This window comes from Micromonospora echinofusca, from assembly GCF_900091445.1.
Taxonomy (GTDB): Bacteria; Actinomycetota; Actinomycetes; order Mycobacteriales; family Micromonosporaceae; genus Micromonospora; species Micromonospora echinofusca.
Map to the genome: position 1 here is coordinate 2,216,276 of NZ_LT607733.1, position 57,671 is coordinate 2,273,946.

Below are 57,671 nucleotides of genomic sequence, written 5' to 3' on the forward strand. Positions count from 1 at the left end.
GTGCGTTCAAGGGTGAAGTCTGGGAATGGCACCAGGACTTCATCTATTGGCACCTGGAGGACGGCATGCCGCAGCCCGAGGCGCTGTCGGCGGCGGTCTTCCTCGACGACGTCACGGAATTCAACGGACCGCTCATCTTCATCCCCGGATCGCAGGACGCGGGCATCATCAACGTCGACGCGCGCGAGGAGGGCTGGCAGTCCACCCTCACCGCGGACCTCAAGTACGCACTCACCTCGGAAACCCTCCAGACGTTGGCGAACGAGAACGGTCTCGTGGCGCCCAAGGGGGTGAAGGGGTCGGTTCTGTGGTTCCACTGCAACATCGCGCACGGATCGGCGCCGAACATGTCGCCATTCGACCGGCGACTGCTCCTGGTGACGTACAACAACGTCGACAATGCGCCGGCGGAGGGCGCCGGCAGTCGGCCGGACTGGCTTTCCAACCGCAGTTCGGCGGCGCTGGAGGTCGTCGACGGCGATCCGTTGTCGCGCACGGCGGTCGACGTCGGCGCCTGAATGCCGTCCGCCTGGCCGCGCGCTGTCGACAAATGGCGCGCGGCGGCCCGGTCCATGCCGGGGCGGTGGGCGTAATTGTTTCTCGTCCGGGTCAATCATTGAGGTCAACGGAGTCTGATGTGTTCGGCGAAAACGACGACGCCGCCGGTTATCGAGTGGTGGTCAACCACGAGGAGCAGTACTCGCTCTGGCCGGTCGACCGCGAACTGCCGCTCGGTTGGGTGGCGGAGGGAACGGTCGGCTCGAAGGAGGAGTGCCTCGCGCACGTCGCACGTGTGTGGACGGACATGCGACCGCTCAGCCTACGTCGTCGCGACGAGGACCGGGTTCAGGCCTGACAGGAGGTGGCAGGGTGTCGGCCTTCCAGTCCGCCACGGGCTTCAGACAGAGCAGCTTCGAGGGGGCGCGGTCCGAGATCAGGTTCGCGTACCAGAACGTCCCCTTCTACGGTAAGCACCTCGACGACGCCGGCGTCACGCCGGACGACGTGACCACACCCGAGGATCTGCTGCGGATCCCACCGACGGAGAAGGTGCACTACCGCCGGGACTTTCCGCACGGGGTGCTGGCGCGGGGCAAGACGCTCCAGGAGCCGCTGACCCTCAAGAGCCAGAGCTCCGGCACCGGCGGCGAGCGGCTCACCACCATCACCCACACCTACAGTCTGGCCGACCGGATGCGCGCGACGCTCCAGGCGAACAAGGTGCTCCGGGACGCGTTGGCCGCCTGCCGTCCACACCGCCCCGCCCGGTACGCGGCGCCGAACTGCTCCGACGTCGAGTGCGCCACGCCGTTCACCACCATGGCCGACCGGATGCTGCCGGACGGCACCCTGGTGCTGCCCGTCGCCCACGACCTGCTGGCCACGCCGGCGCACATGGTCGACCAGGCCATCGCCGAGGTGGAGCAGTTCGCCCCCCACTGGTTCTACGCCGACGCGACCCACCTGGCGTTCCTGGTCCGGCAGATGCGCGCCCGGCACCTGCCGCCGCCGCCGGTCACGGCCATCGCGTTGACCTACACGTTGGTCACCGACGTCGCCCGGCGCCAGATCCGGGAGTACTTCGGCGCCGACGTGCCGATGGCGGAGATCGTCTCGATGTCCGAACTGGGCTGGGTCACCGTCGAGTGCCCGATGGGCCGGATGCACATCAACGACACCCGGTTCTTCACCGAGTTCCTGATCGGTGACCGACCGGCCGCACCCGGCCAGCGGGCCGAGTTGGTGATCACCAGCATCGGGGACCGGTTGCTGCCGCACCTGCGTTACCGCACCGGTGACATCTACCAGCTGGGTGACGGTCCGTGCGACTGCGGTAGCGACCTGCCGCTCGCCCGCCACGAGGGCCGCTACCAGTCGATGGTCGTGATCACCCGCGGGAGCCGGCGTGTCCTGGTCAGCCCGCGCGACGTCAACGACGCCGTGGCCGGCGACCTGCCGATCGACGCGTACCGGCTCCATCAGGCAGGCGACGGCTCGCTGCTGTTCGAGTACATCGTCAGCGACGGGGCCGACGCCGGCGCGGCGCTGGAGGGCGAGGTCCGCCGCCGGCTCACCGCGCTGCTCGGCGACGACGAGCCGTTGTCGGTGGAGGCGGTGTCGTACATCCCGTCGCAGCGCTCCGGAAAGTTCGCCTCCTGTACGTCAGATCTGGCCCAGCGGCTCGGCCCGGAAATGGTGCTCGATGAGTGAATCCACGCTCGTGCAGGTGACGGAACCCGGCCTGCCGCCCGTGCCGGCGCGGATCCGCGCCGACTTCCCCCTACTGTCCCGTGACATCGACGGGCACCGGCTGGTCTACCTGGACAGTGCCGCGACGAGTCTGACGCCCCTGCCGGTGGTCGAGGAGATCTCCCGGTTCTACACCGAGGTCGCCGCCAACATCCACCGCGGCAAGCACGTGCTGTCGGAACAGGCCTCGGACGACTTCGAGAACGTCCGCATGAAGGTCGCCCAGTACACGGGCTTCCGCAGCAACGAGGTGGTGTTCACCGCCAACACCACCGCGTCGATGAACCTCGTCGCCAGCGGTCTCCCACTGGACCCCGACGACCTGGTGCTCGTACCGGCCGACGGCCACCACTCCGCGATCCTGCCCTGGCGGGACCGGGCCAGGGTGGCCTGGCTGCCGACCGACGGGCACGGTGTCGTCGACCTCGACAGGTACGCCGAACTGCTGTCGGAGCGGCCGGCGGTGGTGGTCCTCAGCCACTGCTCGAACGTCTCCGGCGCGTATGCCCCGGTCGAGACGATGAGCCGGATGGCCAAGGAGGCCGGCGCCGTCACGGTGCTCGACGCCGCCCAGTCCATCGGGCATCGGCGGCCGAAGCACACGACGATCGACTTCCTGGCGTTCTCCGCGCACAAGATGCTCGGTCCGACCGGGCTGGGCGTGCTCTGCGGCCGGTACGACCAACTGGCGCGGCTGACCCCGCCCGCCCTCGGTGGCGGAGTGGTCGACTGGGTCGACGAGCAGCGGCACGAGCTGCGCAAACTGCCGCACCGGTTCGAGGCCGGCACCCCGCACATCGCCGGGGTCTACGGGCTCGGCGCCGCCATCGACTACCTGTACCGGCTGGGCCTGGACACCGTGGCCGAGCACGACAGGGCACTCGGGCGGGCGCTGGTGGAGCAGGCGTCGACCCGACCGTACGCCCGGATCCTCGGCCCGACCGAGGGTGACCGGGGCGCGATCCTGAGCCTCGCCATCGACGGCCTGCACTCCATGAAGCCGGTCGCGCAGATCCTCAGCGACTCCTACGGGATCATGTGCCGCTCCGGGCACATGTGCGCGCAGCCGTTCGTCGACCGCTTCACCGACGACGAGATCCTGCGCGCCTCCGGATACATCTACAACGACCTCGACGACGTCCACGCGTTCTTCACCGCACTCGACGAGATCGTCGGTGCGCTGGGAGCACGCTCGTGAACGACGTCAGCGGTTGTGCTACCGACACCGGAAAGGCGACGAGACATCACCATGGCTGAGTGGGGCACCTCCTCCCCAGGTCACCTTGTCGACCTGCTGGAGACGACGGCTGAGTCGACCCCCGACCGAACCGCCATCCACTCCCGCGACGGAGCGGTCACCTATCGGGAACTCCACGAGCGGGCGGGCCGGCTGGCCGCCCTGCTGCGTGCCGACGGGATCGGCCCGGGCGACGTCTGCGGCGTCCTGGCCGGGCCCTCGACCGAGGGCGTCGTCGCCATCCTCGCGGTGGTCCGCGCCGGCGCGGCCTACCTGCCGCTGTGCCCGTCGCTGCCCCCGGCACGGATCGACGACGTCGTCGTCCAGGCGCGACCGCGGCTCGTCCTGTCCGCCGAGCCGACGGAGCGGACGCTGACCGGCGACGTGCCGGTGCTGCCCCTGTCGGTGGCCGAGGACCGGGCCCGGGACGTGCCCGCCCCGGCGGCGCCCCCGGCGATCCAGCCGGAGGACGCCGTGATGGTGCTCTTCACCTCCGGCTCGACCGGTACGCCGAAGGGGGTGGTGGTCCCGCACCGCGCGCTGCTCAACCGGATCCTCTGGGGCCAACGGGAGTACCCGGTGGGCGCCGACGACCGGCTGCTGCACCACACCCGCTACATCTACGACTTCTCCGCCTGGGAGGTCTTCGCGCCGCTGGCGTTCGGGGCGACGCTCGTGGTCGGCGACTTCACCGCGTACCCCGACTTCGACGCGATGGCCGAGATCATCCAGAAGCACGACGTCACCATGGTGCACTTCGTACCGTCGGTCATGTCCGGCTTCCTCGGCCGCGACGCGGCACGCCAGTGCACCTCGCTCAGCACGGTCTTCTCCGGCGGGGAGAGCCTGCCCGCCTCGCTCGCCCGGCGCGTCACCGAGACCTACGACGCCACGCTCTACAACCAGTACGGCCCCACCGAGACGTGCATCGACTCGACGTTCTTCCGCTACGACCCGGCGGCGGAGGACGCCGGCGGGGTGCCGATCGGACGCGCGGTCGACGGCACCCGGCTGTACGTCCTCGACGACCGGCTCCGCCCGACGCCCGACGGCGTCGCCGGGGAACTGCACATCGCCGGCGTCGGCCTGGCCACCGGATACCTTGGCCGCCCGGACCTGACCGCCGAGCGGTTCGTGCCCGACCCGTTCGGCGGTGACGGGGAGCGGATGTACCGCACCGGGGACGTGGTGCGGCGCCGACCCGACGGAAACCTCGAGTTCGTCGGGCGGACCGACCGCCAGGTCAACGTACGCGGCGTGCGGGTCGAGCTGGGGGAGGTGGAGGCCGCCCTGACGGCCCACGCCGAGGTGACGCAGGCCGTGGCCCTGGTCACCGACGACGAACGCGCCCACCTGGTCGCCTGGGTGGCGGCCGCGCCGGGCACGGTCGACGGCGGCACGCTGCGCGAGTTCGTGCAGCGGCGGTTGCCGCGCCCGTTCGTACCGGATCAGGTGGTGGTGGGCGACACCCTGCCGCTGCTGCCGACCGGCAAGGTCGACCACGGCGCGGTACGGGACCTGGTGGCCGCCGCCCTGCACCGCACCCCCGGCGCGGACGCCCCTGGGACCGGCGGGCAGGAGGCGGGCGGGGTGGCCGGCGAGGTGGCCGCGCTGTGGCGGGACATCCTGGAGGTCGACCAGGTCGGCCCCGACGACGACTTCTTCGAACTCGGTGGCCACTCGCTGCTCGCCGTCGAGATGGTCAGCGTGCTCAACGAGCGGCTGGGAAGCGCCATCGATCTCGCCGACTTCTTCGAGAGCCCCACCGTGCGTACGTGCGCGACGCTCATCGAAGCAGACGGCGCCAGATGAGGCCGGCTGTCGCGGGAACGAGGCGATGACCGGCAGCAGCGGGCGCGGCCCGGAGCAGCTCGTGGCGTACCTCGCGACGTCGGACGCCGCGCTGGACGAGGCGCAGGTCCGGCGGTTCCTCGCCGGACGGCTACCCGCCCCGCTCATCCCGTCCAGCTTCGTGCTGCTCGACGCGCTCCCGACGACGGCCAGCGGCAAGATCGACCGCCGTGCCCTACCGGCCCCCCGGCCCACCGGCGATGGCGGACGTGGCGCCCCGGTCGGCGCCCTGGAGTCCCGCCTGGCGCAGGTCTGGGGCGAGGTGCTCGGCGTGCCGGCCGAGCAGGTGGGACGCGACGACGACTTCTTCGCGCTCGGCGGGCACTCCCTCGCGGCCATGCGGCTCGCGGGGCGGCTGGGGGAGTTCGCCGGCAGCGCGGTCACCGTCCGGACCGTCTTCGAACATCCGACGCTCGCCCGTCAGGCGGCGCTGATCGGCGACGCGGCCGGGCTGGCGCCCGCCGGGATGCAGCCCCGTTCGGCGCCGGTACCCCGGTCGGGCGGGGACCGCCGTCCGCTCTCCTTCGGGCAGCAGCGGCTCTGGCTGTTCGAGCAGGCGCGTCCCGGCACCGCCGCCTACGTCGTCAACGCGGTGTCCCGCACCGGCCAGGTGCTGGACGAGAAGCGACTGACGGTCGCCGTCGACGACGTGGTGCGGCGGCACGAGGCGCTGCGCAGCCGGTTCGGCGACACGGACGGGGTGCCGTACCAGCAGGTCGAGCCGGATCTGCGGATCCTGCCGACCGCGCACGACGTCCGCGACCCCCGGGCGGGGCGGGCTCTCGGGGCCGCCCGCGCGATCGTCGAGCGAGCGGCGGAGACGCCCTTCTCCCTGCGGCACGGGCCGCTGCTGCGGGTCGACCTGATCCGGGTCGCCGACGACGACACCTGGCTGTCGCTGACCCTGCACCACATCGTCTGCGACGGCTGGTCGCTGGAGCTGCTGGTCCGTGAGCTGGCCGACGCGTACCACCGCACCGACGCGGGCGCGGCGGTGCCGCCGCCGTTGCCCGTGCAGTACGGCGACTACGCCGCCTGGCAACGGGAGCGGCTGGACGGCCCGCGGCTCGACCGGCTGCTCACCCACTGGCGCGGGCTGCTGGCCGACGCGCCGGTCCGGCCCCTCGTCCCCACCGACGCGCCCGACCCGACGCGCGACTACACCGGCGGCACCGTCGACTTCACGATCAGCGCGGCGCTCACCCGACGGCTGCGGTCCGTCTGCCAGGACCACGACGTCACCCTCTACATGCTCCTGCTGACCGGCTTCGCGGCGCTGCTGGCCCGTCGGTCGGGAGAACGCGACATCCTGGTCGGCACGCCGGTGGCCGACCGGGACGCGCGCGAGACCGAGCCGCTCATCGGCTTCCTGGTCAACACGGTGGTCCTACGGATGACCGTCGAGCCCGCGGCACCCCTGCGCGACCTGCTCGCCCACGTCCGTCAGGTCACGCTGGACGCCTTCAACCACAAGGAGCTGCCCTTCGAGCGGCTGGTGGCGGAGCTGAGCCGCGCCGGAGCGACGGAGCCGGCCCTGTTCCAGGCGATGTTCGCCCTCCAGAACGCCGTGCCGGTCGCCGGCGGGCACGACTTCGGCCCGTACGAGGTGACCTCCGGCACCGGCGGCACGGACCTGGTCATGTCGATGGAGGAGGTCGACAGCCACCTCGTCGGCCGCCTCGAGTACGACACCGGCCTGTTCCGGCCCGACTCGATGCGGGTGCTGGTGGACCTCTACCGCGAGATCCTCGCCACCCTGGCGACCGTCCCGGAGGTGGCGACGGCAGACCTGCCGGCGCTCAGCGGCACCGAGTGGCAGGCGCTGGTCCACGACGCGAACGACACCGTGGCGGCGTACCCGCACGACCGGTGCGTCCACCAGCTGATCGAGGAGCGGGCCCGCAGCGCCGGTGACCGGGTCGCCGTCGTCTGTGGGGCCGAGAGCCTCACGTACGCCGAGCTGGACGCCCGGGCCGACGCGCTGGCCCGACGCCTGCTGGCCCGCGGCGCCGGTCCCGACCGGCTCGTCGCCGTCGGCGTGCACCGGGTGGAACTCGTCGTGGCGTTGCTCGCCGTGCTGAAGTCGGGCGCGGCCTACCTGCCGGTGGACCCGAGCCAGCCGGCGTCCCGGGTGGCGGCGGCTCTGCGGCAGGCGCGGCCGGCCCTGGTGATCGGCGACACCGTCGAGGCGCCACCCGGCACCGAGGTGGTGTCACCCGCCGCGGACCCCGCGCACGAGCCGCCGCCCTTCGCCGGCGCGCTGCCGGCCGTGGACCCGGACCACCTGGCGTACGCGCTGTTCACGTCCGGCTCCACCGGCGTCCCCAAGGGCGTGATGGTCAGCCACCGCTCCCTCTGCGCCGAGGTGACCTGGCGCAACGGATACCTCGGGCTGGGCGCCGACGACGCGGTCCTGCAGACGTTCGCGGCCTCGTTCGACCCCTCGGTCTGGGAGATCGTCGGCACCCTGGCGGCCGGGGCCCGGCTGGTCCTGCTCCCGCACGGCGCCGACGACGACCTGCGGGCGGTGGCGGACTCCCTGCGTGCCGGCGGGGTCACCGTGCTCCAGGCGGTGCCGTCGAAGCTGCGCCTGCTGCTGGCGACCGACGCCTTCGCCGGGGCCCGTGGGCTGCGCTGCCTGGTCGCCGGTGGGGAGGCGCTCCCCGCAGACCTCGTCGCCCAGGTCCACGCCGCGGTCCCCGCCGACCTGCACAACCTCTACGGCCCGACCGAGGCGTGCATCGACGCCACCGCCTTCCCGGTGCCCCGGCCCCTACCGGGCAGCGACGCGGCGCCGATCGGCCGGCCGGCCGGGAACACCACCGTGCACCTGCTCGACGAGCGCGGCCGGCCGGTGCCCCCCGGCGCACTCGGGGAGCTGTACATCGGCGGCCTCGGGCTGGCCCGTGGCTACCTGCACCGCCCCGACCTCACGGCCGAGCGGTTCGTGCCCGACCCCTTCAGCGACGAGCCGGGCGCGCGCCTGTACCGCACCGGGGACCTCGCGCGACGCGACCCGGACGGCGACATCCGCTTCGTCGGGCGCCGCGACGACCAGGTCAAGGTCCGCGGCTACCGGGTCGAGCTGGGCGAGATCGAGGCGGTACTCCAGGGGCATCCCGCGGTGCGGCACGCCGTCGTCCTGCTGCACGGGGAACCCGCCGCCGAGCGGCACCTCGTGGCGTACCTGACGGGGGACGCCCCCGACACCGCCGAACTGCGCCGGTACCTGCGCTCCCGGCTGCCGCACTACATGGTGCCCACCGCGTACGTCGTGCTGGCCGCCCTTCCGCTGCTGCCCAGCGGCAAGGTCGACCGGCGGGCGCTGCCCGCGCCGGAGCGGTACGACACCGTGGGGCACGACCGCACGCCGCCGCGTACCCCCACCGAGCGACGCCTCGTCGCGCTGTGGGCGCAGGCGCTGGACGTGCCCGTGGAGCGCATCGGCGTGCACGACAGCTTCTTCGATCTCGGCGGGAACTCGCTGCTGGCGGCGCGGTTGAACGCCCGGATCGCCGGATCTTTCGGAGTCGAGATGCCCCTCGGGCGTCTGTTCGACCACCCCACGCCCGCCGAGTTGGCGACGGCCGTGGAGGAGCAGGTGATCGACCTGGTCAGCGCGTTGTCGGACGACGAGGCCGCGCAGTGGCTGAGCCGACTTGGACCGACCACGGAGGAGGAGTCGTCGTGACGGAACCGTCCAACGCGCGCCGCGAGCTCATGCGCCGGTTGCTTGCCGGCGACAGCACCGGCGAGCAGCCGATCCGGCGCCGACCGGCGGGGACGCAGCCGCTGCCGTTGTCGTTCGGCCAGCAACGGTTGTGGATCCTCGACCAGCTCGACGCGGACGCCGCCGCCTACAACGCGAGCGTGGTCTTCCAGGTCGCCGGCGACCTGGACGCCGACCTGCTCGACCGGGCCGTGCGGACCGTGGTCGCGCGACACGAGATCCTCCGCACCGTGTTCCGCCGGCAGGACGGGCAACCCGTCCAGGTGGTGCGGCCCGACATGCCGGTGCCGATCCGGCACGACGACCTGCGTGCCGTGGCCGAGCCGGGCCGCTCCGAGGCCGCCCGCAAGCTGGCGGCCGACGAGGCGGCGGTGCCGTTCGACCTGGAGCGGGGGCCGCTGCTGCGCCTGCGGCTGATCCGTCTGGACGCCGCGGACTGGCGGCTCTGCCTGACCATGCACCACATCATCTGCGACGGCTGGTCGCTGGACGTCCTCGTCGACGAGCTGTCGGCCGCCTTCTCGGCGCTCGCCGCCGGTGACGCGCCGCGGTTGCCGGAGCTGCCGGTGCAGTACGCGGACTACGCGATCTGGCAGCGGGAGCAGCTGCGGGGGCCCGGCCTCGACCGGCTGCTCGCGCACTGGCGCGGCCGCCTGGCCGGTGCCCCGACGGTGCTCCAGCTCCCCACCGACCGCCCCCGGCCTGCGGTGCAGTCGTTCCGGGGTGCGACGGTTCCGCTCGTGCTGCCCCCGGACGTGGTGCGGCAGATCCAGGCCGTCTGCAAGCAGCGCCAGGTCACCCCGTTCATGCTGCTGCTCGCCGGGTTCAAGGCGCTGCTCGCCCGCTACAGCGGCAGTGCGGACGTCGTCGTCGGCACCCCCGTCGGGCACCGCCGGCACACCGCGCTCGAACCGCTGGTCGGCTTCTTCGTCAACACGCTGGTGCTGCGTACGGCCGTCGCGGGCGGGTCGTCCTTCGCCGACCTGCTCGACGGCGTGCGGGCCACCGCGCTGGACGCGTTCGAACACCAGGACCTGCCGTTCGAGCGGCTGGTCGAGGAGCTGAGCCCCGAACGCGACCTGAGCGTGAACCCGCTGATCCAGGTGCTGTTCGTGCTGCAGAACGCGCCGGCGGGCGCACGCCGGCTCGGCGCGGCCTCGCTGACGGCGACGGATCCGGACACCACGACCGCCAAGTTCGACCTGACGCTGTCGCTGGAGAGCCTCGGCGACGAGATCGTCGGCCGGATCGAGTACAGCACCGACCTGTTCGACCGGTCGAGCGCGCAACGCATCGCCGACAGCTACGTCACCCTCGTCGCGGCAGCGGTCGCCGAGCCGGACCGGCCGGTGGACCGGCTGCCGTTGCTCACCGCCGACCAGGAGCACCGGCTGCTGCGCGGGCACAACGACACCGTCGCCGAGTTCCCCGCCGACACGTGCCTCGCCCAGCTCGTCGAGGCGCAGGTCGCCCGTACGCCGGAGCTGACCGCGGTCAGCTGTGGTGCCGGGTCCCTGACCTACCGGCAGCTCAACGCCCGGGCCAACCAGCTCGCCCGGTTGCTGCTGCGGCACGGCGCCGGGCCGGACCGACTGGTCGGAATCTTCCTGGACAAGTCGCTGCACGCGGCGGTGGCCATCCTGGCCACCCTCAAGGCCGGCGCCGGCTACGTGCCGCTGGACCCGACCTATCCGGCCGAGCGGGTGGGCCACATGCTCACCGACTCGGCGGCCACCGTCGTGGTCACCCGCTCCGCCCTGCTGCCGGCGCTGGCCGAGATCACGACCGAGGTCCGTACCCTCGACATGGACACCCTGGACGACGCCCTCGACGCGCTGCCGGACGGCGACCTGCCGCCCGCCGCGCGCCCGGACGACCTGGCCTACGTGATCTACACGTCCGGGTCGACCGGCCGCCCCAAGGGCGTGATGATGCAGCACCGCGCGCTGGTCAACCTGCTCGCCTGGTACGGGCGCGTACTGCGCCCCCGGGCGCGCATCCTCCAGTTCTCCTCGTTGAGCTTCGACGCCAGCTTCGCCGACCTGTTCTTCACCTGGTACAGCGGCGGTCAGGTGGTGATGATCGGCGACCGGGACGACCTGTCGCCGGCGGGCGTGCTGCGGGCGCTGGCCGAGGAGGGCATCGAACGGGCGGTGCTGCCGGCGGCGATGTTCCACCCCCTCGCCGAGGAGTACGCCCGCCGCCGGCCCGCGCTGCCCCGGCTCCGCGAGTTGGTCTCCAACGCGGAGCAGCTGGAACTGACGCCCATGGTGCGGGAGATGTTCGCGGCGCTGCCCGGGTGCGTGCTGCACAACCACTACGGCCCCTCCGAGACGCACGTCGCCACCGGGCACACCATGCTTCCCGGTGAGGCGTGGCCGTCGCACGTGCCGATCGGGCGGCCGATCTCCAACTCGACCCTGTACATCGTGGACCGGCACCTGCGTCCGGTGCCGCAGGGCGTCGTCGGCGAGGTCTACCTGGGCGGCACGGCGGTGGGGCGCGGCTACCTGCACCGTCCGGACCTGACCGCGCAGCGGTACCTGCCCGATCCGTACGCCACGCAGCCCGGAGGGCGCTGGTACCGGACGGGGGACCTGGCGCGGTACCTGCCCGACGGGGTGGTGGAGTTCCTCGGCCGGGCCGATCAGCAGGCCAAGATCCGGGGCTTCCGGGTGGAGCTGGGCGAGGTCGAGGCCGCCCTGGTGGAGGCACCCGGCGTGCGGCAGGCCGTGACGGCGGTGCACGAGTTCGCACCGGGCGACCGCCGGCTCGTCGCCTACCTCACCGGCGTCAGCGAGGACGGGCCGTCGGTCGGGGAGGTGCGCCGCAGCGTACGGCAGATCCTCCCGGAATACATGGTGCCGTCCTCGTACGTGGTGCTGCCGGAGTTCCCGCTGACCCCCAGCGGGAAGGTCGACCGGCAGTCGTTGCCAGCCCCGGAGCGGTCCCGGCCGGATCTCGGCAGCGTGCCGGTGGCGCCGCGTACCGCCACCGAGCGACTGCTCGCCGGGTTCTGGGCGGAGGTGCTCGACCTCGACGCGCCGCAGATCGGCGTGCACGACGGCTTCTTCGACCTGGGCGGGCATTCCCTGCTGGCCACCCGGCTGATTTCCATGATCAACGACGCGTACGGGACCGAACTCGGGCTCAAGCGGGTGTTCCAGCATCCGACGCCGGCCGGCTTCGCCGCGCTGCTCGCCGACCAGCTGGGGGAGGACGTCGCCGACCTCGTCTCCGCCACGGTGCTGGAGGTCGCTTCGATGAGCGCCGAAGGGGTCGAGCGTGGACTCACCGCTGCCACCGGCGGCGAGGTCGAGGGGGAGAAGCTGCCATGACCACCACAGACCAGGATCGACGACGCGTCCTCGTCGAGCGGCTGCTCGCCGAGCGCGGGGTGACCCGGACGACGAACCGGATCACGCCCCGCCCGGATCCCGCCGCGCCGGTGCCGCTCTCCTTCGCGCAGCAGCGCCTGTGGCTGACCGCGGAGCTCGCGCCGACCACCAGCGCCTACGCGGTGCGTACCATCCTGCGGCTACGGGGCCGCGTCAACGCGGCGACGCTGCGCCGGGCGACCGACGAGGTGGTACGCCGCCACGAGGCGCTGCGTACCGTCATCCGCCGGGTCGACGGCGATCCGGTGCAGGTCGTCCTGCCCGACCTGCCGCCCGTGTTCGCGGTCGACGAGGCCGCCGTGACGGGCCGTTCGGTGTCGGAGGCCGCCGCGCTCTTCGCCGAGGACGCACGGCTTCCCTTCGACCTGGCGAAGGGCCCCCTGCTGCGGCTGCGGCTGGTCCGCCTCGACGACGGGCAGTGGCTGTTCGGGGTCACCACCCACCACATCGTCTGCGACGGCTGGTCGCTGCGGGTGCTGCTCGCGGAGCTGACGTCGTGCTACGACGCGATGCGGCTCGGCCGGGTCCCGGACCTGCCGCCCCTGGAGATCCAGTACGGCGACTACGCCGTCTGGGAACGGCAGCGGCAGCACGGGCGGCACCTCGACCGGCTGCTGGAGCACTGGCGGGCCCGGATGGCGGGGGCGCCCGCCGTCCTGCGCCTGCCCACCGACCGGCCCCGGCCGAGCCGACCCTCCCACCGGGGCGCGACCGTGGCCTTCCCCGTCGAGGCGCCGACGGCGCACCGGCTGCGTGAGGTGGCCCGGCAGCGCGGCGCCACCCCGTTCATGGTGCTGCTGGCGGCCTTCGTGACGGTGCTGGCGCGCTACGCCGACACGGACGACGTGGTGGTCGGCACCCCGGTCGCCAACCGCTCCCGGCGCGAGCTGGAACCGCTGATCGGCCCGTTCGTCAACACGCTGCTGCTGCGTACCCGGGTGCACGACGGGGACACGTTCACCGCCCTGGTGGACGCGGTGCGCACGACCGCGACGGACGCCTACGAGCATCAGGAGCTCGCCTTCGAACGGCTGGTCGAGGAGTTGAGCCCCGAGCGCGACCTCAGCGTCCATCCGCTGTTCCAGGTGATGTTCGCCTACGACGACGGTCAGGCCGCCGCGGACCGCGTCCTGGGCGAGCCGGCGGAGCCGGTGGAGGTCGACGACGACACGGCCAAGTTCGACCTGACGTTGCTCTGCGCCGACGGCCCCGACGGGCTCACCGGGCGCATCGAGTACAGCACGGACCTGTTCGATCCCCCGACCGTCGAGCGGCTGGCCGGCCACTTCCGTGCCCTGCTCGCCGCCGCCGTCACCGCGCCGGAGACCCGACTGCGGGAGCTGCCGATGATGGGCGCGGCGGAGCGGCACCGGGTGCTGCACGAGTGGAACGACACCGACGCGCCGTACCCGCAGGACCGCTGCCTGCACCAGCTCTTCGAGGAGCAGGTGGCCCGTACGCCCGACCGGGTCGCGCTCGTCGACGCGGAGTCGGTCACGTTCGCCGAGCTCGACGCCCGGGCCAACCGGCTCGCCCGTCACCTCGTCGGCCTCGGCGCGGGACCGGACGTGCTGGTCGGCATCTGCCTGGAGCGCGGCGTCGAGATGGTCGTGGCGCTGCTGGCGGTGTTCAAGGCCGGCGCCGCCTACGTGCCGCTGGACCCGGGCTACCCGCAGGAGCGGCTGCGCTTCATCCTCGACGACACCGCCGCCACCCTGCTGGTGACCCGCACCGGGCAGCTGGCGCGGCTGCCCGTCGCGCAGGGCGTCCGGGCGGTCCTGCTCGACCGGGACGCGGAGGCGATCGACCGGCTCGACGGCACCGGGCCGGTCCGCGCCGGCTCACCGGACGACCTGGCCTACGTCACCTACACGTCGGGCTCGACCGGCCGGCCCAAGGGCGTGCTGGGCAGCCAGCGCGGGATGGTGAACTGCGTCTGGTGGCTGCTGCGGCACACCCCGTTCGAGGCCGGTGAGGTGATGGCCCAGCGGGTCTCGCTGAACTTCCTCGACGTCGTGTGGGAGATCCTCGCCCCCCTGCTCAGCGGTGCGCCGGTGGTCGTCTTCCCCAACGACGTGGTGCTCGACGTGGACCGCTTCGTCGACGCGATGGGCGCCGCCCGCATCTCCCGCCTGGTGGTCGTGCCGTCCCTGCTGCGCGAGCTGCTGGCCGGCGTCGACCTGCGCCGCCGCCTGCCCGACCTGCGGTACGTGTTCACCAGCGGCGAGGCGCTGCCGGCGGACCTGGCCGAGCGGTTCGCCACCGTGCTGCCGGGGGTCGTTCTGATGAACCTGTACGGCACCTCCGAGGTCTCCGCGGACGTCAGCCACCACACCCTGGTGCCGGGCGCCGGGCTGTCGAGCGTGCCGATCGGACGCCCCCTGTCCAACATGCGGCTGTACGTCCTGGACCGGCACCGCGATCCCGTGCCGGTCGGCGTGCCGGGCGAGCTGTACGTGGGCGGCATCGGCCTGGCCCGCGGCTACCTGGGGCTGCCCGGGGAGACGGCGGAGCGGTTCCTGCCGGATCCCTTCGGCGTCCTGCCCGGCGGACGGCTGTACCGCACGGGCGACCTGGTGCGCTTCCGGGCCGACGGGGAACTCGACTATCTGGGCCGGACCGACGACCAGGTCAAGATCCGTGGATTCCGTATCGAGCCGGGCGAGATCGAGGCGGCGCTGAACCGGCACCCCGCGGTGGAGCAGAGCGTGGTCGTCGACCGGGAGCAGCCGTCGGGCGGGCGTGCGCTGGTGGCCTTCGTCGTGCCCCGCGACGGGTCGTGCGATGTCGAGAGCCTGCGGCAGCACCTGCGCGACACCCTCCCCGAGCACATGGTGCCGACGCGGATCGGGGTGCTCGACGAGCTGCCGATGACGCCCAGCGGCAAGGTCCGGCGGGCCGCGCTCCCGGTCGAGGTGTCGGCGGCGGACACGCCCCGGCGGGCCGCGCCGGAGGGCACGGTGGAGTGTGCCCTCGCCGCCATGTGGGCCTCGGTTCTCGACCTGCCCGTGGAGCGCATCGGCCGCGACGACAACTTCTTCCACATCGGCGGGCACTCGCTGGTGGCCACCCGGCTGGTCAACATGGTGCGGCAGACGCTCGCCGAGGAGGTGCCCCTGCGCCTGCTGTTCGAGCGACCCACGGTCCGTGGACTCGCCGCGGCCCTCGGCGACCCGGGCGCCGCGCCGGCCGGCGACGCGGAACCGCCCCTGGTCCCGGTCGACCGGGACCAGGACCTGCCGTTGTCCTTCGCGCAGCAGCGCCTGTGGTTCTTCGAGCAGTTACGCCCGACGCTGGGCGCGTACAACGTCCGCTCGGCCTTCGAGCTGCGGGGCCGCGTCGCGCCGGACACGGTGCGGCAGGCCGTGGGCACCATCGTCGAGCGGCACGAGGTGCTGCGCACCCGCTTCCCGACGGTACGGGGCGTGGCGGCGCAGGTCGTCGACCCGGTCGCGGCGCCGCTGGTCGGCGTGGAGGACGTGCGCGGGCTCCCCGCCGCGGAGCAGGACGCCGCCGTGCGTCGCGTCCTCGACGAGGAGTCGGCCACCGGGTTCGACCTCGCCACCGGGCCGCTGCTGCGGGTCCGGTTCGTGCGCCTGAGCGACGAATCAGCGGTCCTGATCATCGTCATGCACCACATCGTGTGCGACGCGTGGTCGTTGCGGGCCTTCGCCCACGAGTTCCTCGTGCTCGCCGACGCGTCGACGCACCAACGGCCGGCACAGCTGCCCGACCTCCCCGTCCAGTACGCCGACTACGCGCAGTGGCAGCGGCGACTGCTCGACGGCACGCGCCTGGAGACCCAGCTCGGCTACTGGCGCGACCGCCTGGGCGGGGCGCCGCCGGTGCTGCCGCTGCGCACCGACCGTCCCCGGCCGGCGCAACAGACCTTCGCCGGCGCCTCCCTCACGTTCCGGGTCCCCGCCGAGCTGGTCCGCGGCGTGGACGAGCTGCGGCGGCGGCACGACGTCACGCTGTACATGGTGATGCTGGCGGCCTTCGACGTGGTCCTGGCCGCGCGCGCGGACACCACCGACGTGATCGTGGGTACGCCGGTGGCCAACCGGACCCGCCCGGAGATCGAGCCGCTGATCGGCTTCTTCGTCAACACCCTCGTGCTGCGTACCCGCCTGGACGGGGACCCGCCCTTCGGGGAGGTGCTCGACCGCGTCCGGCAGACCGCCCTCGGCGCCTACCAGCACCAGGACATCCCGTTCGAGCGGTTGGTCCGGGAGCTGAAGCCGCCGCGTGGCGCCCGGCACACCCCCGTCTTCCAGGTCATGTTCAACCTGATCAACCGTACGGAGGACCAGCTCGAGGTCGGTGACCTGCGGCTGACGCCGATCGGCTCGGACGAGGACGTCGCACGCTACGACCTGTCGTTCATCGTCTGGGAGGGGGCCGAGGAGCTGGAGTGCCAGCTGGTCTACAACGTGGACCTGTTCGACGTCGCGACCGCCGAGGACATCGCCTCGGACGTCCTGCGCGTCCTCCGGCAGGCGTGTGCCGACCCCGACGTCCGGTTGTCGCACCTGCTCCGCGGGATCGGTGGTGCCCGGTGAGGTACCCGACCGACACGACGCGGCTGCTCGACGAGCCCCAGCGCGGGCGCTGGCTGCGCGCCGAGGCGGCGACGCGGGCCGGTGGCGGCGTGAGCACCGTCGGTCTGGCGGTGCGGATCCACGGTCACCTCGACGCCGCCGTCCTGCGCGAGGCCGCCCACCGTACGGTCGCCGCGTACCCGGTGCTCAACACCGCGTACGGGCTGACGGGGGGAGAACCCGCCGACCTCGGGCCGGTCGCCCACAGCCTCGCCTTCGAGGAGCGGGACCTCGGCGTACGGCCAGCGGCGCTCCCCACGGCCCTGGCCCGGGCGCGGCGCGACCTGCTGGCGCCGATCGACCCGGCCGTGGGGCCGAACCTGCGGCTGGGCCTGTCGCGCCTGGCGGCGCACGACCACGTGCTGACGCTGGCGGCGCACCGGGTGGTCGCCGACCGCCGGTCCCTGTCGGTGCTGCTGGGCCGGCTCGGCCAGACCCACCGGGCGCTGCTGTCCGGCGCGCCGGTGCCGGCCCCGCCCGACGGTGGCGCGTACGACGCGGCGTGGTCGGCCGACGGCCGGGCCGAGGAACGGTTGTGGTTCTGGCGTGCCCGGTTGGCCGGGGTACCCGAGCGCACGTCCCTGCCCGCGGACCGGCCGGGGCCGGTCGACGCCGCGCGTGGGGCGCACCGGCTGTCGGTCCCCGCGGCGGCACTCACCTCGCTCCGGCGCTCGTCGCAGGGGGCCGGACCGGGCACCGAACTGCTGGCGCTGTTCGCGGTGCTGCTCGCCCGCTACGCCGGTACGACGCAGGTGACGATGGGGATTCCCGTCGATCTGCGCACCGACCTCGGGCAGGAGGCGGTCGGCCCGTTCGAGGACACCGCCATCCTCTGCCTGGACGTCCCGGCCGCCGCCGCTCTGCCCGAGGTCCTGCGCCTGACCCGCGCGGCCCTCGACGACGTGGAGCGCCACGGCCGCGTGCCGTACGACTGGCTGCTCCCACGGCTGCGGCCCGACCTGCCGATCGAGACGGACCCGTACGTCCAGGTGCGCCACACCCCGGCCCGGCCGGATCCGCTGCCCGCCGTCGCGGGCTGGCGGATCGAGCTGCTCGATGCCGGGAGCACACCGACGGAGGGCGAGCTGAACCTCGTCGCCGGGCAGGAGGGCCGGGGCGTCGCCGAGCTGGTCTACCCCGCCGCGCGGTTCGCGCCGTCCACCGTGGCCCGGATGGCCCGGCACCTCGGCAACCTCGCCACCTCGGCGGCGGCGCACCCGGACCGGCCGGTCACCCGGCTCGACATGCTGTCCGCGGACGAGCGGACCCTGATCCTCACCAGATGGGCTCGGGGCCGTCCGCCGGCGACGGGGGCGGCGCGGATCGCGACGGGTACGCCCGGCGCACCGCGACCCTGCCTGCACGAGCTGGTGGAACGGCACGCCGAGCGCACCCCCGACGCGGTCGCGGTGGTGGACGCCGGCCGGTCCTGGACGTACGCCGGACTCAACGCCGCCGCCAACCGGACGGCGCACCGGCTCATGGCGCTCGGGGTGGGCGCCGAGCGCCCGGTCGGCCTCTGCCTGGAGCGCGGCGCGGAACTCATCGGCGCCGCCCTCGCCACCCTCAAGGCCGGCGGCGCCTTCGTGCCCCTGGACCCGACCCACCCGACACAGCGGCTGCGGCACATCCTCGACGAGACGGCCGTGGCCGCGGTGATCACCGATCGCCGGTCCGCCGAACGGGTGCGGGCGGCGACCTCGGCCGTGATGCTGCTGGTCGACGACGACCCCCCGGCCGCCGTCCCCGGCGAGGTCCCGCCCGGGAACCCGGCCGGCCGGGCGACCCCGGAGAGCCTCGCCTACGTGCTCTACACCTCCGGATCGACCGGGCGCCCCAAGGGCGTCCTGGTCAGCCACGGCGCACTGGTCGGCCGCTGCGGCTGGGAGCACGACCTCGACGGCCCGACCGACCGGCTGGTGATGTTGCAGTCCAGTCACGTCACCTTCGACGCCGCGCTCTGGGAGATCTTCGCCCCGCTGACCGGCGGCGGCACGGTGGTGACCGTGCAGCACGGGCGGGAGGCCGACGCGGCGCACGTGAACGACCTGCTGCGGCGGCACGGGGTGACCGTGGCCGGCTTCACGCCCACGCTCCTCGCGGCCCTGCTCAGCGACGGCGCGTTCGCCGGGGTGTCCCTGCGCCGACTCGTCTCCGGCGGCGAGGTCCTCACCGGCGACCTGGCCGCCCGCGTGCTGTCCGGCGTGGACGCCGACGAGTTCCACAACCTGTACGGCCCCACCGAGACCTGCGTCGACGCGACGGGCCACCGGGTGACCGCGCCGGTGCGTCGGGGAACGGGCGTGCCCATCGGCCGGCCCGTCCCCGGCGCCCGCGCCTACGTCCTCGACCGGCACCTGCAGCCGTCGCCCGCCGGGGTGCCCGGCGAGCTGTTCGTCGGCGGCGCCGGACTGGCCCGTGGCTACCTGGGCGCGCCCGCGTCGACGGCCGAGCGGTTTGTGCCCGATCCGTACGCGGGCACGCCGGGCGCGCGGATGTACCGCACCGGCGACCGCGCCCGGTTCCGGGCCGAGGACGGCGCGCTGGAGTACCTCGGCCGGATCGACGAGCAAATCAAGATCCGCGGCATCCGCGTCGAACTGGGGGAGATCGAAGCGGCCCTCGTCGGCCATCCCGCCGTGACCGCGGCAGCGGTGGTGGTGACCGGCCGGTCGACGGCCGGCGCCCCACCGTCCGCGCCGAATCCCACAGCACCGAACGGAGCACCACGATGACGCAGGGACCGGTCGCCACCACCCCCGCGCCGCTGACCAGACACGGCAACTTCCTGAAGCTGTGGAGCGGCCAGTCGGTCGCGCTGCTCGGGTACGAGATCACCGAGATCGCGCTGCCGCTCGCGGCCATCCTGGTCCTCAACGCCAGCGCCGCCGACATCGGGCTCATCGGCGGCGCCCGCTGGCTGCCGTTCGTCCTGCTGTCGCTGTGGATCGGGGCGTGGTGCGAGCGGCGCCGGCGACTGCCGCTGATGGTCTTCGCCGACCTCAGCCGCGCCGTCCTGCTGCTCGCCGTCGTGGCGGCCGCGCTGACCGACCTGCTGAGCATGCCGCTGCTCGTCGCGGCGGTGTTCCTGTTCGGCGCGCTGACGGTGCTGTTCGACGTCTGCTACGCCACGGTCCTGGTCAGCGTGGTGCCGAACGAGCAACTCGTGGCCGCCAACGGCCGACTCCAGGCGTCGGCGTCCGTGGCCCAGGCGGGTGGGCCGGGGCTGGGTGGCGTACTCGTCCAGTGGCTCACCGCGCCCGTGACGCTGCTCGTCCAGGCCGGTGGCTTCCTGGTATCGGCCGGCTTCCTGTCCCGGATGCGGGTCGCGGAGGAGGTGGCGGACGACGGGACGCGCCCCGGCGCCGTCGCCGCTGTCAGAGGGGGTCTGCGAGCGGTCTTCGGCGACCCGCTCCTGCGGTCACTGGTCTGCGTCGGTGCCGTGTTCAACCTGTTCAGCCAGTGGGTGGTCGCGTTGTTCCCGCTGTTCGCGGTGCGCGACCTGGACCTCAACCCGGGGCTGCTGGGCCTGATCATCTCCGCCGCCGCCGTCGGTGGTCTCGTCGGGGCGATGGTGGCGACCAGGCTGAGCACGATGCTCGGCCCCGGGCCGGCGATCGTGCTGTCCTCGGCGGTGGCGTCGGTCCCGCTGATCCTGGTGGCGTTCACCCCGGACGACAAGGCCGTCGCGGTGGCCTGGTTGATCTCCGTCTTCGCCGTCGCGGGGTTCGGCTGGACCATCGGCGGCATCCTCATCACCAGCATCAGGCAGGCGTACACCCCTCGCGCCGTGCTGGCCCGGGTCAACGCCACCTATCGATTCCTCGCCTCCGGGCTGGTGGCGGTGGGCGTCTTCGCCGGCGGACTCCTCGGGGAGGCCACGACCGTCCGCACGGCGCTCCTGGTCGGCGGGCTCGGGTCGGTGATCGCCGTGATCTGGGCCCTCTCGTCGCCGGTCCGCCGGCTCACCCAACTGCCAACTACGAGCAACTGAAACGGGGAGACACGCAGCATGGTGACACACAGTGTGGCCGCCGCCCTGGCCCGGGCTCGCGCGGCGCAGGCACAGGCCGAGCACTGGTCGCAGGACCGGGTGGACGCCGTCGTCGCGGCGGTGGGCTGGCGGTGCTACGCGCCCGAGCAGGCCCGCGCGCTCTCGACGCTCGCCTACGACGAGACCCGCCTCGGCGACCGCGAGCACCTCTACACCCTGCACCGCCGCAGGGTGCTGGGCACGTTGCAGGACCTGCACGGGGTGACGACGGTCGGCGTGGTCGAGGACCGCCCCGACCTGGGGGTGCAGAAGCTCGCCAAGCCGATCGGCGTGATCGCGGTGGCCAGCCCGAGCACCGCGCCGTGCAGCGGAGTGATCGGCAACGCGTTGCCGATGTTGAAGACGCGCAACGCCGTCGTCTTCAGCCCCAACCCCAGCGCCCGCATCTCGGTCCTGCGCACCGTCGAGGTGATGCGCGCGGCGCTGGCGCAGGTCGGCGCCCCCGTCGACCTGGTGCAGTGCCTGGAACACAGCAACCGGGAGGCGGCCGAGGCGCTCATGCGGGCCGCCGACCTGGTCGTCGCCGTGGGCGGCGGGGGCACGGTGGCCCGGGCCTACATGAGCGGAACGCCCGCGATCAGCGCCGGGGTCGGCAACGCCACCGTGGTCGTGGACGACAGCGCCGACCTGAAGGAGGCCGCCACGAAGATCGTCCACGGTGGTGGCTTCAACAACGGCACCTCGTGTTCCTCCGAGAGCAACGTCCTGGTCGACGCGACCGTCGAGGTTCCGTTCGCGGCGGAACTGGCACGTGCCGGCGCGCATCTCTGCGACGACCAGGAGACGGCCCGCCTCCGGACGTTGCTGTGGAACGGCGACGGCCGGCTCAACCGGGACGTGATCGGACGCTCCGCCGCCACGTTGGCGGCCGAGGCGAAGATCCAGCTTTCGTCGGACTCGACGTCCGTGCTGATCGCCCGGGTCCCCGACGTCGACCTGGCCGACGTCCTGTTCACCGAGAAGCTGGCACCGGTGGTGACCCTCACGCCGTACCGGCACTTCGACGACGCGGTCGCCGCCGTGGCGGCGATCACCGACGCCTGCGGGCGCGGACACAGCTGCGGCATCCACAGCCACCGCCCCGACAGGGTGGCCCGACTCGCCGAGCGGGTCCGGCTCTGCCGCGTGATGGTCAACCAGTCGACCGCGGTCGGCAACAGCGGCAGCTTCGAGAACGGGCTGCCCTTCACCTCAACCGTCGCCAGCGGCAGCTGGGGCGGGTGCGCGCAGTCGGAGAACGTCACCTGGCGCAACTTCGTGAACTACACGTCGGTGTCGCGTCCCGTCCAGCGGCAGCTCCGTACCGAGGAGGAGCTCTTCGGCGGGCACTGGTCCGCCCACGGCCGCTCCGTCGGGCCCGTATGCGACGCCCTGTACGACGACACGCTGGTATGACGGCGCCCTTGCGCCGCGGGAAGGGACGGTTGTGAGCACCGCAGACGTGACCAAGGCGTTCGCCCTGGAGGCGGAACTGTACGACGTGATGCCGGGCCGCCGCGCCCAGACCGACGTGGCGTTCTACCGCGACCTCGTCGAGCGGCACGGTGGCCCGATGCTCGAACTCGCGTGCGGGACCGGCCGGGTGTCGATCCCCTGCGCGAAGGCGGCCGGCGAGGTGGTCGGCGTCGACCTGGCTCCCGCCATGTTGGCGCAGGCGCGCTCCCGGGCGGAGGCGGAGGGGGTCGCCGACGTGGCGTCGTTCGTCGAGGGCGACATGTGCACCGTCCGCCTGGACCGCACGTTCCCCCTCGTGACCATGGGCGGACAGCCGTTGTTCTTCCTGCCCACCGACGAGGCGCTGAAGGCGGCCCTGGAGACCGTCCGGGTGCACCTCGCGCCCGGCGGACGGTGGGCGACGGGGGTGCCGGTGCTGCACTGGGAGGATCTCGCCGCCCAGCAGGACCGCCTGCTGTTCGTCGCCGAGGTCCGCCACCCGCGTACGGGCCAGCGGGTCGCCGTCTGGGACTACACCTCGGTGACCGAGGTGACCCAGGTGGCCACGCGTCGGCGCATCACGGAGATCCTCGACGAGGACGGGCTCGTCCTGGAGCGGCGTCACTCGATGCAGACGCTCCACTACCGCCATCCGGCCGAGTTGCAGCGGCTCATCCGCGACGCCGGATTCGTGTTCGAGGAGATCCATGGCTCCTATCAGGGCGCCCCGTTCGGCCCGAAGGCCAGGCAGATGGTCTGGGTCGCCAGGGCGGCCGACAACTGACGACCCGTCCGACCGTCGGGCGGGTGCAAGCCGATACGAATCGATCGGGGGAGAGACGAGGATGACCGACATCACAGAGAAGCCGGGCACCGTCGGTGACGGCATCCAGGCGCCCAACGCCGGATGGTCGTTCGCGGGCGAGGCCAGCGTCAACTTCGACGCGCACGTGTCCAAGAGCGTGCCCCTGTACGACTCGGGGCACGAACTGGTGGAGGAACTGTCGGACTTCTTCGTCGCCGACGGCAGCGTGGTCTACGACCTGGGCTGTTCGACCGGGGCGTTGACGAGCCGTCTGGCGCAGCGGCACCGCCACCACAACGTGCGGGTCATCGGCGTGGACTGCGAGCCGGACATGGTGGCGGTGGCCCGCCAGCGGTGCCGGCCCTACGACGCGGTCGAGGTGGTCCTGGCGGACCTGGCGCAGCTGTCCCTGGAACGCGCCGACTTCGTCGTGCTCTACTACACGCTGCAGTTCGTGCCGCCCAAGTTCCGCCAGGACGTGCTCAACGAGATCTACTCGGCGTTGAACTGGGGCGGCGCCCTGATGATGTTCGAGAAGGTCCGCGCTCCCGACGCGCGGTTCCAGGACATCGCGACGCAGTTGTACACGGAGTACAAGCTCAGCCGCGGCTACACCGCCGAGGACATCGTGGCGAAGAGCCGCAGCCTCAAGCGCGTCCTTGAACCGTTCTCCACGCAGGGAAACCACGACCTGCTCGCCCGTGCCGGGTTCGTCGACGTCATGACGGTGCAGAAGTACGTCTGCTTCGAGGGATTCCTGGCGATCAAATGAGCGGGGACGACGAAGGAACAGGGGTCGAACACGACCTGCGCGCGCAGAAGGAGATCATCGTCCGGCGGGGCACCATCGACCTCCTGGACGACGAGATCCTCGCGTTGATCAGGCGCCGCCGCGAGGTGTCCGCCGAGATCCAGGCCATCCGGATCTCGGCGGGCGGCTCGCGGATCGCCACCCGGCGGGAGCACGTCGTCGTCAGCCGGTACACCGCCGTTCTCGGCAGTAGGGGAGCGGAACTGGCCGCCGTGATCCTGCGCATCAGCCGGCAGGGCTCGGGAGCGGCCCGATGAACCCGCCGACGGGCGTCCCATCGGCCTCCCGTGACCGCTCCCGACCGGTGTTCCACCCCTGGTCCGCCCAGGGCGCCGCCCGGCAGGTCCGCGTCGACGGCGCCGCCGGCTGCTGGTTCTGGGACCGCGACGGCAACCGCTGGCTGGACCTGCACTCGCAACTCGGCAACCTGCACCTCGGGCACCAGCACCCGGTGCTGGTCGAGGCGGTCGGTGCCCAGGCGGCGCGGCTGTGCACCCTGGCGCCGTCGTACGGGTACGAGGTCCGCGACGAGGCGGCGCGGCTGATCCTCGACACGATGCCGGACGCGATGCGCTCCGTGCTGTTCACCAACGGCGGCGCCGACGCGAACGAGCACGCACTGCGGATGGCACGCCTGGTCACCGGCCGCCCCAAGGTGCTGGCCGCCCACCGGTCATACCACGGGGCGACCGACGGCGCGATGGCGGTCACCGGCGACCCCCGGCGCTGGTCGGCCGAGCCGCCCGGCTCCCGGACGGTGCGGTTCTTCGGGCCCTACCTCTACCGTTCGGAGTTCCACGCCACCACCGCCGAGGAGGAGTGCGAGCGCGCCCTGCGGCACCTGCGCCGGCTGATCGGATACGAGGGGCCGGAGACGGTGGCCGCGATCATCCTGGAACCGGTGGTGGGCAGCAACGGTGTCCTGGTGCCCCCGCCCGGCTACCTGCCCGGCGTCCGCGAGCTGTGCGACGAGTTCGGCATCCTGCTGATCGCCGACGAGGTCATGACGGGGTTCGGCCGGTGCGGTGCCTGGTTCGCCGGTGACCTCCACGACGTCGTGCCGGACCTGCTGACCTTCGCCAAGGGGGTCAACTCCGGCTACGTCCCGATGGGCGGAGTCGCCGTCGGCGAGCGGGTCGCCGCGTACTTCGAGGACCGGCCGTACCCCGGCGGGCTGACCTACTCCGGCCATCCGCTGGCGTGCGCCTCGGCCGTCGCGTCGATCGGCGTCCTGCGCGACGACAAGCTCGTGGAGCGGGCGGAACTGCTGGGCCGTACGGTGCTCGGACCGTCGCTGGCGCGGCTCGCGCAGCGGGTGCCCGTGGTCGGTGAGGTGCGCGGCGTCGGGCTCGCCTGGGCGATCGAGCTGGTCAGCGACCGCGACAGCCGCGAGCCGCTGGCGCCGTACGCGGCTCCCGGGCCGCTCGCACCCCCGATGGCGCAGCTGCTCGCCGCCTGCCGCGAGCGGGGCGTGTGGCCGCTCGTGGCCGCCAACCGGGTGCACCTGCTTCCCCCACTGATCATCACCGAGACCGAGCTCGAGCGCGGGATCGAGGCGGTCGCCGACGCGCTGACCGCCGTGTTCGGCGGGCACCGGCGCGTGACCACAGGACCGACGGGAGTGACGACATGAGCGGCATCACGGGCTGGGTCGACTTCGACCGGCATCCGACCGGCGAGCCCACGGTCACCGACGCGATGATCGCCGCCCTGGTGGACGGCGGGGGAGGAGCCGACCGGTGGGCCGCCGGCCCCGCCCTGTTCGGCGCCGTACGGCCCGGTCCGCACGGCGGACCCACCGCCTCCGGGGCGGCGGGCGGCGGCATCCACTCGGTCTCGGAGGCGGGTACGCCGCTGGCCACGGTGGTCTTCGCCGGCACCCTGCACAACGGCGCCGAGCTGCGGGCGGAGCTGGGGCACGGGTTCACCGGCCCGGACGACGCCGAGACCGTCCTGCGGGCCTACCTGCGGTGGGGCGAGGGATGCGTGGACCGCCTCAACGGCATGTACGCCTTCGCGGTCTGGGACGTCCGGGAGCAGGAACTCCTGCTCGTCCGCGACCGGATGGGCGTCGAGCCGCTCTACTACTTCGACCTGCCGTCGGGCGTGCTGTTCGGGTCGTTGCCGAAGGCGGTCTTCGCGCACCCGCGGGTCCCGCGCCGCGTCGACGCCGACGGCTTCCGGGAGATCGTCTCGGTGGTCAAGACACCCGGGCACGCCATCGTGGCGGGGCTGCGGGAGCTGCCGCCGGGGCACCTGCTGCGGCTGCGCCGGGACGGCCGGTCGCAGCGGTGCTACTGGCGGGTGCCGGCCCACCAGCATCCGGACGACCTGCCCACCACCATCCGCACCGTGCGGGAGTTGCTCGACGACATCGTCGAGCGGCAACTGCGGGCGGACACGGAGGTGTGTTCCCTGCTCTCCGGAGGGCTGGACTCGAGCACCATCTCGGTCCTGGCCGCCCGGACGCGCGCCGCGCAGGGCCGGGCGGCCTTCCGGACCTACTCGGTCGACTTCGTCGGCTACGCCGAGCACTTCCAGGCCAGCCACATGCGTACCACCCCCGACGCGCCGTTCGTGGCCGAGGTGGTCCGGCACGCCCGCACGACCCACGAGGCGATCGTGCTCGACAGCGCGGAGCTGATGGACCCGGGACTGCGGGGGGCGGTCCTGCGGGCCATGGACCTGCCGACCGGGATGGGTGACCTGAGCGCCTCCCTCTACCTGCTGTTCGGCGCCGTCCGGCAGCGGCAGGCGGTGGTGTTGTCCGGCGAGTCGGCGGACGAACTGTTCGGCGGGTACAGCTGGTACCACGACCCGGCCGCCGTGGCGGCGGACACCTTCCCGTGGCTGCCCCGGACCCCGCCGGAGCAAGGCTCGGGCGGCGGCGTCTTCGACCCCGCGTTCTTCGCCTGGCTGGACGTCCCCGGCTACCAGAAGCGCCGGTACCGTGAGGCGTTGGACGAGGTGCCCACGCTGCCCGGCGAACCCGACCAGGACCGGCGCATGCGGGAACTGACCTACCTGAACCTCACCCGGTTCTCGCCCATGATGCTGGACCGCAAGGACCGGATGAGTCGGGCGGCGGGGCTGGAGGTCCGGCTGCCGTTCTGCGACCACCGCCTGATCGAGTACGTGGTCAACGTGCCGTGGGCGATGAAGTCGTTCGACGGCTTCGAGAAGAGCCTGTTGCGCGCGGCCGTCGAGGACGTCCTGCCGCCGGGCGTCCGGCAGCGGCGCAAGAGCCACTTCCCACGCACCCAGGACCCGGCCTACCTCGCCGCGCTGCGCGCCGAGTTCGCGGCGCTGACCGCCCGGCCGGAGGAGCCCGTCGTCCGCCTGCTCAACGCCGACACGGTCCGGCGCATGGTCGCCGCGGACGCGCCCGCCGACAGCCGCGCCACCATGGAGGGGCTGATCGAACTCAATCACTGGCTGACGAGCTACGACATCACCCTGGACGTGTGAGGAGCCGGTGGTGACGGACTCGCAGGGACTGGTCGTTGCCCTGCCGCCGGCCGGCGGCGGTACGGGCATGTTCGCCCCGCTGCGCAAGGCGCTGCCGGACGGCGTCACGGTGGTGGTGCCGGACCTGCCCGGACGGGGCCGACGGATGCGTCAGCCGCCGGGGCAGACCGTCGACGGTCTCGTCGCCGAGCTGGCTGCCGAGTTGGCGCCGCGGCTCGCACGGCAGCCGTACGTGGTCTTCGCGGCGTGCTTCGGCACCGTCATCGCCCTGGAGCTGGTCTGGCACATCATCGACCGGGAACTGCCCCGGCCCCGCGCGCTACTGGTCTCCGGGCGCCATCCCCCGCAGACGGCTCCCGCGTTCGAGCCCCTCGCCGAGCACTCCGACGAGGAGATCCTCGACCGTCTCGGGCAGAGCTGGCCGTCCGGGTCCGCGTGGCACCAGCTGCCCGAGACGTTCCGGGCGCTGATGGTGCGCCAGGTACGCATGGACAACGACCTGGGGCTGGGGCACCGTCACGTCCCGCGCGGACCGTTGCCGATCCCGGTGCGCGCCTACCACGGGATCGACGACCCCGAGCTGACCGTCGAGGACGTCGCAGGGTGGAGCGCGCACACCGCCGAGCCGTCGCCGGTGCGCCTGGTTCCGGGCGGGCACTACTTCTTCATGAACCACGTCGACGAACTGGCCGAAGGGCTCACCGCCGCGCTCGCGTCGCCGCCCCGCTGACGAGCCGCCCCGCCACCGGACCGGGCCGGCGACGCCGGCGGAATCTACGCATGGACGTACGCCATTGCCTTGCTCCTCGTGATCACCTAGGTTTTCACCCGATCGCACCCAGCCGCAGCGAGCACCTCCCCGGCTCTGGCCAGGCAGCGAGACAGCACCCATCGCGCCGCCGACGTGACTTAGGAGCTCACCGTGGCACCGTCTTCCGGTCGAAGAACGTTCCCCTCCCGCTGGCGCACGCCGGTCCGGCTGGTCGCGGCGGTGGCGGCGGGCACCATGCTGCTCGCCGTGGCCCCCGCGCCGGTCGTGGCGGCACCGCTGCCAGCGGGCGACACGACCGGCGCGGGGTCAGCCCGCCCGGCGTCGAGCAAGGCGCAGCCCAAGAGCGGGCTCTGGCTGGTGAAGATGGACGAGCCGTCGGTGGTGGCCGCCTCGCGGGCGAGGCCGGCACGCACCGGCAGGATCGACACCCGGTCCGCGGCGAGCACCTCCTACGCGCAGGAGTTGGCGCGGCAGCAGGACACGCTGGTGGACGAGATGGAGGCGATCCTGGGCCGCTCCGTGCGGGTCGCCCACACCTACCGCAACGTGGTCAACGGCCTGGCGGTCGAGGTCAGCGCGGACGAGGCGGCGCACCTGTCCGCCCTGCCGGGGGTCAGCGCCGTCGTACCTGACGAGGTCCTGGAGTTGACGACCGACACCAGCAACGCGCTGATCCAGTCGCCCGCGGTGTGGGAGGGCCGGACGGCGGAGAACGTCGGCACCCGTGGCGAGGGCGCCATCGTCGGGATCCTGGACTCCGGCATCAACCCCGACCACCCGTCGTTCGCGGCCGTGGACGGCGACGGCTACCGGCACACCAACCCGTACGGTGCGGGCAAGTATGTCGGCGTCTGTGCCCCGACCCACGCCCAGCACAAGGCGATCTGCAACGACAAGCTGATCGGCGCCTGGTCGATGGTCGGCGCCGACGCCCGGGACGACAACGGTCACGGCAGCCACACCGCGTCGACCGCCGCCGGCAACCGGCACGAGGCGACCATGACCGTCGGCACGAGCACGCACAAGGTCACGGTCTCCGGGGTCGCGCCGCGGGCCAACGTCATCTCGTACAAGGTCTGCATGGCCATCGGCTGCCTCTCCTCGGCGACGATCGCCGCCGTGGACCAGGCGATCGCCGACGGCGTGGACGTCCTCAACTACTCGATCTCCGGTCGCGACGATCCCTGGAAGGACCTCGTCGACCAGGCGTTCCTGGAGGCGTACTCGGCCGGCATCTTCGTCGCCGCCTCCGCCGGCAACAGCGGCCCGGGCGCCAGCACCGTCGCGAAGACCGCGCCGTGGAACATGTCCGTCGCCGCGGTCAGCCACGAGCGGGTCATCGCCCACCGGCTCGACGTGACGGGCCCGACCCCCGTCCCGGCGGCGCTCACCGGCATCGCCGCCGTGATCGGGGAGAACTCGCCGAACCCGCCCATCGAGGGTCAGATCCGGTACTCCGGCGCCGTCGACGCGGACAACGTGCAGGCCTGCGTTCCGTTCCCGGCAGCGGCGTTCAGCGGCAAGGTCGCCCTGCTGCCCCGGGGCGGCTGCGACTTCTCCGTGAAGGTCAGGAACGCCACCGCCGCCGGTGCGACCGGCGTGGTCGTGCACAACCAGTACAGCGGCCCGCCGATCACGATGGGCGCGCTCGCCGGGACCAGCATCCCCGCCGTGATGGTCTCCCTCGCCGACGGGCAGCGGTTGCGCGACCACGCGGCCGCCACCGACGGCCCCGTCACCGTGCGCGTCGATCCCGGCAGCGAGGTGCTGCGCAACGGTGACTGGACCGACGTCGTGGCCGACTTCAGCTCGCGCGGACCCAGCAAGTTCGACATGCTCGCGCCCACCGTGGCCGCCCCGGGCCGCAACATCCTCGCCGCCACCATGGCGACGAAGGACAACTCGGCCACGTACGCCTTCATGCAGGGCACGTCCATGTCGTCGCCGCACGTCGCCGGCGCCGGCGCGCTGCTGTCGGCACTGCACCCCGACTGGTCGCCGACGCGGATCCGGTCCGCGCTGGCGGTCACCGCGGACCGCGACGGGGTGGTCAAGGAGGACGGCCGCACGCCGGCCGACGCGTTCGACATCGGCTCCGGCCGGATCAACCTGGCCCAGGCCGCCCGGACCGGCATCGTGCTCGACGAGACCGCCGCGAACTTCGTCGCGGCCAACCCCGACGCCGGTGGCGACCCGCAGACGCTGAACCTGCCGGCCGTCGTCGAGCACCACTGCCTCAAGGTCTGCACCGTCACCCGGACGGTGTCCAGCGTGGCCAAGGTGGCCGCGACCTACCAGGTGGCGCCGCAGGCCCCGACCGGGGCGCGGATCACGGTCGCGCCGACGCAGTTCACCCTGGCGCCCGGCGCCAGCCAGGAACTGACCATCACCCTGGACGTCACCGGGACCGCCCGCAAGAACTGGCTCTTCGGTGCGATCGACCTGACCACCGACGCCCGGCACGCGCCGGACGGGCAGCCGATCGCCCAGGCGCACTTCCCGGTCGCCGTCCTTCCCGCGGCCCCGGACCTGACGGTCGACAGGACCGAGCTCAGCTCCAGCATGGACGTCGCGCAGAACGAGAGCCACACCGTCAGGGTGGGCAACGCCGGCGGCGCCGAACTCACCTGGCGGGCGACCGGCGACGGCGACGAATGCGCCTGGCCGAGCTGGGTCAAGGTGACCCCGGCGCAGGGCGTCCTTGGCGCGTTCAAGAGTCAGGACATCCAGATCACGCTCGACTCGACCGGTCTGGACGACGGTGGCGTGTTCCGGGCCAACCTGTGCCTGGCCAGCAACGACCAGGACCAGCCGACGACGACGATCGCGCTGGAACTGACGGTGGTGCCGGTGCCGAAGATCGAGGTGGCACCCAGGTCGCTCTCCGCGCGGCAGCCGGCCGGGCTGGTCACCAGCCAGAGGTTCGCGGTACGCAACGCCGGGCACGGCGTGCTGGACTGGCGGCTGGACGACCCGGACGCCGGCCCCGACGACGAGCGGATCCGGCTCCTGCGTGACGGCGTCCTGCTGATCCCCAACTCGGGCAGCGCCACCCGTGGGGTGATGGCGTTCGATCCGCAGACCGGCAAGCTGATCGACCCCCAGTTCATCCCGCACTTCAAGTTCGACCCGACCAGCAACCTCTACACGCCGTTCCAGGTCGTCGCGAAGCCGGACGGCAGCGGCTTCCTCATGTCCGACCAGGTCAACTCGGTGGTCACCGAGCACGGCCTGGACGGCAGCTTCCGGCGCGTCTTCGCCCCCGCCGGCGGTGCGGAGGACCCGACGGTCATGGGCAACACCCGGGGCATCGCGCTCTCGCCGCGCGGCACCGTGCTGGTGACGGTCGCCTCCCAGGCGAACGCCCACTCCGTGGTCGAGTTCGACGCCGAGGGCAGGTATCTGGGCACGTTCGTCGCCCCGGGCGCCGACGGGCTCAAGGGGCCGTGGGGGATCCTGTTCCGCGGCGACGACATGCTCGTCTCCGCCAGCGACAGCGACGCCATCCACAGCTTCACGAAGGACGGCTCCCGCGCCAACGCCCGCTTCTTCGAAGGGCTGAGCTGGCCCGGCCAGCTCGCGGAGCTGCCGAACGGCAACGTGCTCGCGGCGAGCTGGGGCAGCGGCTCCACCCCGGGAGTCTGGGAGATGGACCGCGACGGCAAGCTGATCGGCGTCTACACGCCCCCCGGCGGAAGCGGATACCAGGGCGTCCACCCGCTCGGCAACGGCAACATCCTGACCACCAGCTCCAAGGGGGTCCACGAGATCGACCGCTCCGGCCGCCTGGTCGAGGTCGAGAACGACAAGGGGGCGGCCCGCTTCATCACCCACGTACGGCTGCCGGACCTCCAGCCGTGCGTCACGCCCGACGAGGTGCCGTGGCTGACGGCGTCGCGTACGGCGGCCGGCACCGGCGCCGGCAGATCCAGCGAGGTGACCATCTCGATGGACAGCACCGGGCTGGCCGCCGGCACGTACCGGGCCCAGCTCTGCGTGACCAGCGACGACCCCACCACCCCCCTGGTGACGCTGCCGGTGACGCTCGAGGTCACCGACCAGACCTGCACCCAGGTGGTCAGTGGCGAGCGCCGTGGGCCGCTGCTGGTCGGCGCCGGGGTGGCCTGCCTCGCGCCCGGCGCCGCGGTCTCCGGACCGGTGAGCGTCGGCAGGGGCGCGGGGCTGTTCGCGCTCGACGCCAGCGTCGTCGGGCCGGTGACCGCCACCGGGGCCTCGGTGGTGGAGCTGACGCGCAGCCGGATCGAGGGCCCGCTCTCGGTCACCGGCGTCACCGGCCGGGTCCTGATCGCCGGGACGCGGGTGACCGGCCCGGTCGGCGTGGTCGACAGCCGCACCGGCGACACACCGGTCGTGCTCTCCGGCAACCGGATCGACGGGCCGCTGCGGTGCGTGGGCAACCAGCCGCCGCCGGTGGACGGCGGGGTGCCCAACACGGTCGGCGGCCCCGCCGCCGGCCAGTGCCGAGGGTGGTGAGCCGGCCGCCCCGCCCGGCTCGTCGCTGACGTGGCCACCCCCGCCGGTGCGCTCGCCCCCCGCGACCGCACCGGCGGGCCGCCGCTCCTCGGGCGGCCGGGATGGGTGCGTGCGGTGAGTACGCGGGCTCACGTCCCGGAGCCCCGACTCCGCCAGGCTGTACGCCATGACCCCGTCGACATCCGCCGCCCGCCCCCGGTACGCCCTGGTGCTCCTGACGGCGCTCTGGGTGGTGGCCTGCCTGGCGTTGCTGTGGTGGTTGTTCACCATCGGCATGGAGGGATGGGCCGACCACCACTCGAACGGTGACGCGCGGGCGGCGGAGATCGGGCGTCGCTCCGCCCGGGCACTGCTGCTCCTGACGGTGGTGGCGGCGGGCGGAGCGGCCGTCATCGCGCTGGTGGCGTTCGGCTGCCGGTACCGCCGCACCGCACTGGTCTACGCGTTCCTGGCCGTCGTGATCACGGCGGCGCTGACGCCGGCGGTGGCGGACGCGGCGCGCTCGCTGAGGCCGCCGGCCGCGCCCGTCCCGGCGCCGACGACCTGCCAGGAGCACAGCGGCGGCGACAGCCGCTGCCCGGGCGGCTGAGCGCTCCGGGTGGGCGGGCCCGCCGCGCGCCCGATCGGGGCCGGGCAGTCGACAGATCGGCATGTGGCTATGTATCGTCACTGCCTCGACCGGCGCACCCCGACCAGCAGGGAGCACGTGATGGACCAGCTCGACCCGCCCGCCTGCTGTGGCGACGGCCCGCCGGTCACCGGCATCGACCGCCGGGCGGTGCTGCTCGGCGCCGCCCTCGGCGCGGGCGCCCTGGCCGGGCTGGCCGTCCCCGGCCGCGCGTACGCCGCGCCCGCCATCTACAACCCCTTCTCCGGCTACCCCGTCACCGGCACCTGGCAGGACCACCTGAACCGGGGCTCGCTCGGCGGCGTCGACTTCGGCATGCCGGTCGGCACCCGCCTGCCCGCCTGCGGCGCGGGCACCGTGCAGAACATCCCGTACAACGGCACGGGTGGGCACACCGTCACCATCCAGCACGCGGACGGGTACCGCAGCCAGTACATGCACCTGTCGCAGTTCCTGCTCGGCAACGGCGCGGCCGTGTCCAGCGGCACCGTCGTCGGTCTCTCCGGCGGCGCGGCCGGCGCGCCCGGCTCGGGATCCTCCACCGGGCCGCACGTCCACTGGCACATGATCAATCCGGCCGGCGTACGCATCAACCCGCTGGCCTACATCGGGCAGAACCCCGTGCCCGGGCGGCTGCCCAAGACCTCCACCGAGTACGACGGCATTCCCGGCACCATCTGCTACCAGCGCATGCAGAACTGGCTGCGGCTCACCGCCGGATACGTCGGCCCGATCGACGGCGTGCCGGGGCCGAACACGTACGCCGCCCTCCAGCGGGCCATGCGGGCCTACGGCTACACCGGACCGATCGACGGCCAGCCCGGCCCGAACACCTGGCGCGCCGTGCAGCGCCTGGCCTCCGGCCACGGCTACACCGGCCCGATCGACGGGGTGATGGGCCCCAACTCGTGGCGCGGCTTCGCCCGCTTCCTCAACCAGGACAGGTGGGACTGAGCGCCCGTCGGGCGCACAGGACCGCCGACGAGGGCCGCCCCCCGATGCTGCGGAGGACGGCCCTCGTCGACGTACGAACGCGTCAGGCGACCGAGGCGGGGAACCTCTCCCACACCCGGTGGGCGGCCAGCAGCCGCTGCACGGCGGCGAAGACCTCGGCCCCCGAGCCACCCGCGACGACGCCCGGCGTGCCGGCGACCCCGGCCTGGCTCAGCACGTCGACGCCGGCGCCCCACGCGCCGATCGCCTTCGCGTGCCGCCAGCACTCGTCGACCAGCAGCAGCACCCGCGGATCCACGGTGGCGGAGTCGGCCGCGCCCGCCTTGGCGTCGCGTGCCGGCGACGCGTCCGGTGCGGGCGCCGGCGCCCCGGCAAGCAGGAGCACGTCGAACTCGACCGAGCGGCCGGTGGCGAAGGTGCGCTGCACGGGCAGGTCGCCCACGCGGCCGCCGTGCGGGGCGATGAGGAGCGGCACCATGTCGGCGGCGAATACCGCCCGGCGTACCTCGTCGACGTCGTCGAGCCCGGCGCGGGGGTCGACGACGATCCCCACCGTGCGACCGTCGGCCGGCCACTGCCTGCCGACCTGCGACAGCGCGGGGCTGGGCGCGGCGTCGGCGAGCGGCACGGTCGGCTCCGGCGCGGGCAGGCCCAGCCCGGTGGCGACCTCCGCGCACAGCACCGGGTCGATGTTGGCGAGGCACTGGAGCTGGCGCTCCCGGATCGCCTGGTGGTAGCACTTGCCCAGCTCGAAGGTGTAGGCGCGGACGATGTGCTCCTTCTCGACCGGCGACATGCTCAGCCAGAACAGGCGGACCTGGCTGTAGTGGTCGTCGAACGAGACCGGGTTGGCGCGCACCTTGGGCGCCTGCGTCACCTGCACCGGCACGTCGACGAACGCGCCGTCGGTGTCCCCGGCGGGGAAGGGGTTGCCGCCGTCGAGCGAGTTCGGCCGGTACGGCGCGACCCCGGCGTGCACGGCCTGCTGGTGGAAGCCGTCGCGCAGCATGTCGTTGACCGGGGCGTGCGGGCGGTTGATCGGGATCTGCGAGAAGTTCGGCCCGCCCAGTCGGGTGAGCTGCGTGTCGACGTAGGAGAACAGCCGGCCCTGCAACAGCGGGTCGTTCGTGACGTCGATGCCCGGCGGCAGGTGGCCGACGTGGAAGGCGACCTGCTCGGTCTCGGCGAAGAAGTTCGTCGGCGTCCGGTTGAGCGTGAGCTTCCCGACCGGCTGCACCGGCGCCAGCTCCTCCGGCACGATCTTCGTCGGGTCGAGCAGGTCGATCCCGGCGAAGGTCTCCTCGGGCGTGTCGGGAAAGACCTGGAGGCCCAGCTCCCACTCGGGGAAGGCGCCGGCCTCGATGGCGTCGTACAGGTCCCGGCGGTGGAAGTCCGGGTCCATGCCGCCGAGCAGCTGCGCCTCCTCCCAGGTCAGGGAGTGCACGCCGAGCTTGGGCTTCCAGTGGAACTTGACCAGCGCCGTCTCGCCGGCGGCGTTGACCAGCCGGAACGTGTGGACGCCGAAGCCCTCCATCATCCGGTAGGAGCGCGGGATGCCGCGGTCGGACATGTTCCACATGGTGTGGTGCTGCGCCTCGGTGTGCAGGGAGACGAAGTCCCAGAAGGTGTCGTGCGCGCTCTGGGCCTGCGGGATCTCCCGGTCGGGGTGCGGCTTGCCGGCGTGGATGATGTCCGGGAACTTGATGGCGTCCTGGATGAAGAAGACCGGCATGTTGTTGGCGACCAGGTCGAAGGTGCCCTCGTCGGTGTAGAACTTCGTCGCGAAGCCACGGGTGTCGCGGACCGTGTCGGCGGAGCCGCGCGAGCCGAGGACGGTCGAGAACCGGACGAAGACGTTGGTCGTCCTGCCCTTGGCCAGGAAGCCGGCCTTCGTCACGCCCTCGGCCGTGCCGTACGCCTCGAAGAGGCCGTGCGCGCCGGCCCCACGCGCGTGCACGGCGCGCTCGGGGATGCGTTCGTGGTCGAAGTGGGTGATCTTCTCGCGCAGGTGGTGGTCCTGGAGCAGGACCGGACCGCGCGGGCCGGCCTTCAGCGAGTGGTCCGTGTCGCGCAGCCGCGCGCCCTGCGCCGTCGTGAGGAAGGCGCCCTGCTGGCCGTTCGCCGTCGTCGGCGCGCCGGTCGTCGCGCCCGTCGGCGTACGGGTCTCGGGCGCGCCCTGTTCCGTCTTGGGCGGCAACGGCTCGCGTGGCGTCGTCGGCTCCTCGACCGTCGGCGGGGCGCTACCCGGCGCGCCCGGCACGTCCGGGCTCAGCGCGTCGGCCACCTTTCCGGCTGCGGTTCCCACGACGTCCCTGACCGCCTTGGCGGGCTTGCTGACATCCATCTGACGAGTTCCTCCGTGAAAGCGGCGTTGAGCAGGCGTCTTGGCCCGTACCCCCAGCCGGGCCGGGGAAACGGGGACGCGTACGGCATCCACGTGCACCGCGAGGGCCACGCGCCCGTGGCGCATCGCTTCCGGCCCCTCCACGAGATCGTCGCCGCGCCGCTCGCGGCCGCGCCCGGGACCCGCTTTCCGCGAGCTGGTCGTCGCGCGGCTGTGACGCGTCGATGCCGTCCGCCGGCGGGGCGGACGGCATCGGCCGTGGCGGTCAGCAGCGCGGCACGCCGGGGATGAAGCCGTCGTGACCGGTCAGGACGAAGGCGTCTGAGACGTACCGGTTGGTGCCGATCCGGTCCCAGACGTTGGTGGTGCCGTAGGGGCCGGTCACCGTGGTGCCGACGGCCTGGCAGTAGATGCTGACGGCCGCGCCGTCGGCGACGGAACCCACGACGCTGTAGCCGGTGCCGGGGCCGGAGCGCACGTTGAGGCTCACCCCCTCGGTGTTCACCGTGCCGGAGCCGACGCCGCTCTGCTGGTTGACCAGCTGCATGTAGTAGGTCCAGTTCCAGTGGGGGCCCGGGTCGGTGTGGGTGGCGCCGGGGACCTCGTGGTGACCGATGATGTGCGCCCGGTCCTTCGGAATGCCGTACTTGTTGGCGAGGCTGCGGGTCAGGGTCGCCGACGCCCGGTACATCGCGTCGGTGAACCAGGCCGCGTTGTCGACGTACCCCTCGTGCTCGATGCCGATGGACTGGGTGTTGTAGGTCCAGTTGCCGGCGTGCCAGGCGATGTCCTTCTCCCGCACCGACTGGGTCACCGCCCCGTCGGAGGAGCGGAACGTGTAGTGTGCGCTGGCCTTGGCGGCCGGGTTCTGGAACCAGCTGATCGAGCCGGCGTAGCTGCCCTGCGTGACGTGGATGACGATGTACCGCACCGGGTGGCTGGTGGGTCGGCTCGCCACCGTGTAGTTGCTGGTGCTGGCCGGTGCCCAGGCGGCCGGCCCGTAGTCGGTGCTGAGGATGCCGACCTCGTCCGAGGCGCCCGGCAGGTCCCGCTCCGGCGCCACCGGGCGGCCCTGGACGCTGCCCACCCCGGCGGGACCGGTGTCGAAGCCGGTGCCGAGCAGGTCGTAGACGGCGTCCGCGTAGAGCCGGGCGAGCGCCGGGCTGGCCGCCCCGCCGTAGCGGGCGACCGGGGCGTACCACTCGTCGACGTCGTCGCGCTCGGCCCCGTCCAGGCCGGCCCGGTCGGCGTAGGAGCGCAGGACGGCAGCCGCCCCGGTGATGTTCGCGGCGGGGTCGGCGCGCAGCGCGCCACGGCTGAGCCCGGTCAGCCGCGCCGCCTCGTCCAGGGTGCGCAGCTTGGGGTTGCTGACCAGGTGCATCATGCCGTAGCCGCCCGCCGCGCTGGGGGCGCCGCCGTGCCCGTCCAAGCGGGTCTCGGCGTATCCGAGGGCGACGAGCAGGTCGCGGGGGACGTCGTAGCGGCCGGCGGCGGTGTCGAAGGCGGCGGCCAGCCGGGCGGCGGCCGGTGGGCCCGCCTCCGGGGCGGCCGACACCGGCGCGGCGGCCATGGCTGATCCGCCGGACAGGACCAGGGTCGCGGCCAACGTGGCGCCGAGCAGCCCACGCCTGCGTCGCGCGACGGGTCGAGCAGTCATCTGCACCCCTCCCGATATTCGTCGACATCGATTGAAGTCGACGGGTGGCGGTACCGTACACCGCGACGCGAGTCGATGTAAATCCCTTCCGCCCTCGATGGCGGCGATGACGGAAACCTTCATCAGTGGGGCGGGCGATCCCGCCCTCGGTCGGCGGCGTGCGGGGTGCTGGGCGCGCGGCGCGACCGGCGTCACGAACCGCCGAGGCGGGGCATGACCGGCCGGACCTCGACCGGGGCGCCCGGCCGCCCGCCCGCCCGCGAGCGGTACTCCGGCACGCCCACGCAGGTGAAGAGCAGGGCCGCGAGGTCGTCCGGCTCGGCCAGCAGACCCGGGACCGCCGCATCGAGGAAGGTCATGCCGGAGGCGCCCGCGCCGAGGGCGTACGCCGCGAGGTGCAGCCGGCCCTCGACGAGCCCGGCGGCGAGCTGGGCGTCGCGGTAGCCGCGGTCGTCGAGCGCCGACAGCGGCGCGGCGGCCACGACGACGTAGGCCGCGTCGCCGGCGAGCGCCTGGTCCAGGCAGACCCGCAGCAGCTCGTCGCGCAGGTCGCCGGCGCGCAGCGGCGCCGACAGGTCGGGCCACCGGTAGAGGCCGGGCGCCACGCCGTCGACCCCGTGCACGGCGACCCAGTGCGGCACCGGCACGCCGCGCAGGGCCGCGGCCAGGGGCCATTCCAGCAGGGCGCGCGGCAGCGTCCGGGACCTGTCCATCCGCCGTTGTGAGCCGCGCCGGCGGACGACCTCGTCGAGCGGGTCGGACGGCGGGAACGTCGACAGTGGCTCCGCCGACGGCCAGGGCGCGCCGAGCACGTCCCGCTCGCCCGCGCGCTGCGCGGCGGTGCACAGCGGCAGCTCGACCGGGGGCAGCTCGCCGGGGAGCGCCGGCCCGGTGGGCCGGATCGCCGGTTCGCCGTCGCCGAACGACAGCAGGGCCAGCGGGTACTCGTGCACCCCGTCCGCGCCGACGAGCGCGCGCACGGTGGCGTCCGGGAAGAGCGACCGCAGCCGGGGCGCCAGGCCGGCGCTCGCGGCCGCCGCCGACAGCTGGGACAGCAGCGTGCCGGCGTCCCAGTAGAGGTGACGCCAGCCGCGCTCGGCGTAGCGCCAACCCGTGCGCCAGGGCACGCCCGTGACCACCAGCGTCGTGACCGCCCCGGCCGCGGCGGGCGCCACCCGGACGAGCGCGTGCCGCCGCGCGTCGTACCAGTGCACGCCGTCGGGCACCCCCGCGACGCCCCGGGTGCTGGCGTAGACCTCCAGCGGGAACCGCGCCCCCGCCGAGCCGGCGGCGCGGTAGAGGACGGGGCGGCCGTTGCGCTCGGCGGTGCGCACGACGCCGGCGCCGAGGAAGAGGACGCGGCCGAGCTGCGCGGCGTCGAGGGGCCGGGCGGGGGACGCGACGCCGGCCAGCACGGCGGTCGCGGGGACACCGGGATCGGGCAGGTCGCGGGGCAGGGCGAGGACGGCGGGGCCGTCCGGGTAGCCCTTCATGGGCGGCGGCAGGGTCGCGGGGTCGTTCGGGACGAGGTCGTGGCGTACGCGGGGATCGTCCACGGGCACGTCCCACTCGCGGCCCGGCTCGTAGGACGTCAGCCGGTGCAGCAGCCCGGCGCCGGTGTCGAGGTCCATCCGGTCATCCTGCCAGCGTGCGACGCCCCACGGGGACCGCGCGGCCGGGGCGCCGCCGCCGGTCAGGCGCTCTCCATCTCGGCGGCGAACTCGCTGAGCGCGATCCGGTTCGGCAGGCCCGTCTTGCCCAACAGGCTGGACACGTGCCGCTCCACCGTGCGCGGGGACAGGTGCAGCCGGGCGGCGATCTCCCGGTTGCTCAGCCGCCCGACCAGCAGCCGCAGCACCTCGTACTCCCGCACCGTCACGCCCACCGACCGCAGCTCGGCGGGGATGTCGCCCGCGCCGGAGCGGCGCTGCGTCAGCCGTACGCCCGCCCGGCGCAGCAGGGCCCGGCAGGCGCTGGCCACGGCCGGCACGTCGCTCGAGTGGAAGTGCTCCTCGGCGGCGCGCAGCCACTGCACGGGCGTTCCCCAGCCGTCGGCGAGGGCGGCCTCGCAGACCAGCCGCAGGGCGAGGTGCCGGCTCATCGCGTACGGCGCCCCGGCCCGCATCGCCTCGGCTGCCGCCTGCGCCGCCGCCTCCGGTCGACCGGAGCGGCCGAGCAGCACCGCCTTCGCGAAGAGCGCGAACTGCAGGTCCCAGCGCAGCCTGCTCGCCGAGTCGCCCTGCACCGCCTCGTAGGCCGGCCAGCCGGCCTCACCCGACATGACCTGGAGCAGCAGGTGCAGGCCGTGCCGGCCGGAGAGGTGGAAGACCGTCGGGCTCTGCGCCTCGGCGTCGAACGCGCGGGCCAGCTCGTCGAGGGCGCGGGGCCGGTCCTCCTCCAGCAGCGCGCAGAAGGCCCGGGCCAGACCGTGTACGCGGGTGGCGTGCAGGGCCTGGTCGCCGCTCCACCGGCGGAACTCGGCCAGCGCGTGCTCCATCTCCCGGCGGCGCCCCCGGTGCGCGGCCAGTACGGCGCTGACCAGCAGCACGTACTGGGTCGTCTCCAGCAGCTTCAGCCGGGTGGTGGCGGCCAGCACCTGCTGGACGAGGGCGGCCGCCGTGTCGAAGTCGCCCCGCAGCACCGCGTGCAGGGCGAGGCTCGCCTCCGCCTGGTGGCGGGCGGTCACCGCGCCGGCCTGGGTGGCCCGCTCCCGGGCCTGTTCGAGGCGGTCCAGGCGCGCGTCGCGCAGCGCGTCGTCGTTGCCGAGGCGGATCAGCGCGTGGATCTCCCAGATCGGCAGCCGGTGCTGCGCGGCGATCGCCAGGGCCCGTTCCAGGCACCGGGTCGCCTCCGCCGGGTCGCGGTGCCGGACCAGCGCGCCGAGCAGCTGCCAGGCCTGGCAGGCCACCACGGGCAGCGGGACGGTCTCGGCGACGGTGGCGGCCCGGCGGGCCAGCGCCTCGGCGGTGGCGAGCTGGTCCTGGCCGGCGGTGTCCAGCACCAGGTGGGCGGCGACCACGTCGACCGGGGCGGTGTCCTCGGCGGCGGCGTCCGGGCCGAGCAGGGCCCGCGCCTGCTCCACCTGGGCCAGCCCCTCGGCCGACCGGCCGGCGACCGTCGCCGCCCAGGCCAGCCGGGTGTGCAGCTGCGCCCGCCGGCGCGGGTCGACGCCACCGATCTGGTCGAGGGTGCTGACCGAGGCGAGCGCCCGCTCGACCAGCCCCGCCTCCGCCAGGGCGTGCAGCAGGGCTTCGAGGGCCGCCGCGCGCGCCATGGGATCGTCGCCGAGCAGGCCGATCGCGCGGTCCAGCAGGGCTACCGCCGTGGTGGCGCCGCCCTGGGCGATCGCCCGCCGGCCCGCCTCGGTGAACAGCCGGCCGGCCGTCTCCGGGTTGTCGGCCTCCAGGTGCAGGGTGGCCGACACCTGGCACCACTCCCCGGGCAGCCCGGGGTAGACCGCCTCCACCGCCTCGGCCATCCGCTGGGCGAGCCAGGCCCGGTCGCCGGGACCGAGGAGGGTGAGCAGCGCCTCCCGGGTGAGCCGGTGCCGGAAGGCGTACCAGTCGGTGAGCTGGTCGTCGACCGTGACCAGCCGCGCCGCGACGTCACCGCACAGGTGCTCCAGCACGCCCCGGTCGCTCAGCCCGGTGGCCGCCTGCACCACGGCCAGCGGGAAACGCTGCCCCAGCAGCGCACCCATCGAGAGCAGCTCCCGGGCCCGGGGGTCGAGCTGCTCGACCCCCTGCGCCATGCCCCTCGCCAGGGTGCTCGGCAGGCCGGCGGGCAGCTCCTCGGACATCCGCCAGCCCTCGGGGCCGCCGATCAGCAGGTCGCCGTCGACCATGCCGGCGACGAGTTCCTCGATCAGGAAGGGGTTGCCGGCACTGCCCGTCGAGACGAGGGCGTGCGCGGCCGCCGGCACCCGCTGCGGGTCGGCGTCGAGGCACGCGCCGACCATCTGCCGCAGCTCGTCGTCGTCGAGCCGGCCCAGCTCGATGAGCTCGCACTGACCGCGTTGGGCGGCCGACCGGGCGATGGTCGACGCCGCGCAGGGCTCCGCCCGGATGGCTCCCAGCAGCAAGGTTGGTTGCAGGGCGAGGTTGTCGATGAGGTACTCCAGCACCGTCAACGTCTCCGTGTCGGCGTCCTGGAGGTCGTCCAGCAGCATCAGGCAACCCCGCCCCGCGCCGGCCACCCCGGTCAGCCGGAGGACGGCCTCGGCGAGGATCACCAGGGACGCGTTCTCCTGATCGGCCGGCGGTCGCCCCCAGTCGGGCACGAGCCGGCCGAGGATCGGGCCGTACGGGCCGAGCGCGCCGGGATCGACCGGCCCGGAGCGCAGCAGCGACAGCAGCGCCTCGGTCAGGGGCCGCAGCGGCACCGCCGTGCCGATCGTGCTGCCCCGGCCGCGCATCACCCGCATGCCCGACGCGGTGGCCAGCTCGGCGACCCTCGACGCGAGGCGGGACTTGCCGACGCCGCTCTCGCCGACCACGAACACCGCGCCGCCGCGGCCCGCCCGCGCCGATTCGAGGCTTTTGCGCACCGCGCTGAGCTCGACGTCCCGACCGATGAACTTCGAGGAGCGGTACACACTGCGCACGCTATCCGAGGCGGCAGGCCACAGCCCAACGCGGTGCCGACGACGCCGGCTCCCGGGCGGCTATCCGATCGTCACAGCAGGCTCTCGGGGCAGCAGGTCGTCAGGGGCGCGGCGTCCGCCGCCGCGGCGCCACCGTCACCGACGAGACCGCCGATCACCATGCCCACGGGTACGACCAGGCTGGCGAGGGCCGCCGCGCGGATGCCGAACGTCACGACGGGCTGCAACCACATCGCTCCTGCCGGGTCGTCGATCGGCGCCGAGGGGTCGATCTCGTCGGCACGGTACGAGGGGAGCTGGTTCTCGGACAACTGTCATTCCTCCTGTGGTGCTTCGTAGGGTGCTTCCGGAAGCTTGCCGCTCCACTCGAAGATCGTCGTCGCTCGTCGGGCGGTCCTCAACCCGAGGAGCACGGTTCAGGGGTCGGTTCCAGCAGCAGCACCGACGGCACCGGCCCGGCCCCGTGGAGCCGCAGCAGCCCGTACCCGATGCCGGCGAGGCCGTCGACCAGACCGGGGGTGGGCACGTTGCCCGGCGTACCGCAGCGAGCCCCGTGGCGGTCGACGGCGGCGAGGACCCGACCGGCGAGTCGGCGCGTCGCGGACCCCTCGCCGTCGAGGACGCGGGTCGCCTCGGCGACGCCCAGCTCGCCGTGGCAGAGGCTGAGGTCGTCGAGCAGCGGCCGGTCGGTGAGCAGGCGCAGCGCGTCGGCGTCGAGCGGACCCGTGTCGGGGGCGAGGGCGTGGTGGGCGAGGGCCAGGCCGGCCGCGCCACGACACCAGCCGTACCCCGCCGGATCGCCTGCACCAGGGGTGCCGGCCCCCCGCAGCGCGCGCCGGCCGGCCCGCGCGTACCGGGCGCCGCCGGTGCGGGCGTAGCGGCCCAGCGCCCAGCCGATGCCGGCCAGCCCGCCGGCGAAGCCGGCCTCCGCCGGCAGCTCGTCGCGCTCGACCGCGTCGACGAGCCGGTCGGCCCAGTCGCGGGCGAGCGACGCCGCCGGCGCGTGGTCCAGCTCGGCGTGCACCGCGTGCATGGCGGCGAGGCAGCCCGCGCCACCGTCGGCCCAGGCGAGGGCCGAGCATCCCGCGCTGGCGGCGGCGGCCAGGTCCACCGCCGCGCGGGCCTGCCCGGCGAGCCCGGGGTCGGCCAGCAGGGTGGACAGCCGGGCGAGCCCGTACGCGATGCCGCCGAGGCCGTACAGCCCGCCGGGGCCGATGGCGGCCACCAGGTCCGGGCGCGCGCCGAGCAGGCGGAACAGCCCCGGCACCCCGGCGACGGCCCGGCGGGCCAGCTCGGCGTAGCGGGCGACGCCGGTCACCTCGGCGAGCTGGCCGAGGAAGAGCGCGACCCCGAGGTGGCCGTTGGCGAGCCCGGCCCCCATCGGCAGGACGAGCCACTGCCGGTCGTCGACCAGCTCCAGGCCGAGCCAGTTGACCCGGCCGGCGCCGGGGACGCCGCGGGCCTGGATCTCGTCGGCCAGCGCGCACGCGGCGGCGAGCAGGCGCTCCGGCGAGGCGGCGGCGTCCGCGACCGGCCGGGACGTCGGCGTGCCGGCGTGCCGGTCCCTGGCGGGATGACGGGTCGCCAGCGTCGCCGCGACGATCCACTCCTGCTGCCGCCGGTCGGCCTCGCCCAGCGCGGCGATCTTGTCCAGCGCGGTGTCGAGCCCGCGGCGGGCCAGCGGTACGGGCAGCGGCTCGCCGCTCCCGGCCACCCGGACGGTCCGGCTGCCCGGCGTGCCCTCGAACAGCGGTACGTCGCCCGCCCACAGCGCGGCGACCTCGTGCCGTGGGAGCTGGGCGAGGAACGGGTGCCCGGCGGCGCTGGACCAGAGGACGCCGAACGCGCGGTCGCGCTCCAGCGCGTCGCCGAGCACGTCCGGGTGCGTGGTCTCGGTGAGCAGACCGTGGTACGCCGAGGTGGGGCGGGCCACCAGCCGCACCGGGACGTCGGCGCAGGAGCTGGCCAGCTCGGTGAACTCGCGACGGTGGGCCCGGATCGTGTCGTACGCCAGCCGGAACCCCGCCCGCAGGGCCGGCTCGTGGGCACCGGGGTCGACCACGGCGTCGCCGACGCGGGGCCGGTTGCGCCCGCCGACGAAGCCGACGGCCCGGCGGGTCAGCCGCATCCGGTCGGTGCCCGGGTCGGCCCAGTCGAGGGCGCTGACGGGGGCGGTCGCGCCGTGGTCGCCGCCGACGCCGGAGAGGTCCATCGCCCCCTGGTCGCCCACGACGATCACCGGTATCAGGCCGGTGCGGTGCACCGAGGCGGCCAGCAGGTCGGCGGCCGGGTCGCCGGTGCCCGCCGCCTCGCCCAGCGCGGGGTGGAAGAGCGTCTCGGTGTCCACCACGACCGGGGTGTCACCGGCGGCGATCAGGTTCTCGTAGTGCATGTCCGTGGCGTGCAGGGCGTGCAGCAGCGCGACCAGGGCGCCCTGCCGGCGGTAGAAGTCGTCCGCCTGCTCGGGGTGGCTCAGTGCCGTCGCGTCGACGTGCGCCGACCAGCCGTAGCCGGGGCGGGTCAGGGCGGCGACCCCGCGCAGCCCGAGCCCCGGCGCCCGCCGCTCCAGCCAGTCGACGAACGCGGTGAAGTGGACCTGGGAGGCCAGCTCGCGCGGCTTGTAGACGACGCTCCGGCCGTCGGCGAAGCACAGCACCGTGGTCGTCCGGCCGCCGGTGTGCGCGTCGCCCAGGTTGCTGCGGAACGCGACCAGCGGGCCGGGGTCGGCGCCGCCGAGCAGGGCCGCCACCAACTCGTCGCGGTCGGCGAGGAAGCGGGTCAGCAGTTCCAGCCCGGCCCGGGCGGCCGTGGTGGCGGCCTGCGCCAGCAGGCGGGCGAGCACCGGACGGCGCTCGACCAGCTCGGCCAGCCCGGCGGGGTCGCGGAGCTGCGCCACGAAGTCGGCGAAGCGGGCCCGGCCGTCGGCGCCGGCGAGCAGGCCGGCCGCGCGGCGCCGGTGCAGCTCCGAGACCAGCGTGCGGGCCGCGACGGCGAGCAGGCGGTCTTCCAGCGCGGTGGCGAACCGGTCGGTGAGGGGGTTCAGGTCGACCGTCTGCCGCGTCGCGATCCGGCCGGCGCCGGCGCGGAACCGGTCGGCGGCGACGTCGACGAACGGCCGCAGGGGCGCGGCGAGGGCGGCCCGCCAGTCCGCCGGGTCGGCCTGCGGCCGGGGCGCCGCCGCGGCGGCCAACGCCGCCTCGACGGCCTGCGCCCACGGCGGGCGGGTCATCCTGGCGGCGAGCGCGGCCGGGTCCTCGGCCAGCAGCCCGCGCAGCCCCGACTCGTCCAGGCCCACCTCGGCCAGCCGCGCCGCCAGGCCCGGCCCGTGCCCGGCCCGCCACCGGGCCAGCCTCCGCTCGACGTCCGGGCCGATGGCATCATCGGCGGCAGCCTGGCCGCCCGCGCCGGTCGTGCCGTGTGCGCCGTCGCTGCCGGGGCCGCCGGTCGTGGCGCGTGCTGCGTCACTGCCGGACCCGCCCGTCGTGGCGTCCGTCGGCGCGTCGGCGGGCGGCCGGCCCGGTGCGCCGACGGCCCGGCCGGGCACGCGTTCGTGCAGCGCGAGCCCCGGCGCCCACCAGTGCGGAGCCAGCCGTACGCCGGAAGAGGCGTGCTCGGTGGCGCCGGCCGGGGGAGTCGAGGTCACCGTTGCAAGGTGCCAGAGCGGGGCGCGGAGTTCATGCGTGGAAACTACCCACATTCATGCTCCGGTGCTGGCCGGGACGGTGGGTGCGAACCCGCCGTGCCCCGGGACGGCCGGACGGGCCGTGCCGGCCGGTGTATCCGCACCCGGCCGCGACAGCCCCATCCTAGTCACGATCGGTGATCAATTGAACGGCCAGCGTGACATCGGCGGGAAATTGGGTGCCGCTCACGCATGTGGACGGGGCCGGTGCCGATGAGTCTTCGGACGACTGTCTACCCGGGGCGGCGCGATGAACGGAGCCAGGGATGGAGTTTCGGGTACTGGGGCCGGTGGGGGCCTGGCGGGGTGACGCCGAAGTGGCACTGGACGGCGCGAAGCAGCGGACCGTGCTCGCGGCGCTGCTGCTCGCCGAGGGGCGTACGGTGCCGGACACCCGGCTGTGCGAGCTGCTCTGGGGGGAGCGCCCGCCGGCCACCTTCGCCGCCCAGCTCTACAACTACGTCTCGCGGCTGCGCAAGTACCTCGGCGCCGAGGTGGACATCGTCCGGCAGTGGTCGGGGTACCAGCTCCGCATCGGCGCCGCCCAGCTCGACCTCGACGAGTTCGAGCGCCTCGCCGAGACCGGGCGTGAGGCCCTGCGCGACGGCCGGTACGCCGAGGCCGCCGAGCGGCTGCACGCCGCCCTGTCGCTGTGGCGCGGCCCCGCTCTGTCCAACGTGACCGAGCACTTCGCGGCGGCCGAGACGCACCGGATGGCGGAGCTGCGGATGGCGGTCCTGGAGAGCCGGATCGAGGCCGACCTGCGGCTGGGCCGGCACGTGCGGCTGGTACCCGAGATCACCCAGCTCGTCGCCGAGCACCCGCTGCACGAGGGGCTGCGGGGCCACCTGATGACCGCCCTGCTGCACTGCGACCGGCAGGCCGACGCGCTGGCCGTCTACCACGAGGGCCGCCGGGTGCTGGCCGACGAACTGGGCGTGGACCCGGGGCCGCTGCTCGCCGAGGCGTACCAGTCGATCCTCGCCGACCCCCCGGCCCCGGCGGTCGTCGCGGAGCCGAGCTGGCACGGCGTACGGCCCGCGATGCTGCCGCCCGGCGTCGGTGACTTCGCCGGCCGGGAGGAGGAGCTGAGCGGGCTGCTGCGGGTGCTGACGGCCGAGCCGACGGACCGCCCGCCGGTCGCCGTGGTCACCGGGATGGCCGGCGTCGGCAAGAGCACGCTGGCCCTGCACGCGGCCCACCTCACCCGCGGCGCCTTCCCCGACGGCCAGCTCTACGCCGACCTCGGCCGCGCGAGCGGCAACGCCGTCGAGCCGTACGACGTGCTCGGCTGGTTCCTGCGCAGCCTCGGCCACGCCGAGGCGGCGATCCCGAAGGGCCTCGACGAGCGGGTCCGGCTCTACCGCAGCCAGCTCGCCGGCCGGCGGCTGCTGGTCATGCTCGACGGCACGGCGGACTACGCGCAGGTCTGCCCGCTGCTGCCCGGCGACCCGGGCTGCCAGGTCATCGTCACCAGCCGGCTGCGGATGCCGGAGCTGGCCGGCGCCACGTCGATCGAGGTCGGCACCCTGGACCGGCGGCAGGCGCTCGCGCTGCTCGGGCGGATCATCGGGGCGCAGCGGATCGCCGAGGAGGCCGACGCGGCCGAGCGGATCGTCGAGCTGTGCGGTCGGCTCTCGCTCGGCGTCCGGGTCGCCGGATCGCGACTGCTGGCGCGCCCGCACTGGTCGCTCGGGTACCTGGCGGACCGGCTCGCCGACGAGCGGTACCGGCTGGACGAGCTCCGGCTGGGCTCGATGGACGTCCGGGAACGGCTGGACAGCAGCTACCACCAACTCGCCGACCTGGGCCAGCTCGCCCTGCGCCGGCTGGCGCTGCTGCGCACGCCGGCCTTCCCGAGCTGGTGCACGGCGGAGGTGCTGGGGGTGTCCCGGCACGCTGGCGAGGAGGTGGGGGAGCACCTGGTCGACGCCCGGCTGCTGGAGATCGTCGAGTCCGACGGCGGCCGACGGCAGCGGTTCCGCTTCCACGACCTCGTGCGCGTCTTCGCCCGGGAGAAGGCCGACCAGGCCGACCGGGTGCTGGTGGCCGGCGCCGGGGCGCTGAGCGCGGTGGGAAGCTGAGCCGGCGGCGGTGTAGAGAGAGGCCCTGCGCCGGGAGCACCCGGAGGCCGCCGGGGTACGTGCCCCTGCTGGTCGCCTGCCAGACGCAGCTCGTAGGGGTCGTGCGGGGTGACCGGCCGGCGAACGAGGTGCTCTTCCCGGGCGGCTCGGCCGAGCTGGTCTCCGCGATCTACCGGGACAACGTCCAGCTCGACTTCCACAACCGGCTCTGCGCCGCGCTCGTGCAGCAGCACGTCCGGCAGTTCCTCCGGCGCTATCCGCGCTCCTTCGCCCAGGCCATGGAGCTGCGCCCGAGGACCAGGGCTTCGAGCCCGGCTCGATGCAGGCGGTCCTGGCCAGCAACGTCCTGCACGCCACGCTGCGGATCTCCGCCGCGCTGCGGCACTGCCACGCGCTGCTCAAGCCGGGCGGCGTCCTGGTGGTCGACGAGATGACCAGCCGCCTCGACCACGACACGCTGACGTTCGGCCTGGCCGAGGGGTGGTGGCGGCACGCGGACGACGAGCCGAGGGTGCCGGCGTCGCCGTTGCTCGACGTGGCGGGGTGGCGGGCCGCGCTGGGCCGGGCGGGCTTCGTCGACGTACGGGCGCACTCCGTGCCCGGCCTCGCCGACGGCGAGCAGGTGCAGACGGTGTTCGTGGCGACCGCCACGGGCGCCTGCGGGACGTCCGGCTGACGCTCCGCCCCGTCCGCGCAGGCCCCCGACCGGGGTCACGTCCGCCGAGCGGCGCGGCCGGGACCCCGGTGGCGCCCCGCGCGACCCCTGCCGGGCGCCGGTGTCGGGACGTAAACCCGGTAGGTCTTTACCGGCACCCCTAAAAGTTCCGGCAGGATCTTTCATTCCTAAATATTCGGTGATATCAATCTCGCACTCGATCCCTCTACCCCCGGAGTGCGACGTGCGGAGAACCCGTCTCGTTTCCCTCGCCCTGAGCCTGGCCACGGCTCTCGGCGTCAGCCTCACCATGGCAGCCCCCGCCCAGGCCGCCGCCACCGACCGCTACGTGGCGCTCGGTGACTCGTACGCCTCGGGCGTGGGCGCCGGCAGCTACACCAGCGAGAGCGGCTCCTGCCAGCGCAGCACCAAGGCCTACCCGGCGCTGTACGCGGCCAACATCAAGCCCGCGTCGTACCGCTCGGTCGCCTGCTCCGGTGCCACCACCACCAGCGTGATCAACACGCAGCTGTCGGCGCTCAGCTCCACCACCACGCTGGTCAGCGTCACGGTCGGCGGCAACGACGTCGGGTTCGCCAGCATCATGTCCACCTGCGTGCTCCAGGGCACCACCCAGTGCGTGGCCGCCGTGCAGGCCGCCGAGGACAAGGCCCGTGCCCAGCTGCCCGGCCTGCTGCGCAACGTCTACAACGGCATCAAGACCCGGGCCCCCAACGCCCGCGTGGTGGTCGTCGGCTACCCGGTCTTCTACCAGCTCGGCACGGTCTGCGTCGGCCTGAGCGCCACCTCGCGGGCGAAGATCAACGAGGGCATCAACCTGGTGGACGACATCACCCGCAGTGCCGCCGTCGCCGCCGGCTTCAAGTTCGCCGACGTGCGTGCGCAGTTCGTCGGGCACCAGCTGTGCAGCTACGGCGACAAGTGGCTGCACGCCCTCAACTTCGCCACCCTGGGCGTCTCGTACCACCCGACCGCGGCCGGCCAGTCCGGCGGCTACTACCCGGTCTTCCGCTCCGTCGCGGGCTGACCGACGCGTTCTCCGTCCGGGCGGAGCCGGTCCCGCCCCCCTCGGGGCCGGGACCGCCCGGGCGGGAGGACGGGGCACGGACGCCCGCGTGGCGACCGTGCCCCGTCCGACCATCCGCACCACGACGCCGGACGGGACCGTACGACCCTGCCGGGCCGCCCCGGTCAGCAGCGGTTGACGGTGGAGTTGCTCAGCCGCACGTTGCTGATGGTCAGGTTGTCCGCGCAGGGGTTCTCCACGATCCGGCTGTTCACCAGGGTGAAGTTGCGCAGCGTGATGTCCCGGTTGCCGGGGAACTCGGTGCGCTCGGCCAGCCGCACCTCGCCGCCGCCGCTGATCGTGCCGCCGCCGGCCGCGATGTCCACCCCCTGGCAGTTCTCGATCAGGATCGCGTTGTTGCCGGTGTCGGCGATGTCCACCCGGTCGATGGCGGCGCCGCCGGACTCGGAGACGCAGAAGATCCCCCGGCCGCCGCCGCGCGCCCGGACGGTGCCCACCCGGACGTTCGTCGGGTAGTCGGAGCCCACCCGCCCGTTGCGGTTGGCCATCCGGAAGGCGGCGTACCCGGTGCCGGCGCCGGCGTTCTCGGCGTCGACGGTGGTGACGGTGGCGTTGATGGTCTGGTTGAGCAGCAGACCCGACTCGCCCACGTTGCGCGCCGTGACGGTGCCGATGGTCAGCCCGTCCACGCCGTACGTCTCGACCGCGTGCGAGCTGGCGCCGGAGACGTACGCGGTGTCGATCCGGACGTTGCGGCTCCACTGGCTGGTGTCCCCGCGGTTGTCGATGCGGATCCCGAGCCCGCCGCCGAGCCGCATGTCGATCCGGCCCAGCACGACGTCCGTGACGTTGCGCAGGAAGATCCCGTAGAGCGGGGTGCCGGTGACGGTGAGGTGCCCGACCTCGACCTGGCGGGTGCCGCGGGAGTAGATCGGCGCCTGGTCGCCGCTGCCCGAGCCGGTGACGTTGATGGTGCCGCACACGTCGATCGCGGTGTAGCTGGGCAGGGAGATCCGCGAGCCGGCGCTCATCGAGCCGGAGCCCCGTACGACCACACGCTGCTTGTTGGTCCGCCCGGCGCCGAGGCTGTTCACGGCTGCCTGGACGGCGGCGCGCATGTCGCTGCCGGTGTACACGGTGGTGCCGCCGTTGCGGGCGGTCCAGGTGCCGCCGCTGAGCACCGCCTCGGCCTGGTACGCGCCGCTGCCGCAGCCGGTGCCGCCGGAGCCGACAGCGATCAACTGCCACTGCTGGTTGGCGCCGTCGAGATCCTGGTACTGCGAGATCATCGCGCCGTCGGCCGTGGACCACTGCCAGACGTCGAGCGCCTTGTTCGAGTGCCGGTTGACCAGGCGGACGTACCCGCCGGCGGAGTCGGCGAGCCGGAAGTGCTGACGGGTGTTGCCGCCGACGGCGGTGTTCTGGACGAGCTGGACCCCGTCCTCGGCGTTGGGCAGTTCCAGCACCTTGCCGCTGTGCGCCGAGCGGATCTGGTGGTAGCCGCCGCCCACGTCGACGAAGCGCCACTGCTGCACGGCCAGGTCGTTGCGGGCGTACTGGTTGACCGGCGCGCCGTCGGCGGTGGACCAGCCCCACAGGTCCATGGCCTTGCCGCTGTGCCGGTTGACGAGCACGTAGCTGGCGGCGGGGTCGACGGTGGCCGCAGCGGCGGGCTGCGGTCCGACCGCCACGGCGGCGCCGACGATCGCCAGTGCGGCCGTGACCCCCAGGGCGAGGCGACGGCGGCCGGGGTGTCGGGGGGAGTCGGGTGGTGTCATGGGGCTCCTTCGGACAGCGCTGTGGGGGGAGGATCGCGGACGCGTCCCCGTGGGGCGGCTAGTGATCCATGGACGTCGATGTCGAGGACATGGTAAGCGCTTTCCCGGTCTGGCGTGAAGGACCGGGAGCCGCCGGTCGCGGGGGCGGGTACGCTCCCGACGGGCGGGTCGACGCCAACGCGGGCGGTCCGAGGGACCGTCGTCGCCGCCCCGGACGACGTGGTGAGGAGACCCTGTGACCGGCACCGGCACGATCGCTGTCCACGGCGACGACGGGTTGAGCCCCGGCGCGGCGGTGTCGCCGCCGATCGTGCAGAGCGCCACCTTCAGCGCCGAGTCGGACGAGCAGTTCGCCGCCCTCGCCACCGAGACGCGGGGCCACGGCTTCTACACCCGCTACGGCAACCCGAACCACGCGCAGGTCGCCGCCGTGGTCGCCGAGCTGGAGGGCGTGCAGGCGGGCATGGTCACCGCCTCCGGCATGGGCGCGATCAGCACGATCGCCCTGGCCCTGCTCTCCGCCGGGGACCACGTCGTCGTGCAGCGCAGCACGTACGGCGGCACGACGTCCCTGGTCACCGGCCTGCTAGCCCGGTTCGGGGTGGCCTTCACCCAGGTGGACCAGACCGACAACGAGGCGTTCGCGCGGGCGCTGCGCCCGCAGACCCGGCTGGTCCTCGTGGAGACCCCGAGCAACCCCCTGCTCGAACTGACCGACCTGGCGGCGGTCATCGAGCTGGCGCACGCCAACGACGCGCTGGTGGCCGTCGACAACACCTTCGCCACCCCGGTCAACCAGCGGCCGGCGGACTTCGGCGCCGACCTGGTGTGGCACAGCGGGACGAAGTACCTCGGCGGGCACTCCGACCTGTCCGCGGGGGTGATCGTCGGCTCCGCCGACCTGGTCGACCGGGTCTGGCAGACCGCCATCGTCACCGGCAGCACGCTCGGCCCGATCGACGCCTGGCTGCTGCTGCGCGGCATCCGCACGCTGTCGCTGCGCGTGGAGCGGCACAACGCCAACGCGCTGGCCCTGGCTCGGGCGGTCGAGGGCCACCCGACCGTGCGGCGGGTGCGCTACCCGGGGCTGCCGACGCATCCCCAGCACGAGCTGGCCGGGCGGCAGATGACGGGCTTCGGCGGCGTGCTCGGCGTGGAGTTGCACGACGGGCGGGCGGCGGCGGCGCTGCTCGACGGGCTCCGCCTGGCCAAGCGGGCGGCCAGCCTGGGCAGCGTCAGCACCCTCGTGGTGCACCCGCGCTCGATGTGGGCCGGGATCGTGGACGCCGAGCAGTTGGCCGCCGCCGGCATCGCCGAGGGCCTCGTGCGGGTCTCCACCGGCATCGAGGACACCGAGGACCTCGTCGCCGACTTCCTGGCGGCCCTCGACGCGGCGGACCGGCCGCGCTAGCCCGCTCTCGGCCGCCGTGGCACGCCGGGCCGGAGTAGCGCCCCGGCCGCGGTGGCGCGCAGGGTGCGGCCCCGGCCGGCCGCGTCGCTCAGCGGTCGGGGCTGCCGGCCGGCGCCATCACGCGCAGCGCGTTGGCGTCCAGGCCGATGCGGATGGGCGTACGGCCGCACAGCTCACCGTCGACCTCGACGCGCGCCGGCCGGTCGGTCTCCAGCCACAGCTCCCCGACGGCGAGGAACGGCTCGTCGCCGACGGAGCGCCGGTGCCCGGTCGCCGCGTTGCGGGCGGTGGCGCGCACCAGGCCACGCCGGTCCGCGCCACCGACCGGGTACGCGACCAGCAGCCGGTCGTCGGCGTCGGCGTCGGCGGCGATCGGGCGTCCGGCGTGGAAGCCGCCGTTGGCCACGTACACCTGGTGGGTGACGAACTCGTGCCGGGCGTCCCCGGCGCGCACGGTGACGCGCAGCGGGCGGTGCCGGGCCAGCAGCGCCAGGGCGGTGAGCGGGTACGCCAGCCGCCCGATGACCCGCTTCAGGCGCGGCGGCGTGCGGAGCATGATGTCGGCGGAGAGGCCGACGCCGACGTGGTTGGTGAACCGCATGTCGCCGGCGAGGCCGAGGTCGACGTCGATCACCGTGCCGTCGGCCAGCACGTCGACGGCCCGGTCGAGTTCCAGCGGCACGCCGACGGTGCGCGCGAAGTTGTTGGTGGTGCCCAGCGGCAGCAGGCCGAGCGCCATGTCGCGGTGGGCGAGCAGCCGCGCGGCGGTGCTGAGGGTGCCGTCCCCGCCGCCGGCCACCAGCAGGTCCGGCCCGAGGTCGACGGCCGCGGCGAGGGCGCGTTCGAGGTGGCCGGGCTGCTCGACGGGATGGTCGCCGAGCAGGTGGAAGCCGGCCGCCGTCAGCCGTGCCCGGGCCTGCTCGTGCAGTTGGCGGCCCCGGCGGGAGTGGGCGTTGACGACGAGGGCGGCCCGCCGGTCCCGCCGGATGGCCGCGCCCAGTTCCTGCTTCGTCCGCATGGGCCCCGACCCTATCGGCATCCCGGGCGCCGACACGACGACAGCAGCTGCCGGCCGACCGTCGACGCGGGGCACCCGGGCGGGCCCGTGGCCGGTGCCCGCCGGTGGGTCCGGTGCCCGGTCGACGGCCTGACCACACGCGGTCGTCAGGGTGGTTGGCCGGGGGCGGGGTCGTACGGTCGCACCGGGCGGCCGAGCGGATCGGGGTGGCGGGCGGAGCTGGCGCGCGCGACCAGCCGGGGCGTCCGGACGCGCAACCGGTCCGTCTGCTGTCCAAGGTCTTCCCGGACGGCCCGCTCACCCGGCAGGACCTGGTCCGCGGCACCGGGTTGAGCCTCCCCGTCGACGACCGGCGTCGGGGACGCCGTGACGGCCGCGTGGCGGTGACCAGGGGCCGGTGCCGCCGGGATGGGCCACATCACTTCACTTGATAAAACATTGCAGGTTCTGCAAGATCGCTTGTAGTGTCCCCGCGTGACTTCCGCCAGCACCGAGCCCACTCCCGGGCGGCGCGACCGCAAGAAGCGCCGGACCCGGGCCGCGCTGACCGAGGCGGCGCTGCGCCTGGTGGCCGAGCGCGGCCTGGCCCAGGTGACGGTGGAGGAGATCAGTGAGGCGGCCGACGTCTCCCCGCGTACGTTCTTCAACTACTTCGCCTGCAAGGACGACGCCCTGGTCGGTGACCAGGCGGGCGACGCCGCCCGCCTGGTGGCCCGGCTGGCCGCGGTGCCGCCCGAGGTGCCCGTGCTGACCGCGCTGCGCACCGCCCTCGACGACGTCATCGACGAGGTGCGCGCCGAGCGCGAGCTGTGGTGCCTGCGGATGGACGTGGTGGCGCGCAACCCCGCGCTGCTGCCGCGCCTGGTGGCCGGCAACGCCGAGACGGAGCGGGCCATCGTCGAGGTCGTCGCGGCGCGGGTCGGCGTCGACCCCGACCACGGCTACCCCGCGCTGGTCACCGCCGTGACGGGCGCCGTGCTGCGCATCGCGATGACCCGCTGGGCCGCCCACCCCGACCAGCCGGATCTGGCCGACCTCGTCGACGAGGCCTTCGCCGCCCTCGCCGCGGGGCTGCCGCAACCCGATCGGCCCTGACCCGCAAGCCCCTTCCGGGAAGGTGCCCGGGAGGCCGAGAAACCCGTACCCGGTAAGGAAGGTCAATGACCGCCACCGTGCCCGCCGAGACCACCAAGGTCGGCGCCGGCCGCATGTCCCGCCGCGAGGTGCTCCAGGCACTCTCGGGCCTGATGGTCGGCATGTTCGTGTCGATCCTCGCCTCCACGGTCGTGGCGAACGCGCTGCCGCGCATCATCGCCGACCTCAACGGCACCCAGACCGTCTACACCTGGATCGTCACCACCGAACTGCTGGCCATGACGGCGACCGTGCCGCTGTGGGGCAAGATGGCCGACCTCTACAGCAAGAAACTGCTGATCCAGCTCTCCCTCGGCCTCTTCGTGATCGGCTCGCTGATCGCCGGCCTGACCCCGAACGTCGAGGTGCTGCTGGTCAGCCGGGTCGTGCAGGGCATCGGCGCCGGCGGCATGACCGCCCTGGCCACCATCGTGATGGCGGCCATGATCCCGCCCCGCGAGCTGGGCCGCTACGCCGGCATCTTCGGCGCCGTCTTCGGCGTCGGCACCATCGCCGGCCCGCTGATCGGCGGCGTGCTGGTGGACACCTCCTGGCTCGGCTGGCGCTGGTGCTTCCTGATCGGCGTCCCGTTCTCCCTGCTCTCCATCTTCCTGCTCCAGCGCACCCTGCACCTGCCGGCGACCCGCCGCAAGGTGAAGATCGACTGGCTCGGCGCGCTGCTCATCACCGCAGGTGTCTCCACCGTCCTGGTCTGGTCGTCGTTGGCCGGCAACAAGTTCGCCTGGGCCTCGGGCTGGACGGCGCTCATGGTCGGTGGCGGCCTCGCCCTGCTGGCGCTGGCCGTCTGGGTGGAGTCGCGCGCGGCGGAGCCGATCGTGCCGCTGGAGATCTTCCGTAACCGGACGGTCTCGCTGACCACCGTCGCCAGCATCCTGGTCGGCGTGGCGATGTTCGGCGGCACCGTGTTCCTGTCCCAGTACTTCCAGCTCTCGCTGGGCAAGTCGCCGACGGTGGCGGGGCTGATGAGCCTGCCGATGATCCTGGGCCTGCTGGTCTCGTCGACGGTGGCCGGTCAGCTCATCACCAAGTACGGCCGCTGGAAGCGTTACCTGGTGACCGGCGCCGCCGTGATGGTCGTCGGCATGCTGCTGCTGGCCACCATCGACGCCGAGACCAGCGTCGTGCTGCTCAGCGTCTACATGGCGGTGCTCGGCATCGGCGTCGGCATGCTCATGCAGAACCTGGTGCTCGCGGCGCAGAACGACGTGCCGGCGCACGAGTTGGGCGCGGCCACCTCCGTGCTGACCTTCTTCCGCAGCATGGGCGGCACGATCGGCGTCAGCGCGCTCGGCGCGGTGCTGGCGAACCGGGTCGCCACGCTGAGCGCGGAGAAGCTCGGCCCGCTGGCCGGCGGTGCCCCGGGCGGGGAGGGCTCCACCGAGGTGCCCGACCTGTCCGCCCTGCCCGAGCCGGTGCTGAGGATCATCCAGGACGTGTACGGGACCGCCACCGGCGAGCTGTTCCTGGTGGCCACCCCCTTCGCGGTGCTGGCCCTGGTGGTGGTGCTGTTCATCCGGGAGAAGCCGCTGCACACCCTCAGTGGTGATGAGCGGCGGGCCCGGGAAGAGGCGGCCGCCGCCGTACCCGGCGCGCACTGAGTCACCCGATCGGGGGCGGTCCGGCCGTGCCGGGCCGCCCCCGCCCCTGCCCGCCGGTCGATCCGTTCCACCCCGCCGACCGCCGTCAGGCCGGCGGGGACCCCGGCGCGGGGACCGCCGGCGGCCGGCGTTCCGGCGCGGCGAGCGGCAC

The 57,671-nt window shown here is 73.8% G+C and carries 35 protein-coding genes (2 of these 35 running past the window's edge); 26 read left to right on the forward strand and 9 right to left on the reverse strand.

Translation table 11 applies throughout. From position 1 onward, the window contains the following. From GA0070610_RS09920 to GA0070610_RS10015, 20 genes are all read left to right on the forward strand, one after another. Positions 1 to 518, forward strand: the 3' portion of a protein-coding gene (locus GA0070610_RS09920) for a phytanoyl-CoA dioxygenase family protein (protein ID WP_088999753.1). 313 nt of this gene lie to the left of the window's left edge; only the last 518 of its 831 coding nucleotides appear in the window; its start codon lies off the left edge, out of view; the stop codon is at positions 516 to 518. Positions 519 to 637: 119 nt separating this feature from the next. Further along, the gene (locus GA0070610_RS09925) at positions 638 to 856 is read left to right on the forward strand and encodes an MbtH family protein (RefSeq protein WP_231926026.1); all 219 of its coding nucleotides are present in this window, start codon (positions 638 to 640) and stop codon (positions 854 to 856) included. A 14-nt stretch (positions 857 to 870) separates the two neighbouring features. Further along, positions 871 to 2,211 (forward strand): phenylacetate--CoA ligase family protein, encoded by a 1,341-nt coding sequence (locus GA0070610_RS09930; RefSeq protein WP_088999755.1) that lies wholly within the window; start codon positions 871 to 873, stop codon positions 2,209 to 2,211. Then, positions 2,204 to 3,448, forward strand: coding sequence for an aminotransferase class V-fold PLP-dependent enzyme (locus tag GA0070610_RS09935; RefSeq protein WP_088999756.1), 1,245 nt, complete (start codon positions 2,204 to 2,206; stop codon positions 3,446 to 3,448). The genes GA0070610_RS09930 and GA0070610_RS09935 overlap by 8 nt, the downstream gene beginning before the upstream one ends. 51 nt (positions 3,449 to 3,499) lie before the next feature. After that, a complete protein-coding gene (locus GA0070610_RS09940; protein ID WP_088999757.1) occupies positions 3,500 to 5,299 on the forward strand; it encodes a non-ribosomal peptide synthetase in 1,800 nt (599 codons plus the stop codon). Between the two features lie 25 nt (positions 5,300 to 5,324). Continuing rightward, complete coding sequence (locus GA0070610_RS09945; protein ID WP_088999758.1) at positions 5,325 to 9,029, forward strand: non-ribosomal peptide synthetase; 3,705 nt, start codon at positions 5,325 to 5,327, stop codon at positions 9,027 to 9,029. Beyond that, positions 9,026 to 12,406, forward strand: a complete 3,381-nt coding sequence (locus GA0070610_RS09950; protein WP_088999759.1) for a non-ribosomal peptide synthetase — start codon at positions 9,026 to 9,028, stop codon at positions 12,404 to 12,406. The genes GA0070610_RS09945 and GA0070610_RS09950 overlap by 4 nt, the downstream gene beginning before the upstream one ends. Continuing rightward, positions 12,403 to 17,028 (forward strand): non-ribosomal peptide synthetase, encoded by a 4,626-nt coding sequence (locus GA0070610_RS09955; RefSeq protein ID WP_088999760.1) that lies wholly within the window; start codon positions 12,403 to 12,405, stop codon positions 17,026 to 17,028. The genes GA0070610_RS09950 and GA0070610_RS09955 overlap by 4 nt, the downstream gene beginning before the upstream one ends. After that, on the forward strand, positions 17,025 to 19,802 hold the full coding sequence (locus GA0070610_RS09960; RefSeq protein WP_172896509.1) for a non-ribosomal peptide synthetase: 2,778 nt from the start codon (positions 17,025 to 17,027) through the stop codon (positions 19,800 to 19,802). Before GA0070610_RS09955 ends, GA0070610_RS09960 begins: the two co-directional genes overlap by 4 nt. Further along, positions 19,799 to 21,061 carry an MFS transporter gene (locus GA0070610_RS09965; protein ID WP_088999762.1) on the forward strand — a complete coding sequence of 421 codons (1,263 nt, stop codon included), beginning with the start codon at positions 19,799 to 19,801 and terminating at the stop codon, positions 21,059 to 21,061. The genes GA0070610_RS09960 and GA0070610_RS09965 overlap by 4 nt, the downstream gene beginning before the upstream one ends. 18 nt (positions 21,062 to 21,079) lie before the next feature. After that, the gene (locus GA0070610_RS09970; protein WP_088999763.1) at positions 21,080 to 22,516 is read left to right on the forward strand and encodes an aldehyde dehydrogenase family protein; all 1,437 of its coding nucleotides are present in this window, start codon (positions 21,080 to 21,082) and stop codon (positions 22,514 to 22,516) included. A gap of 31 nt (positions 22,517 to 22,547) precedes the next feature. Further along, positions 22,548 to 23,339 carry a class I SAM-dependent methyltransferase gene (locus GA0070610_RS09975; RefSeq protein WP_088999764.1) on the forward strand — a complete coding sequence of 264 codons (792 nt, stop codon included), beginning with the start codon at positions 22,548 to 22,550 and terminating at the stop codon, positions 23,337 to 23,339. Positions 23,340 to 23,400: 61 nt separating this feature from the next. Further along, complete coding sequence (locus GA0070610_RS09980; protein WP_088999765.1) at positions 23,401 to 24,132, forward strand: methyltransferase domain-containing protein; 732 nt, start codon at positions 23,401 to 23,403, stop codon at positions 24,130 to 24,132. Beyond that, positions 24,129 to 24,428, forward strand: a complete 300-nt coding sequence (locus GA0070610_RS09985) for a chorismate mutase (RefSeq protein ID WP_088999766.1) — start codon at positions 24,129 to 24,131, stop codon at positions 24,426 to 24,428. Before GA0070610_RS09980 ends, GA0070610_RS09985 begins: the two co-directional genes overlap by 4 nt. After that, positions 24,425 to 25,804 carry an aminotransferase class III-fold pyridoxal phosphate-dependent enzyme gene (locus tag GA0070610_RS09990; RefSeq protein WP_088999767.1) on the forward strand — a complete coding sequence of 460 codons (1,380 nt, stop codon included), beginning with the start codon at positions 24,425 to 24,427 and terminating at the stop codon, positions 25,802 to 25,804. The genes GA0070610_RS09985 and GA0070610_RS09990 overlap by 4 nt, the downstream gene beginning before the upstream one ends. Continuing rightward, complete coding sequence (asnB, locus tag GA0070610_RS09995) at positions 25,801 to 27,639, forward strand: asparagine synthase (glutamine-hydrolyzing) (protein WP_088999768.1); 1,839 nt, start codon at positions 25,801 to 25,803, stop codon at positions 27,637 to 27,639. The genes GA0070610_RS09990 and asnB overlap by 4 nt, the downstream gene beginning before the upstream one ends. A gap of 10 nt (positions 27,640 to 27,649) precedes the next feature. Then, positions 27,650 to 28,369, forward strand: a complete 720-nt coding sequence (locus tag GA0070610_RS10000) for a thioesterase II family protein (RefSeq protein WP_157747114.1) — start codon at positions 27,650 to 27,652, stop codon at positions 28,367 to 28,369. A 192-nt stretch (positions 28,370 to 28,561) separates the two neighbouring features. Continuing rightward, on the forward strand, positions 28,562 to 32,905 hold the full coding sequence (locus tag GA0070610_RS10005; protein WP_157747115.1) for a S8 family serine peptidase: 4,344 nt from the start codon (positions 28,562 to 28,564) through the stop codon (positions 32,903 to 32,905). Positions 32,906 to 33,071: 166 nt separating this feature from the next. Further along, entirely contained in the window at positions 33,072 to 33,494 is a 423-nt protein-coding gene (locus GA0070610_RS10010; protein WP_088999771.1) for a DUF6234 family protein, read from the forward strand. 69 nt (positions 33,495 to 33,563) lie between these two features. Beyond that, the gene (locus GA0070610_RS10015; RefSeq protein ID WP_197697821.1) at positions 33,564 to 34,487 is read left to right on the forward strand and encodes a peptidoglycan DD-metalloendopeptidase family protein; all 924 of its coding nucleotides are present in this window, start codon (positions 33,564 to 33,566) and stop codon (positions 34,485 to 34,487) included. Between the two features lie 82 nt (positions 34,488 to 34,569). Here GA0070610_RS10015 and GA0070610_RS10020 read toward each other — a convergent pair whose 3' ends face one another. The 6 genes from GA0070610_RS10020 to GA0070610_RS10045 all read right to left on the reverse strand — a co-directional run bounded on the left by GA0070610_RS10020 (position 34,570) and on the right by GA0070610_RS10045 (position 46,734). Continuing rightward, positions 34,570 to 36,831, reverse strand: a complete 2,262-nt coding sequence (locus tag GA0070610_RS10020; protein ID WP_088999772.1) for a catalase — start codon at positions 36,829 to 36,831, stop codon at positions 34,570 to 34,572. Positions 36,832 to 37,096: 265 nt separating this feature from the next. Further along, the gene (locus tag GA0070610_RS10025) at positions 37,097 to 38,488 is read right to left on the reverse strand and encodes an N-acetylmuramoyl-L-alanine amidase (RefSeq protein WP_089003393.1); all 1,392 of its coding nucleotides are present in this window, start codon (positions 38,486 to 38,488) and stop codon (positions 37,097 to 37,099) included. 191 nt (positions 38,489 to 38,679) lie between these two features. Beyond that, on the reverse strand, positions 38,680 to 40,119 hold the full coding sequence (locus GA0070610_RS10030) for a nitroreductase family protein (RefSeq protein ID WP_088999773.1): 1,440 nt from the start codon (positions 40,117 to 40,119) through the stop codon (positions 38,680 to 38,682). Between the two features lie 62 nt (positions 40,120 to 40,181). Then, the gene (locus GA0070610_RS10035; RefSeq protein WP_231926029.1) at positions 40,182 to 43,082 is read right to left on the reverse strand and encodes an ATP-binding protein; all 2,901 of its coding nucleotides are present in this window, start codon (positions 43,080 to 43,082) and stop codon (positions 40,182 to 40,184) included. A gap of 80 nt (positions 43,083 to 43,162) precedes the next feature. Continuing rightward, on the reverse strand, positions 43,163 to 43,402 hold the full coding sequence (locus GA0070610_RS10040) for a hypothetical protein (RefSeq protein WP_088999774.1): 240 nt from the start codon (positions 43,400 to 43,402) through the stop codon (positions 43,163 to 43,165). An 86-nt stretch (positions 43,403 to 43,488) separates the two neighbouring features. Further along, a complete protein-coding gene (locus GA0070610_RS10045; protein WP_231926031.1) occupies positions 43,489 to 46,734 on the reverse strand; it encodes a type 2 lanthipeptide synthetase LanM family protein in 3,246 nt (1,081 codons plus the stop codon). A 305-nt stretch (positions 46,735 to 47,039) separates the two neighbouring features. Here GA0070610_RS10045 and GA0070610_RS10050 point away from each other — a divergent pair, with 305 nt between their 5' ends. The 3 genes from GA0070610_RS10050 to GA0070610_RS10060 all read left to right on the forward strand — a co-directional run bounded on the left by GA0070610_RS10050 (position 47,040) and on the right by GA0070610_RS10060 (position 50,560). Continuing rightward, complete coding sequence (locus GA0070610_RS10050) at positions 47,040 to 48,857, forward strand: AfsR/SARP family transcriptional regulator (protein ID WP_088999776.1); 1,818 nt, start codon at positions 47,040 to 47,042, stop codon at positions 48,855 to 48,857. A 208-nt stretch (positions 48,858 to 49,065) separates the two neighbouring features. Beyond that, a complete protein-coding gene (locus tag GA0070610_RS10055; protein WP_269458880.1) occupies positions 49,066 to 49,533 on the forward strand; it encodes a class I SAM-dependent methyltransferase in 468 nt (155 codons plus the stop codon). A gap of 223 nt (positions 49,534 to 49,756) precedes the next feature. Continuing rightward, positions 49,757 to 50,560 carry an SGNH/GDSL hydrolase family protein gene (locus tag GA0070610_RS10060; RefSeq protein WP_088999778.1) on the forward strand — a complete coding sequence of 268 codons (804 nt, stop codon included), beginning with the start codon at positions 49,757 to 49,759 and terminating at the stop codon, positions 50,558 to 50,560. 164 nt (positions 50,561 to 50,724) lie between these two features. On the opposite strand, the gene GA0070610_RS10065 is transcribed toward GA0070610_RS10060, so the two are convergent. Beyond that, on the reverse strand, positions 50,725 to 52,338 hold the full coding sequence (locus GA0070610_RS10065; protein ID WP_088999779.1) for an RICIN domain-containing protein: 1,614 nt from the start codon (positions 52,336 to 52,338) through the stop codon (positions 50,725 to 50,727). A gap of 235 nt (positions 52,339 to 52,573) precedes the next feature. Here GA0070610_RS10065 and GA0070610_RS10070 point away from each other — a divergent pair, with 235 nt between their 5' ends. After that, positions 52,574 to 53,749 (forward strand): trans-sulfuration enzyme family protein, encoded by a 1,176-nt coding sequence (locus tag GA0070610_RS10070; protein WP_088999780.1) that lies wholly within the window; start codon positions 52,574 to 52,576, stop codon positions 53,747 to 53,749. Between the two features lie 88 nt (positions 53,750 to 53,837). Here GA0070610_RS10070 and GA0070610_RS10075 read toward each other — a convergent pair whose 3' ends face one another. Continuing rightward, a complete protein-coding gene (locus GA0070610_RS10075; RefSeq protein WP_088999781.1) occupies positions 53,838 to 54,767 on the reverse strand; it encodes a diacylglycerol/lipid kinase family protein in 930 nt (309 codons plus the stop codon). Between the two features lie 474 nt (positions 54,768 to 55,241). Here GA0070610_RS10075 and GA0070610_RS10080 point away from each other — a divergent pair, with 474 nt between their 5' ends. Beyond that, positions 55,242 to 55,862, forward strand: a complete 621-nt coding sequence (locus GA0070610_RS10080) for an acyl-CoA-like ligand-binding transcription factor (protein ID WP_088999782.1) — start codon at positions 55,242 to 55,244, stop codon at positions 55,860 to 55,862. Positions 55,863 to 55,927: 65 nt separating this feature from the next. Then, complete coding sequence (locus GA0070610_RS10085; RefSeq protein ID WP_088999783.1) at positions 55,928 to 57,520, forward strand: MDR family MFS transporter; 1,593 nt, start codon at positions 55,928 to 55,930, stop codon at positions 57,518 to 57,520. A gap of 85 nt (positions 57,521 to 57,605) precedes the next feature. Here the strand turns inward: GA0070610_RS10085 and GA0070610_RS10090 are convergent, their stop codons facing one another. Beyond that, a protein-coding gene (locus GA0070610_RS10090) for an STM4011 family radical SAM protein (RefSeq protein WP_088999784.1) crosses the window boundary here: on the reverse strand, positions 57,606 to 57,671 show its end. 861 nt of this gene lie beyond the right edge of the window; the window shows 66 of its 927 coding nt (coding positions 862–927); its start codon lies off the right edge, out of view; its stop codon occupies positions 57,606 to 57,608.

Coding starts and splice junctions, on each gene's coding strand:
- GA0070610_RS09935 (WP_088999756.1), top strand. CDS start 2,204: ATGAGTGAATCCACGCTCGTGCAGGTGACGGAACCCGGCCTGCCGCCC.
- GA0070610_RS09940 (WP_088999757.1), top strand. CDS start 3,500: ATGGCTGAGTGGGGCACCTCCTCCCCAGGTCACCTTGTCGACCTGCTG.
- GA0070610_RS09945 (WP_088999758.1), top strand. CDS start 5,325: ATGACCGGCAGCAGCGGGCGCGGCCCGGAGCAGCTCGTGGCGTACCTC.
- GA0070610_RS09955 (WP_088999760.1), top strand. CDS start 12,403: ATGACCACCACAGACCAGGATCGACGACGCGTCCTCGTCGAGCGGCTG.
- GA0070610_RS09965 (WP_088999762.1), top strand. CDS start 19,799: ATGACGCAGGGACCGGTCGCCACCACCCCCGCGCCGCTGACCAGACAC.
- GA0070610_RS09970 (WP_088999763.1), top strand. CDS start 21,080: ATGGTGACACACAGTGTGGCCGCCGCCCTGGCCCGGGCTCGCGCGGCG.
- GA0070610_RS09980 (WP_088999765.1), top strand. CDS start 23,401: ATGACCGACATCACAGAGAAGCCGGGCACCGTCGGTGACGGCATCCAG.
- GA0070610_RS09985 (WP_088999766.1), top strand. CDS start 24,129: ATGAGCGGGGACGACGAAGGAACAGGGGTCGAACACGACCTGCGCGCG.
- GA0070610_RS09990 (WP_088999767.1), top strand. CDS start 24,425: ATGAACCCGCCGACGGGCGTCCCATCGGCCTCCCGTGACCGCTCCCGA.
- asnB (WP_088999768.1), top strand. CDS start 25,801: ATGAGCGGCATCACGGGCTGGGTCGACTTCGACCGGCATCCGACCGGC.
- GA0070610_RS10010 (WP_088999771.1), top strand. CDS start 33,072: ATGACCCCGTCGACATCCGCCGCCCGCCCCCGGTACGCCCTGGTGCTC.
- GA0070610_RS10015 (WP_197697821.1), top strand. CDS start 33,564: ATGTATCGTCACTGCCTCGACCGGCGCACCCCGACCAGCAGGGAGCAC.
- GA0070610_RS10020 (WP_088999772.1), bottom strand. CDS start 36,831: ATGGATGTCAGCAAGCCCGCCAAGGCGGTCAGGGACGTCGTGGGAACC.
- GA0070610_RS10025 (WP_089003393.1), bottom strand. CDS start 38,488: ATGACTGCTCGACCCGTCGCGCGACGCAGGCGTGGGCTGCTCGGCGCC.
- GA0070610_RS10030 (WP_088999773.1), bottom strand. CDS start 40,119: ATGGACCTCGACACCGGCGCCGGGCTGCTGCACCGGCTGACGTCCTAC.
- GA0070610_RS10050 (WP_088999776.1), top strand. CDS start 47,040: ATGGAGTTTCGGGTACTGGGGCCGGTGGGGGCCTGGCGGGGTGACGCC.
- GA0070610_RS10065 (WP_088999779.1), bottom strand. CDS start 52,338: ATGACACCACCCGACTCCCCCCGACACCCCGGCCGCCGTCGCCTCGCC.
- GA0070610_RS10075 (WP_088999781.1), bottom strand. CDS start 54,767: ATGCGGACGAAGCAGGAACTGGGCGCGGCCATCCGGCGGGACCGGCGG.
- GA0070610_RS10085 (WP_088999783.1), top strand. CDS start 55,928: ATGACCGCCACCGTGCCCGCCGAGACCACCAAGGTCGGCGCCGGCCGC.